25 protein-coding genes and 1 pseudogene are annotated in these 41,406 nt (G+C 66.0%); 10 read left to right on the top strand and 16 right to left on the bottom strand.

Features of this window, described 5'->3' with window-relative positions; translation table 11 throughout:
* Together Acor_RS36840 and Acor_RS36835 are read right to left on the bottom strand one after the other, a co-directional pair.
* The coding region (locus Acor_RS36840) for an endonuclease/exonuclease/phosphatase family protein (protein WP_422664859.1) at window positions 1-650 on the bottom strand (650 nt) is incomplete at its 3' end.
* A 711-nt stretch (window positions 651-1,361) separates the two neighbouring features.
* Window positions 1,362-4,814: a pPIWI_RE module domain-containing protein gene (locus tag Acor_RS36835; protein WP_218034716.1), complete on the bottom strand. Its 3,453-nt coding sequence runs from the start codon at window positions 4,812-4,814 to the stop codon at window positions 1,362-1,364.
* A gap of 817 nt (window positions 4,815-5,631) precedes the next feature.
* Between Acor_RS36835 and Acor_RS36830 the strand changes: the two genes are divergently transcribed.
* Window positions 5,632-5,946: a hypothetical protein gene (locus Acor_RS36830; RefSeq protein WP_155341409.1), complete on the top strand. Its 315-nt coding sequence runs from the start codon at window positions 5,632-5,634 to the stop codon at window positions 5,944-5,946.
* Between the two features lie 158 nt (window positions 5,947-6,104).
* On the opposite strand, the gene Acor_RS36825 is transcribed toward Acor_RS36830, so the two are convergent.
* The 3 genes from Acor_RS36825 to Acor_RS36815 all read right to left on the bottom strand — a co-directional run bounded on the left by Acor_RS36825 (window position 6,105) and on the right by Acor_RS36815 (window position 8,518).
* Window positions 6,105-7,154, bottom strand: coding sequence for a DUF4238 domain-containing protein (locus Acor_RS36825; protein ID WP_155341408.1), 1,050 nt, complete (start codon window positions 7,152-7,154; stop codon window positions 6,105-6,107).
* A gap of 515 nt (window positions 7,155-7,669) precedes the next feature.
* The gene (locus tag Acor_RS36820; protein WP_155341407.1) at window positions 7,670-7,828 is read right to left on the bottom strand and encodes a hypothetical protein; all 159 of its coding nucleotides are present in this window, start codon (window positions 7,826-7,828) and stop codon (window positions 7,670-7,672) included.
* A gap of 168 nt (window positions 7,829-7,996) precedes the next feature.
* Window positions 7,997-8,518 carry a hypothetical protein gene (locus Acor_RS36815; RefSeq protein ID WP_155341406.1) on the bottom strand — a complete coding sequence of 174 codons (522 nt, stop codon included), beginning with the start codon at window positions 8,516-8,518 and terminating at the stop codon, window positions 7,997-7,999.
* A gap of 142 nt (window positions 8,519-8,660) precedes the next feature.
* On the opposite strand from Acor_RS36815, the gene Acor_RS36810 reads away from it, so the two are divergent.
* On the top strand, window positions 8,661-9,731 hold the full coding sequence (locus Acor_RS36810; protein ID WP_155341405.1) for an AbiJ-related protein: 1,071 nt from the start codon (window positions 8,661-8,663) through the stop codon (window positions 9,729-9,731).
* Between the two features lie 108 nt (window positions 9,732-9,839).
* On the opposite strand, the gene Acor_RS36805 is transcribed toward Acor_RS36810, so the two are convergent.
* The 5 genes from Acor_RS36805 to Acor_RS36785 form a co-directional block, all read right to left on the bottom strand.
* Window positions 9,840-10,955, bottom strand: a complete 1,116-nt coding sequence (locus tag Acor_RS36805; RefSeq protein ID WP_218034715.1) for a reverse transcriptase domain-containing protein — start codon at window positions 10,953-10,955, stop codon at window positions 9,840-9,842.
* 109 nt (window positions 10,956-11,064) lie between these two features.
* The gene (locus tag Acor_RS36800) at window positions 11,065-13,365 is read right to left on the bottom strand and encodes a recombinase family protein (RefSeq protein ID WP_155341404.1); all 2,301 of its coding nucleotides are present in this window, start codon (window positions 13,363-13,365) and stop codon (window positions 11,065-11,067) included.
* 100 nt (window positions 13,366-13,465) lie between these two features.
* A complete protein-coding gene (locus tag Acor_RS36795) occupies window positions 13,466-13,816 on the bottom strand; it encodes a DUF6788 family protein (protein ID WP_155341403.1) in 351 nt (116 codons plus the stop codon).
* A 33-nt stretch (window positions 13,817-13,849) separates the two neighbouring features.
* Window positions 13,850-14,149 (bottom strand): DUF5372 family protein, encoded by a 300-nt coding sequence (locus Acor_RS36790; RefSeq protein ID WP_155341402.1) that lies wholly within the window; start codon window positions 14,147-14,149, stop codon window positions 13,850-13,852.
* Window positions 14,150-14,171: 22 nt separating this feature from the next.
* The gene (locus Acor_RS36785; protein WP_155341401.1) at window positions 14,172-14,564 is read right to left on the bottom strand and encodes a reverse transcriptase N-terminal domain-containing protein; all 393 of its coding nucleotides are present in this window, start codon (window positions 14,562-14,564) and stop codon (window positions 14,172-14,174) included.
* 702 nt (window positions 14,565-15,266) lie between these two features.
* Here Acor_RS36785 and Acor_RS46540 point away from each other — a divergent pair.
* The 3 genes and pseudogenes from Acor_RS46540 (at window position 15,267) to Acor_RS36775 (ending at window position 17,602) form a co-directional block, all read left to right on the top strand.
* Window positions 15,267-15,548, top strand: a complete 282-nt coding sequence (locus Acor_RS46540; protein WP_422664860.1) for a DUF2726 domain-containing protein — start codon at window positions 15,267-15,269, stop codon at window positions 15,546-15,548.
* Between the two features lie 270 nt (window positions 15,549-15,818).
* Window positions 15,819-16,193, top strand: a pseudogene (locus Acor_RS36780) (NAD(P)-binding domain-containing protein); the annotation flags it as partial.
* 404 nt (window positions 16,194-16,597) lie between these two features.
* Entirely contained in the window at window positions 16,598-17,602 is a 1,005-nt protein-coding gene (locus Acor_RS36775) for a hypothetical protein (RefSeq protein ID WP_155341399.1), read from the top strand.
* Window positions 17,603-17,838: 236 nt separating this feature from the next.
* On the opposite strand, the gene drmC is transcribed toward Acor_RS36775, so the two are convergent.
* The 6 genes from drmC to Acor_RS36745 all read right to left on the bottom strand — a co-directional run bounded on the left by drmC (window position 17,839) and on the right by Acor_RS36745 (window position 33,520).
* Complete coding sequence (gene drmC, locus Acor_RS36770; RefSeq protein ID WP_155341398.1) at window positions 17,839-18,684, bottom strand: DISARM system phospholipase D-like protein DrmC; 846 nt, start codon at window positions 18,682-18,684, stop codon at window positions 17,839-17,841.
* Window positions 18,681-20,534, bottom strand: coding sequence for a DUF1998 domain-containing protein (gene drmB / locus Acor_RS36765; RefSeq protein WP_170317266.1), 1,854 nt, complete (start codon window positions 20,532-20,534; stop codon window positions 18,681-18,683). The genes drmC and drmB overlap by 4 nt, the downstream gene beginning before the upstream one ends.
* 26 nt (window positions 20,535-20,560) lie before the next feature.
* Window positions 20,561-24,088: a DISARM system helicase DrmA gene (gene drmA / locus Acor_RS36760; protein ID WP_155341396.1), complete on the bottom strand. Its 3,528-nt coding sequence runs from the start codon at window positions 24,086-24,088 to the stop codon at window positions 20,561-20,563.
* A gap of 66 nt (window positions 24,089-24,154) precedes the next feature.
* On the bottom strand, window positions 24,155-28,276 hold the full coding sequence (locus tag Acor_RS36755; RefSeq protein ID WP_155341395.1) for an Eco57I restriction-modification methylase domain-containing protein: 4,122 nt from the start codon (window positions 28,274-28,276) through the stop codon (window positions 24,155-24,157).
* On the bottom strand, window positions 28,276-31,563 hold the full coding sequence (gene drmD, locus Acor_RS36750; RefSeq protein WP_155341394.1) for a DISARM system SNF2-like helicase DrmD: 3,288 nt from the start codon (window positions 31,561-31,563) through the stop codon (window positions 28,276-28,278). Before drmD ends, Acor_RS36755 begins: the two co-directional genes overlap by 1 nt.
* A gap of 580 nt (window positions 31,564-32,143) precedes the next feature.
* Window positions 32,144-33,520 carry an NsdA family TPR-like regulatory protein gene (locus tag Acor_RS36745; protein WP_155341393.1) on the bottom strand — a complete coding sequence of 459 codons (1,377 nt, stop codon included), beginning with the start codon at window positions 33,518-33,520 and terminating at the stop codon, window positions 32,144-32,146.
* 213 nt (window positions 33,521-33,733) lie between these two features.
* Here Acor_RS36745 and Acor_RS45760 point away from each other — a divergent pair, with 213 nt between their 5' ends.
* The 5 genes from Acor_RS45760 to Acor_RS36720 form a co-directional block, all read left to right on the top strand.
* Window positions 33,734-33,859, top strand: a complete 126-nt coding sequence (locus Acor_RS45760; RefSeq protein ID WP_155341392.1) for an FxLD family lantipeptide — start codon at window positions 33,734-33,736, stop codon at window positions 33,857-33,859.
* 94 nt (window positions 33,860-33,953) lie between these two features.
* A complete protein-coding gene (locus Acor_RS36735; protein WP_155341391.1) occupies window positions 33,954-37,109 on the top strand; it encodes a lantibiotic dehydratase in 3,156 nt (1,051 codons plus the stop codon).
* A 32-nt stretch (window positions 37,110-37,141) separates the two neighbouring features.
* Window positions 37,142-38,374 carry a lanthionine synthetase C family protein gene (locus Acor_RS36730; RefSeq protein ID WP_218034714.1) on the top strand — a complete coding sequence of 411 codons (1,233 nt, stop codon included), beginning with the start codon at window positions 37,142-37,144 and terminating at the stop codon, window positions 38,372-38,374.
* 29 nt (window positions 38,375-38,403) lie between these two features.
* Window positions 38,404-40,527: a methyltransferase, FxLD system gene (fxlM, locus tag Acor_RS36725; RefSeq protein WP_218034713.1), complete on the top strand. Its 2,124-nt coding sequence runs from the start codon at window positions 38,404-38,406 to the stop codon at window positions 40,525-40,527.
* 46 nt (window positions 40,528-40,573) lie between these two features.
* Window positions 40,574-41,406 (top strand): hypothetical protein (locus Acor_RS36720; RefSeq protein WP_155341389.1); only part of this gene is annotated, 833 nt, incomplete at its 3' end.

Raw genomic sequence — 41,406 nt, 5'->3', positions numbered from 1 at the left:
GAAACGGTAGAAGACACGAGACAACCCCACCAGCCCCGAACCACCAGCTCAGAAGCTCCCTGGAAAGGATCCGCACCCTGCTCTTCAAGCGCCCGCTGGTGGAAGAAGGCCAGCGTTTCGCCGGCGATGTGCCGGTATCCCGACGATTCGGACGCGCCTCCGCTGCGGGAGGGCCAGTGATTGCCGAACACCGTCCATGTGCGGTTGCGCTGGGTGCGGAAGTTGACCTGCACGATCTCCCGGGTGGCGTTGCGTCGCATGACCACGTGGAAGAACACCTGGTCATTTGGTACGCGCAGCAGGGTGGGATCGTAGAGGAAGGCTACGTCGATTCCGCGGGCGTCGCTGGTGTCGGCGTGCACGATCGCGTATTGGCGGCCGGGTAGTCGTTCACGAACGGCGCCGGCCAGCAACTCCAGCACGAACTGGTTCTCCACTTCGCAGACACCGAGCAGGTCAGGTCCTGCATCGTCGTTCATGTGGACGATCACCGAGGCGAGCTGGGCTATCTTGCGGTCGCGAAGCTGTGGCGTCCACCCGGCGATGTCGTTTTGGATGACTCGCGCTACTTTTTCGGTGCGGCGCGGGGAGTTTTCTTCGTCGAAGACGTTTTCTAGGTTCCACCATGCCACGTAGTACGTCGTTGCCATTGCTCCACCTACGCATGGTTCTGCTGGCTGCACGTTCCGTGACAATCATTCCGTTGTGGCGCGCCGTATGCAATCGCGACTATAGGAGGGCGGCTAAGAAGCCAGATTTGCACTATTTGTGCCTGCGGGGACGGTAGCCCGGAGTTGGACGGTGCTCAGGTGACTCTGCAAAGCAGGTCCTCAAGCCGATCCGCCAATTCGGGGATGGGCTCCGCAGGGAGATGCCGCGCTGGCTCACGGAACCGGCAGCGTACGTCCCGGTTCGGCCAATTTGTCCAGTGCCACTAGACCTGCAGCGAGCATCCGCAAGGTGATCTCGTCCCAGTCGTCAGGCCATGGACAAGTTTGTACCGCGTGGTCCTCATCGGAGGAGGCGTAACTCACGTCCGGAAGAGTAACGCGGTGGACCGACAGAATCCGGTGCCGTCTCGCCGGAGTCGCTGAGAGACCATTCCCCGCCGTCAACAGTCGTTGACACTCACCGCTGCAGGCCCAGTTCCGGCGTATCGGTTGGCTGATACTGGGTGTCCCGCAGATCCTTGGCCACCAGAGGCCAGTGGATGCCAAGATTCTCGCCGCGCGTCACTGGTTTCGAGACCGTCACGCCCAACGGACAGCGTCAGTACATCCTGGCCGTCACCGGATGGAGCACGCATACCACTTGAACTGCATGGATAGAGCTTCCGGCACGCACAGCGCCAAGACGTCCTTTCATGCCGGAAAAGATATATATTTCTCAATCTGTTTAGCGAGGTTTAGCGGCCAGGGCAACATGGTCGTCCAGTGGGAGTACGGCGTTGCGTTCCGGAGGTTGTGTGCCAGCGCTGCCCAGTGCTCAGGGCGGTCACCGTCCTGGACCCCCGCAACGAGCAGTTCGACGAACTGCTCGTTCCACACCTCGGCCTTTGGGTTGAGCCTAATCGTCTTGCCGGTGCGCATGCCTGGCTCGATTTTAGAGACGTTCATCGACGCGTTCGCGTGCGTGGCTGGCTTGCCGGCCGTGCTGCCGAAGAGCCGCGGCTCTAGGTATCGCCAAAGACCCGTAGGCTGCCCGACGCCGTCACCGTTGATTCCGTAGCACTCGGGTGTCTCCCCGAACTCTGCTGTGCGCACTCGGACGTGCCGCAGGCCGGGCAAGGTTGCGATTGGCTGCCGTGAGTCGCTGTCGAACTCCACCATATCCATGTCGAGATGGCTGTTCGTCAGGAATGCCCACTCCCTTCGCAGGTTCTGTGCATGCGTTAGCAGCAGCGTGTCAGGGTAGTCTGCGATGACGTCGTAGATGACTTCCCTGATGAACCGTGTGGTGTCCTTCGGCTTGTACTTGCGTTCTGTGGTGCCGTGTTCTCGGCCGATTTCGAGCAACCCCACGTGCAGCGGCTGCCAGGCGATCTCGGGCGTGCGCACCAGCACCCGCTGGCCGGTGGGATCGGAGAGCACGGCGACGGGCAATTGTTGCCGGGCACTCCTACCCCTGCGGTTGTTCTGACGGATCATCCAGATTCCCAGCAGGGTGGGGCGGCGGGGCAGCGTGTTGGCGGCTGGCAGAGGCAGGGCTACTGGCCGCACGCCGAGTTGCCGGAACAGATCATCGATGGCGCCAGAAAATCGAGCATGGCTGGGATCGGGGGATTCTCGGTCGTGGCCCAGGCGGAGAGGGCTCTGCGCTTCAACCACCGTGGTGACGAACTGGCTAAGCCGACCGGTGCACATCAATCTGTACTGGAGTGCAAACTTAAGGTCGGCATTGTCGGTTTCGCCCACGTATCGGTCGGAGTCCAAGATCTCTACCAGGGTGATCGTTGGATGCGTGGCCTGGCCGAGCGGAGCCGTGATGAGGTCAACTCGTGCCTTAACCGCAGCCTGGGGCCGCCGCCTGTCTCCTCTGAAGTCGACGTATTCGCTCGGGGTGGTCATGCGCCGCACACCGATCGACACCGACCCAAGATCTAGGAGAGTCTCCGCCTCGCCGAGCTCGTCGGCACGCGGGAACTCCACGCCGAGCCGCTCTCCAAGGCAGTCAAGGGCGTACTGGGTGGTCAGCTCGGACTCGGTGAGCAGTTCGACGGTCAGTCGTGGGCCGATCACAGCCCGGAGGGCGTCCGACGCGATGACACCCTTGGCGGCGGTGGCGAGACCTTTGTAGATCGTGCACTTCTCCCGAGGCAGCGGCTCGGCGGGTCGCAGGTGTGGGGTGAGTTCGCCGATGACCCAGGACATCAGCGGAGCTCGGTCAGCGATCGGCAGGCCTTCGCTGACCTTCACCCAGGGAAGCATCCCCCTGCGATAAACCATTGCCGCCGCGTCTCTGCGGCTCAGCAATTCCGACGGTTCGGCGACGAGCTGCCTCGGATCTGGCAGCTGGCTGAGATAGCCGGCTTGGTCGAGCACGCTGGCCATGGCCTTCTGCCACCCTGGCATCCAGGCGGTGCGTCCGCCCTCCTGCCGTACCCGAACGAGCTCGATCTTGGCGGTGCCGAGATGAGGTGAGGAGGGGAGTTCGCTCAGAGAGCGATGGGTGGGCGCGAAGTAAGCAGGATAGCTCCGGTCGATCGTCAGGTTCCCGCGCGACGGCATCCACCGGCGGACTCCGAAGGATAGGTGAACTAGCAGTTCGCTGCTAAACGGCACCGTATGCGTCGAGATTCCAATCGTTACAGAGAACGGCTCACGGTTCTCGATCCCTTCCGGCGGCCAAGACATGAGTTCTGCGCCATTGTTCGTCGGGCAGCGCACGAAGCGCAGGTTGTTGAAAGGCCCCTGGGCATCGGGACGCGACAGCGTGGCCGCCACCTCCATCGGAATTAGGCGGGCGAGTTGCGAGAAGGGCAAATTCGGGCTGATGCTGACCGATGACCAGTTGAGGTCGGCAGGGCTGAGCTGTGACAGCGTCCATTGGATCTGCTCCGGGGTGGCCTTCTGTGCACGCACCCATGCCGTGATCAGGTGGAAGATCACGTCTGGGTTTACCGGGTGGTGGGCGAGTAGCCAGTTCTGGTCGATGTCGTAGGCAGCGTAGGGCCGTGTCACCACGCAGTCAGGGACCGCAGCGGTGATGACGTCATTCAGTGTGGCTATGTACGCGAACTCGCCGCTGCGGCTGGCTGCCTCCAGCGAGCGCAGCGGTTCCATCCACCGCTCAGGGAAACGCATAGCGAAGAACTCGCGCTTGATCGGGTATTCAGGGTCGAGACGCATGACGGTGACGGCGAGTTCGTTATAGCGGCGTGCGCTTTCACGCAGTCGCCCTTCCTGATAAGCGCTTGGTCCGCCAGTAGGTATGGTCCCTAAACCAGATGCTCTCACGGCCGGCGTGGCCAGTGCTCGTGCAGTGCTTAGGTCGCGTCGCTCAGCGTATGTAAGCGACCTGCTTTCGCCGTCTTCGGAACCGCGTTTGCCACCCCTCGACCAGCTCAGACGGTCGATGCCTAGGGCATGAAGCTGTGTGTGATGCAGGCCGAAGTTCTTGTCGGTCAAGTCAGCGACCAGGCTGTCGGGTAGCCGAGGTATTGCCCCCTTGCGTCCACGTAGTGCCCACTCGTAGCAGATGAACAACCAGTCGAGTGCATCGGGCTTGACGAACAGCGCAATCCTGCGCAGTAGGCCGCTTAGGGCCGCGCGAGTGTCAGGCGGTAGTTGAAGTGCAGGGTGAGCATCAAAGCGCAGGCTGAGGGGAGAAGGTGCCGAGACGTGCGGGTCCGCCTCGACCGCACTACACAGTTTCTTCCACGAGCACTCCAGATCGACCACAGCCGATGCGTCGCCTGCGGCGGTTAGACGCGTGACGCCGTCCGTGCTGCGGACCATGATTTTGTCGGCTGGCGGTCGGATGACGTCGGCGGTCCGCCGCATGGCCAGTGCTGCGCCGAAGGCTGCTACATCACGAACGGGCACAACCACGCGCAGCCCTGTTGTCGACGGGCACGCGGCCTCGACGAACAGTGGCCACATCGGTCGGACATCGGCCGACCATTGCGCTCGCGCGCCCGCCAGCAGTCGGTGTAACACAGCCGACTCCACTCGCTGCTGTGCAGGATGCTGCGCGTCAGGGATCAATGGACGTTCCTTACCGAGGTCCGTGATCTCGCCGTGGGCCTGCTGGTATGCCTCGCCCGTGTAGTGGATCCTCCGGCGTACGTCGTTCTTTCGGTTGTCTCGGCTCATCGGGGCTGGGCTCCGTACACCGCGCCGATCACGTCGCGGCTCCAGGTGCGGAGCTCTCTCAACAGCCGCAAAGCCAGTTCACCATGCGTCTTCGGTCGCAAGACCGCCGCTGTCCACACCGGGATGGCGCAGAACGCCACAATCAGGATTGGAAGGTGGGCGATTGCGATAACAAGTGGGCGAACCACGACACTAGGCATAGTGGCAAGATCGACAGAGGGCACAATCATCTCCCGTTCCGCCACCCGGCTAGCGGTAATCGAGATCTGTTAGGTGCCAGAGGATCATTGCTGCCTTGCGCTGCGAGAGTTGCAAACCCTTCAGCCGCCCTGCTTGGAACGTCAATCCGGGAGTTCCAAAACGACAAGGCCACCGCATATGGCCGGTAGAAGCGTAACACGCTGGTGCGAGGTCCCCGGCTAGGGAACCAGGAACTGCATGGATATTTCGGCAGACGTAGGGTTCTTCAACGCGTGCCCTGCTGAGCCCGCGACAGTTCTCTCACTTCCGTCTTAGTTAATAGACAGTTCCAAATACTGACAGCTTGTAGTCGTATTGTTACGGTCTGATGATGGATGGGGTAGTCGTGCTCCTATGCCTGAGGCATGAGCGGCTCTATAGGTGAATCACCTTCGTGTCCAGCCCGGTGACGGGTCGGGGGTCGCCGGTGGCGTGGTGTTTCCGGCGCCCATCGACGAGATCCTCGCCGATGCTGGCATCCAGACCGTGCTTACCAGTATCCGGATGCCGCGGATGAACGCGATCATGGAACGCGGCCGCGCTGGTACTGCTATCGGTCGGCCCGGCGCTGGCTCACGTGCTACTGGAGTCCGCGCAGCACAACGGGGACGGGTCGGTCACGCTCACCTTCTCCTTCGACCTCGGATGCGAGGGCGCGCCGACCGAGGCGCTTGTCGTCCGGATGCCGGCCGGGTCTTCAGTGCTGTCGGCCGGCCAGCCGGGCGGTTGGCGCAGTGTGGTGAAGGGGAACGCGGTCGAGTGGACCGGCCCGGGGATCGCCGACGGAACCAAGGCGTCAATGACGGCCGGGCCCGAGCGAATCGCGAGCTTGACCATCCACCGACGAGACCGGGTCGGCGGAGTCCTTCACGAGTACTCGCATGGCGCTTGAACTGCACGGATGGAATTTTCGGCAGATGCAGGGTCCGGGTAGCACGTTGGCTGAACGTTTAACCAGGGCCGTCACGCCCTCCACGACGGTTCATGCTAGGACTGTCGCGAGTGAGGGATTTCGGAGCCTCTGGGTCGCCCGTCTGGGCTCCGCGTAAGTCATGGAGATGTTGCAGGCGTTCTACTTGTACAGATCTCTCTTATGAACTCCTCTGTCCCCGCGTCTGGCCGGAAGAATACATGCCGTTGCGCCACCACGACCTGGTAAAGGTTGAGTCGCTCGACCACGTGTCGCTCGACCGTGACAGCTGCACGTTCGGGACCAAGTGCGACAAGATGCTTGGGGCCAATAGGGAGCACCACCGCGTGGGCATCGCCGATCGCTACATTGAACTGCACCGGCTCGTTGAGATTCGGATGTCCCGACGGCCATCGGAGCGTTATGGCAGGACTGTCTCCCATGATGAACTGCCCATTCTCGGCAATGAGCAGCTCAGGCTCCCACTCTGAGATGAAGTTCCTGATCTTGCGGAACATCTCTTCGATACTGGTTCGTAGGAGCTGACCGCTGACAAAGCCTCGGGCGGGGGCAGACTCGTTCAGCACGCCGTCCAAGAACACCTCGAGCGCTGAGCCATGCAGGTACAAGCCCATCCGGCGAAGCGCCTCAGCCTGAACGAGTTCTCGGCGCGGCCCCAACATGTTAGCCCGCAGCGCCTGCCGCGTCCGGAGGTACGAAGACTCATGGACGGCCTTGTAGTGGTGCGAACGCACCAGATGTATGGCAATCAGGTTCCGGAGCACATCAGCGTTCCCAGGCAGAGCAAATGGCTCACCGCGATCGATGTCCGCGAGGACCGCCGGAACCATCCGTTCTGTTTCACCCCAGAGGTCCTCAAGTGACCTTGAGTCGACGGGTACGAAATCCGTCCTGTAACCGACCTCTGTCGGAGCCTTCAACTGTGTTCGTGCGCCAGGGTGATCGAGATCGAAGCTGGCGAGCTTCATGTCTCCGCTCTTCGCGTCCGGAGCCGTGAAACGCTTCAAGAGCACCTTGGACACCAGATGCTGCTTCTTGACGTACGCAGACCTGTCCGAGGCTGCTCGACCCAGGACCGGATGGTCTTTAGGCGTCCCCGCCGAAGGGATCTCCACCAAGCCTATTCTTCCGATGCTGGCTTCAGCGGTCATGCGAATTTCGAAGGCCATCACGGACCCTCGTGCCGAGCCTGCTTAGCGAAACCAGCGAGTGCTACGGCGGACTGGCCGGATTCCCGGTTAGGGGGTGTGGAGGTATCAGTGAGACGTCTGGGCCTATTTGCCGAGGGCTTCGTGGTCAGCCCGGCGATCCGGGACGTCCTTGCGTTGTCGCGCCCGGTAAGCCCCAACCCTCATCTGGGACGACGGGCCCACGATGGCAGCAGCCCAGAGTCTGATTGGGATGTCTCGCTAGCGGTGATCATGCGGCGGATGGTCCAGCTTCGTGCATGACCGCCTTCTTCGGTGCATTCCAAGGTCAGCTCGAGTTCGAACCGCGAAGGCCCCTCATACTCCATCTGCACGACAAGGTCGATCTGCTTCCCCGGTAACACAGGCGTGAACCGCCTCTCTCGGCCATCCCAGTCGTGGCTGTCCGTGTCAGATGCGAGCCCTCGGATATCGGAACCGCCGATTCGGAGGTTGATCTCTGAAAGTGGCGGCCCCTGCTCCATCGTGATCGCTGTCTACGTGTCGTATGGCTCGGTCGGCATTGCGTCGAGGAAGGTCTCGTAGGCGTCGCGGTAGTAGTCGTAAAACGCGTCGTCATCCCAATCCCGTTCGACGAACTCGGGGTGGAACTGGTCGTCGGCTGTATCGAGAGCTTCGGAGTGACGGATGAGCATGAGCAGGAAGGCTTTTGCGGCGTCGAGCAGCTTGGGATCGTCGAGCCAGAGCCCGTATTCCAGGCTCTTGCGGGAGCTCCGCGTGGCATTGGCGCTACCGAGCCACAGCCGCGTGGGGGTGAATCCTGTTACGTCGGCGACCTCGCCGAGGGGACCTTCGTCGTGGTATCAGACACGGCCGATAAGGAACATTTTGGCGTGGATGAGCGGCACCGGCGTCCGGCCGGCTTTGCGGAAGCCGAGCGACCGGAATGTCTGAAGGTGAACAGTGTGCATCTGGGATGCGGGGTGGATGGGTTCGGGCGGCCCGTCGTATCGAGACGCCAGCTCCTCCAGCTGATAGAACGCCTCGGCCGGAAACCCCGGGCCGGTCGTGGCGCGCTCCTTGAGGCGATCGAACGAGTCCCGCCGCTGGGTCGCGGCATCCGGCTTGGTGATCAGGATGCATGACGCCTGAAACTGGTCGATCCGGTCGAGGAGCTGGTCGTCGTCGAACCAGGGGACGCAGCCCAGGACGGCTGGACCGACGGCATGAGTCCGGTGCCAGCCCTGCTGAGGATCACTAAAAAATGCGTCCATGCCATCAGTGAGGTTGTGTAGCACGTTGAGGCCGAAGGCGCCTTGCCCGCCTTTCCCGAAGCTGAAGGGAAAGGTGAAGGCAGCAGGGAATTCGGGTGGTTGTTGGCTCAAGGTTCTTCGCTCTGTGGGCTCGGTCTGGACGGGATGTCGAAGGGCTTGGCACCGCTGTCCCTGCCGCCATCGGCGGGCCGGTCGGCGGCGCGGTCGAGGAGAAAGCTCGGCGAACGGGTGGATACCAGTCCATTCTGGGTGCATGGCACAGCCCTCCACTCCGCTCGCTCGTGACCACCAATCGAAGATCACACGAGTAACCCGACGTGACGTCTTCGACTACCTGCGTGGCCTGGATGACGGGTGGTGGGGGCGCCTCGACGAGACCGACTTCCTCGATGGTCTCTACGACCTGGACGCGTTGCCGTCCAGTGACTCCCGATATGCGACCGCTCGCCGCGACATCATCCAGCATCGGGTCAACAACCTCGACTGGGATGACGACTGGATCTTGGAGGACCCCCGGTTCCAGCTTCTCGACGGCCCCGACGAGATCCTCCTCGCGTTCCTGGCGCGAGTGGTTCACCCCGAGGCCCAACCTGATGTCGACCGAGCTGCGCGGCAGGTCGATGAACTGAACAAACTTCTCGATCCGGATGGCTGGGTCCTGCGGGCTCATGACTTCTTGTCTGGTCGGCCGATCTACGCCCCGGTCGCGACAGGCAGGGCCCCGGGTCCCGTGATCCCCCTGCCGATTCGAGATGACGACTCCACCAAACTCGACCTCGTCCTCGGCCAAGCGCACCATCTTCTCGACGCCGTCGGGCACGGACTCGCGGCCGAATTGCTTCGCAGCGCGACTCTCTCCTTGCGCCCTGACGGCGGCTACTTCCACCCAATCCCCGGCGACAACTGGACGGACGCCAGCTACGAGGCCGTCCTTACCGTCGACCCCGCACTCATCCCTGAATTCACCTCGACGGTGACCGAAGCGATCTGGCAACACCTGGGTTCGGTGCTGAAGCGGCATGACCGTGGAGATGCCCTGTCCCTGGTGGTGGAGCCCGCGCTTCTTCCGCTTCCTGCCGTGCCACCGAGCTGGCGGCGGACATCCGCCACGCCCGCTGCGACCAACCAGGCGCGACGCGAGAGAGCGGCTGGCGAGAGATACCCGACATCGGATGACCTGGTCTTCGCGAGCCGCGCAGAACTCGTCGTCTACCAGGTCCTCTGCGACATTCAGCGGGACAGCCAGCCGCAGAACTCATTTGCCATTCTTCCGCTTGCTTCCGCCAAGCTACGTGACGCGGGCGTGCGCAGCCCCGACTGTTGAGTCGGCCCGGGGCGCGGTATTGGTGTTGCCACCAGCCCGTTTCCCCGGACCGCTCGCCGAACCCGCCGTACCGATCTCTCGGTAACGGGCTCTCCACGGTGTCTGCCGTCAGGCGGGGTTCGTGGTGGGCCAAGGGGATGGGATCTTGTTGCCCCGATAGGTGTAACGGGAGACCGTCACCTTCTCGATCCGGAAGAACTCGATCCCGCCCGCTGCTATGCGCCACCGCCCGGTGGCGGCGGTCAGATGGCGGCGGAGTTGTCCCCAGTTCCAGCGGTGGCGTGCCCTCAGCAGGTGGGCGAGTCTCCAGAAGGTGAAATCGTCCAGCTTGCTGAAGGTGTTCTTGGCCACCGCGTGTTTGAAATAGTTGGCCCAGCCCCGCATGATCTGGCCCAACCGGGTCAGAATCGAGGCGAGGTCCCACTGCGATGTCTTGTGTGTCAGGACACGGATCTTCGCCCTCAGCGTCCGGACGGGCCGGTCGGCGATGAAGGTGTAGACGTACCACTTGTTCGTGCCTCTCTTGCGTTTCCACCGGATGCGGAAACCAAGGAAGTCGAACCCGTCGCTCATGTGAACCACCTGGGTTTTGGCTGGTGAGAGCCGCAGTCCCATCGGGGCCAGTACCTGGGCGACGTCTTCGCGTAACGCTTGGGTGTCCTCCCGCGAACCATGCACCAAGATCACGAAGTCGTCGGCGTAGCGGATGATCCGCCACGTCGGCCGACCCTTGGAGCGACGGTAAGCGCGTTTGCCCGAGGTGGACATCGGCCCATCGTTCTTCCACGGTGCCATCACGTGCTCATCGAGCGCGGACAGCGCGATGTTAAAGATCAACGGGCTGAGGATGCCCCCTTGTGGCGTGCCGGTATGGCTGTCTCGGTACTCACCGGCTTCGGTCAGCACCCCGGCCTTGAGGAACGCCTTGACCAGCGCCAGCACTCGCTTGTCCTTGACGCGTGCCCGCACCCGATCCATCGCGAAGGAGTGTGACAGGTTGTCAAAGGCCGCCTCGATGTCCGCATCCAGCACCCAGCGGTAACCTCGGGTGCCGAAGTGGTGTATCTCAGCGATCGCGTCGTGTGGCCGCCGCCGGGGCCGAAACCCGTAGGAGACCGGCTCAAAGCCGGCCTCGAAGATGGGCTCCAGCACCAGTTTCAGCGCCGCCTGAACGACCCGGTCCGCGATGCGAGGGACGGGTGATTCATACTGCCCCTCCTGCAATCGCGTGTCGGGATGTTTGCCGATGTGGTCGATTCGTGCTGGTCAGGCCTTGGCTCGTGCCGATGGATGACATGGTGCCCGAGAGCACCGACATTCTGGATGTCGTTGTTCAACGCCGTTGCCGTGGCCTACTTCGCCGGGCCTGCGGGTTGAGATGCCCGGATTGGTCGATCCGGGTGCGGCAGGCCGTCTCGACCTGGGTATTCCAGCCGATGTGGAGCCGGTTGCCCGGTCCTCGGCGGGCGCCGAGGTGGCCGGATTCGATCCAGTAGTAGACGACGCCGATGCTGCAGCCCAGCCGGGTGGCGGCCTCAGTCACGCTGATCTCGCTGTCGGCGGAAGTGATCGTGGCGGACGCCGGAGCGGGATTCTTCCGGCGGCGAGCGGCCGGATCGGGGTTGAGGTGCGCGGACTGCTCGATCAGGATCCGGCAGTCGGCCTCGACGCGCTCGTCCCAGGCGATGCAGAACCGGTTGCCGCCACCACGGCGAGCACACAGAAAGCCTTTCTTGATCCAGTCGTAGACAGCTCCGGTACTGCAGCCGAGCTTGCCGGCGACGTCGCCGACGGAGATCTCCCCGTCGGCGTAGGGGGACGGCGTCCGGATCTTGTGCACGTGGCGAATCCATTGGACGGCGTCGATGTCGAACGGGCGCCCGTCGCCGGTGTGCAGTCCGGCGGCGTTCAACGCGGCGGCCAGGTCGGCGTTGCCGGTGGTCGGCCCGAGCCGCCGCACCAGCTCAACGGCCGCCGGTGAGCTGCGTCTGGCGGTGCCGGGGTGGACGGGCCGGGCGACGGTGAGCTCGTCGGCTGCCCCGGTGTGCCAGCGGATCCCGATCCGCACCTTGCCGCGGTCGGGCTCGGGGAGCAGGGTGACATCGCAGATCAGCGTGCGTACCAGCCGTTTTCGGTCTTTGCCGCTGGTGGTGGGCGCGTCCCACAACGCGGGCAGGTCGGTGGCGAGTTGCTCCAGATCGGCACGGGTGGGCAGCACGGGCAGCGCCTCGGTCGCGGTCCGCAGCGCTGCCTCGGCCTCGGCAAGGGCGGTCAGCTTGTCCTCCCACCGGCTCTCCAGAGTGCGGGCGACCAGTCGGTTCTCCGGTTCGCATTCGTGGTAGGCGCGCTCGGCCCGGTCCGCCTCATAACGGGCCCGCTCGACCGCGAGCTCCGTAGCCCGGCTGAGCCTGGCGTGGCGGTCGGTGACCTGGTCGGCGGCCGACAACGCGAGCGCGACCTGCTCGGGGGTGAGCGCGGCCAGCAGGGCGGCGGCGACCGCGTCGTCCACATAGGAGGCGGCGACCGACCGGCAGGTCGGCGTGGTCAGCCGATCCGCCCGCGAGCTGCACTCATAGGACGGCCGCTGATCGGTGTGGTAGTTGGTGCGCATCGGCTTGCCGCAGCTGCCACACATGATGATCCCCTGACACAGCGCGCAGCCCTCACGCGGTGGCCGAGCTCCGGCGTTGGTCCGGTTGGCGGCCAGCTTCGCCTCGTTGGCCAGGAAATCCGCCCAGCTGATATAGCCCTCGTGGTGGTCTTTGAGCAGGACCGGCCACTGGTCGCGGGGCCGCTCCCACGTTGCGGTGTGCACCGTCCCATCCGGGTCGAGGGTGCGGCGGGAGGCGTACCGGCCGTGCACGTAGGCGCCGGCGTAACACGGGTTCTTCAAAATGCCGACGACGCGGGCGTGGGTGAGCCTGCCCCAGCGCAGCCGCCCGGCCCACGCCCCGCCATAGGCGCGCAACGGGAACCTGCGGCCGGCGAACAGCGCGACCACCCCGTAAGCCGACCCGCACGAGCTGAACCCGGACAGCACGTCACGGATCGCGGCCTGGACCTGCTCGTCGGGGTCGATCATGATGTCGCCGAGGTCGTCGTGGACGAACCCGACCGGCAGCGGGGTCCGTAGGTCGCCGCGGGCGGCAGCGGCACGTTTGGCCTCCAGCAGCCGCCCGGCCATCACATGCAGTTCCACCTCTCCCATGGTGCTCTTCAGGCCGAGCAGCATCCGGTCGTTGACATCGGCGGGGTCGTAGACGCCGTCGGCGTCGATCAGCAGCGTCCCGGTGATTTTCGCGAACTCCGTCAGCCGGGCCACCTCGGCGTTGGAGCGGGCCAGTCGGGAGATCTCGATCCCGAAGATCGCCCCGACCTCGCCCGTGCAGACCCGCCTCACCAGTTCGGTGAACCCTTCCCGGGCCACGCCCCACCGGCCCGAGACGCCCAGATCGGTGTCGATCACCATGATGTCGCCGTCCGCCCAGCCCAGCCGGACGGCCTCCTCGGCCAGGCCGTACTGGCGCATCGTCGACTCGGTGTGCTGGCGGACCTGCGCCATCGAGCTCTGGCGCAGGTAGACGATCGCCAGCCGGCCCCGATGCCCACTCGTGATCTTGTGCTCGCCGTTCACCGGCGTCGCCACCTTTCAGCGCCGCCGCCGTCATGTTGGCCAGCACCGTCACCGCCTCGGCCCGCGCGAGGCCTGCGAGGACGACGGGACCGGTCATGGATCAGATCAACTCCCGCCGGGCCAACAGCTCGGCGTTGATCGCCGAGATCTCCGCCAGCACGGCCTCGATCTCCTCGTGCCGGCCCAGGTAGCGGCGCACCACCTCGACCAGCACGGCCGGGACGTACTTCATCCGGCCGCGCCCGGCGACCTTCGGGCTGAAATAGGAGTACGGGCCGTGCCCTTCGCCGTCGGCGCAGCGGCACCCGGCCTTCCCGCACCGGCGCGTCTGCTCCACCAACGACCCGGCCAGCGTCTGCTCCACATCGCCGAGCCGCCCGGCCAGGGTGCGACGCCGCGCCAGCAGCGCTGCGGTCGACATCCCCGCCAGATCGTTCTTGTGCTCTCTCATCACACAAGAGTGTGCCGGTATCAGGCATCACCGTCAACGACCTTCGACAGTGCCGCGGGCCAGCACGTCCAGTGCCGACAGCGCCTCGCCCGACAGCCGCTCTGGCCCCAGTGCCCGGACCAGCGTGTTCAGCGCGGCCAGATGCTCGGCCGACAACCGGCGCTGCTGCGGCGGCTCGCCCCGGTCGGTCCACCCCGCCGGGAGCGTGATCTGCCCCGACACCCCGCCCGAGCAGACGAACACCACATCAGCCCCGCGGCGCTTGACGTAGAGGATGTCCAGCCGCTGCCCCTTCAGCGGATGGAACGGATGGGTGACGATGACGAAACCCAAAGGATCATTGGACGGTCCGGCACTATGCCGTCTCCGTCGGAATCCCGAGCGGCCGAAGCTTCACACGGTTACCCGCCTTGGGTATATACACCCGCTTGACCGGCCGAGGCCGCCACGACGAAGCATCCCGATGCACCCGCACCGCCAACTCCGCCCTGGCCGGGGAGGTCAACGCGACCTGCCCATCAACCCCAGCCGTCTTGCGGCCAGCATTGCGCTGCGTCGCCCGCCGCACGCTCACCAGCGTGTTGCTCCAACTCCGCAGCATCAGCTTCTGCAGATTCCTGACCTTGGGCCAGTCCTGCTCCTGCGCCGCCTTGAAGATCCGCTGCCTCAACCGCCGTACGTTCTCCTCGTGCAGCCGCCAATCGACGGCCTCCCAATCGAGGCCCACGTCCTGGGGTCCGTTCACCATGAGGTGTCCAACTTGCCCTTCGGTTCCGGCGGATCGAACTACATCGCTTCAAAGGCTCACCTGCCCACGTCAGCGCCCCTTTCGGAGCCCGAGCACCAGGCCCGGTATCCGGCCAGTTATCCAGAACGGGCGGTCTGGAGGACCCGCCCTGCTGTCCTGGTTTCCTGTCGACTTTCGCCCACCGGCATTCGCTTGTTGGGCATCCTGTTCCCGCCAGAGGATTCCGCTCTCCTCACGGTCGGCCTACCGCCCGCCATACAGGCGGGCCGGACTCTGTCGGGGTTCCCGTGTTCCACACGCGTGAGACACGGCCGGGGTGGGTGCCTTCTTTACTCCGGGGCGGCGGTGCCCTCCCGGCCAGCGCAGCCTCTCTGACCGGCGCCTGCCGCTTCCCAGCGGCCAGCCCTATACCCCGCTGGAACATCCCATCGGCGGAGCTGCTGATAACGGAGCATACGAAGATTCACTCACGTTCACCCGTCCGGCCTTCCCCTCGCCCGCCATCCCCGGATGGAACGGGAACGGCTTCGGCTCTCACCCTGGGCTCCGCACCCCGCGGTCACCCGCGACGCACGCCAGAGCGGGGACGGTCCTACGGACACTGGACCGGATCACACCCTCATCGACTGACCTCCAAGATGACGTGATCACTCACAACGTGCGACCTCACGTCGCACGGCTGCCCTCAGCTCCACCGTCCCGCTGCGACGGGATCGGCGGCGAAGGTCTCTCACCTCCACTCGAATCACTGCGCCTCACGGCGCACTCACGATCCTCGGCAATGGCCGCGCCGTCCTCATCGAAGTCGACGGCCCGCACCACTACGCCCGCACCCGCAAGGCGGATGACGAAGACCGTGATCGGCACTGGAAGCGCTGTGGCATTCCGACGATTCGCCTTGCTCACCAGCACACCGACGACCCCGCTTCCCTGAAGGATCGTCTCCGTGAGGACCTCGTCCGAGTACTCTTCCCATCCCGTTGAGCCAGCTGTCGTTGACGGCCGAATGAGGCGCTGGATAGCTGGCCGGGCATCAGAGCCCCCATCAGGACCGGGTCGCTTCGCCGTGGCGGAGGTAGCGATTTGACCACTTCGTCCAGGTTCTGGACGTCTCCATCGGGAGCCCGCGCCAGAATGGGCGTACGGTGAGGCCGCGCCCCGCCACTTCGGTGGCGGGCGCACCCGCACTCGGGTGGTCGCCGTCGAAGCGGGGGCTGGCGGTTTCCGGGTGAAGCTCGATGGCGGGAGACGCTCGCCGCGCCCCCGCTCATCGCCGCCACCGGATCGTTCGGCAACCCATCACGACTTCCACTGCCTGGCTACTTCGGACGAGTCGTACACGCTGCCGAGTACGTGAACCCGGACGGCTTGCAGGGCAAACGGGTCGTCGTGGTGGGCGGCGGAAACTCCGCCGTACAGGTCGCCGACGAACTCGTAGGGGTCGCGCGGGTGTCCCTAGCCACGCGGAAGCCGATCCGGTTCGTCAATCAGGAAGTGCTCGGAAGGTACCTGCACTTCTGGTTCACCGTGGCGGGGTTCGACTGGTGGCCGGTAGACCGTGCGGGGAGGGCGCCCACGGCGCCGGTCCTGGACGGCGGGCGGTATCGAGGCTCGTTACGAGACGGGTGAATGGACCGGCGGCTGATGTTCACCGGCCTGTACGAGGAGGGCGTGATCCGTGGTCTGGGCCGATGGGAGCCATGAGAGGGTTGAAGTGATCCTTCTTGCGATCGGCTACCGGCCCGACCTGCCGTACCTGGCAGAACTCGGGGCGCTGGACGACCGCGGAGTTCCCCGACAGCGGCCTGGGGTGTTCACAACGCACCCACGGCTGGGGTATCTCGGGCTCAAGTGGCAGCGCGCTGCGGCGTCCAACTCGCTGCGTGGCGTCGGGCGAGACGCGCGTTACCAAGCTCGCCGGTGGTGATCCGCCATGTAGGGCAAGTGCTTCATCTTTAATGTCCGTCAGGTCGGATTTGTTCGTATTGGCCGAGTTGTCGGCAGGTTCAAGCGGAGGGTTATCCTTTCTACCTATGCCAAAGCGCTCGACGCCCTTTCAAGTCGTTGTCCGTCTCTTTCGAGAGCTTTACGCAGATACGGGGGCAACCGTCACGGAGTCCAAGGAACTGTACGACCAGTCAGCGGGTGTCTACCGAGAGGTCGACATCGTCGTAGAGGGAAAGTTTGACGGAGAGCCGATCCGTATCGGCATCGAGGTGTCGGAACGTACCCGTCCCCTCGCTCTCCCTCTGGTCGAATCGCTGATTCAGAAGCACGAGGACTTGCCGACCGACAAACTTCTGATCGTCTCGAAAGCCGGCTTCACGGCACCAGCGCTGGCGAAGATCGCGAAGCATGCACCGAAGGTCAGGGCGCTCAAGCCAGAAGCCATCGAGGTGGATGGCAAGCCGGTCAGCACGAAGTTCTACGTCGAAGCGATCGGGTACGACCCGACGTCTTGCACAGCACTTGCTCGGAGGCCGGACGGGACGGGGATCTGCGGCGAGGCCGAACTGAACGTGCCGGTATTCGATAAGGACGGACTTGCCAAAGGCCCGATAGCTTTCCTGGCGCTAGAGCTTTTGAACCACCCTGACGTCGTGCGCCATATTCAGACGACAGCCCACGAGTACCCGGACAAAGAGGAGGTGACCAGTTTCACCGTGGGGGTTCCCCTCGCGGTCCTCGGTTACCAGCTCATCGACGAGGAGCTCGGTGAGCAAATTCTCCTGGAAACGCTGATCATCGAGGGGAACCTCCGTATCGCTCAGACCGAAGTGCCGCTCGTCCTCACCAAACTTGACGGGAGAGAGTACGGCGCGGCCGAGGCTCCGATAGGTGGGCGCCCGGCCGTTTGGGTAGGTGTAACCGACCCAACGGAGCAGACGACAACGATCAAGTGGCAGGCAACGGACAACAAGAAGCCGAAGCCGCCAGCGGAGCCGAGACCCATCTGCTTCCCCGAGGTCTCCAAGCTGCAGTTTCTCCAGAGCTTGCCGATGCCGCAGATCACGGTGGTGTCACCAGACGCTAGTTGAATCGTTGGAGGCGGCGAGGTCGGCCTACGCCCTCAACGCAAAGCGGCTTGGATCAGTTATTACTGACGGGGGGGCGCCAGCCGCCCGCAAGCAATCAAACTCGGTCAAAACTTCGAGATGCCGGGGCCGTGGCCCGGCGGAGTCCTGCACGAGTATTACATGCCGCTTGAACCGCGCGGATAAGGTTTTCGGCAGGGCGTAGCGTTGATGGGTTTGCGGATCTGGGAGCTCGATGGCTATGGGCGTGGGGACCAGGACAGTCGGGTCAAAGGGCCGTCCTCTGAGCGCATCAGGGTTGTGAAGTGGTCGACGAGGTTGGCGACTGCTGTGAGGTCGTGGATGATCGCGCCGATTTCCAGGTTGTCGGTGTACGCGTTGTCAGTGAGGTTCGCACTGCCGAGGAAAGCGATGGCCCGGTCGGCGGCGATGACCTTGGCGTGCATGCTGCCACGTCGGCCTCCGGGGCCGTGCCGCTGGTCGTTCGCCCATTGCCACAAGTGCACGTCCGGGTGGAAGCGAAGGTCGTGGAAGGCGGTACGGCCGTCGCTGTCTCCTCCCAGCTTCCCGCCGGAAGAACGGGCGGTCTCCAGGATGAGGTCTACGCTGACACCCCGCTCCGCTGCTGCCCAGATCTCGCTGACGATCTCCCGGATGCCGAACGCGGCGTAGCTCGTGATCAGGAGCCTGCTGGTCGCGGCCCGGATCACCTTGACGGCGACGGACGCGGTCAGTCTGATGGGGACCGAGTCGCTCACCGGGCCGGAGACGACGATCTCGATATGGTGGGAGGCGAGGTCCTGCTCGTAGCGATGGCTGGCGGCTTCGAGGGCGAGAGCGACGGCTGAACCTGGCAGCTGTGCGTTGGTGGCCATCCATGAGGTCACCAACAGGCTGGCGCGAGGTCCGATTCCGGCGCCGGGGTGCGCCGTGGCGAGGCGGGCCTCGGTCCGCTCGTCGGGGGTCGCGATAGTGCGCAGGACGCGGATCCAGGCGGTGAGGTGGGTTTCCGGGAGGCTGGCGACGAGCTCGGACAGCACGTGGGAGAGGGGCGGAGCTGTCTGGGGGATGTCGAGGCCGGTCACGTTGTGGAGAACTGTGTGAAGAACCCGCCGGCCCGGCCGCTGAACGTTTCGACGAGCAGTTCGCGGTCCAGGAAGTGGTTGCCGCGCTCGCAGGAGGTTTCCGCGGCGAACAGGCAGGCGTGGCAGGCCGCGCCGTGCAGACGGCTGTGGACGATCGGGTTGTGGTCGGCGCACAGGGGGTCTGAGCCGCATAATCGCGCGGCTTCGAGTGCCTGGCCGATCAGGGTGCCAAGTCGGTGCTGTCCGCCGAGGCTGACCAGGCCGCCGAGGGTGCCCTCGCTGTCGGGGGCTGCCGTGTACAGCAGGATCCCGGCCATCGGATCCTTCCCGGCGCGTGCGTAGATCCGCTCTCCGATCCCGGAGGCTCCGTACCCGCATTCGAGGGCGACCTCGCGGATCATTACGTGGGCGAAGGTGTGCAACAGTACATAGCGGATACCCGGCCAATCCGCTTCCATCCGGCGCTGGGCGCACCATTTCCGGTGTGCTTCCATCAGGGTTCTCGTACGCCGGATGACGTTCGGGTCCTGTTCCCAGGCGGCGACTTTCTGGTCGTCGAAGCGCAGGAAGATACCCTCCCCTCGGGTCTCGGCGCACGGCACCCAGGTCGGTGCGGTGCTGGACAGGGGGGCACGGTTCTCCTCCTCGGCCGAGCCGCCGCTGGTCGCCGAGCCCCATTCCGGCGCGTCGATCCGACTGAACCCATACAGGGCCGACACTTCACGCAGCCGCTTGACCAGGCGCACCTCGCTCAGCCAGGCGCGGTGCACGGCCGGGACAGGTTCGTCGCTGGCGCTGAAGTCAGGGTGGTTCTGGGGGGCGCCGGTGAAAGCTCCCCACTCCGGTCCGGCGATGTCCAATGCGTCGGAGTCCTCGGAGACGGGGGTTTGCTGCGCGTTCTGGCGTCGTTTAACCGCCTGCAGTACCCGGTCCACACCGAAGCGCTCAAGTTGTGGCCACATCACCTGGGTCGGCAAGACCATACGCGCGACTTCAGGTGGGAGCTCCGCCAGGACGCGTAGTCCGTTCCAATGTTCGGCCACGGCACTGTCGACTGGGTCGTCCGCGCGCGGGATGGAGAAGACCCGCAGCTGCATCGCGAACCAGCCGTTCGTCGCGCCCAGCGCCATGGTCCGCGTCTGTTCGGAGCACAACTCGAAGGTGCCTAGGTGCGGGTGACGGCCCCGGCAGGCCGGGAGCACTTGCTCGCTTCGGGTACCGATCGCCTCGGCCATTGACCGTGCATTCACCTCACAGGAGCACTCGACGAAGATGTTCGCCGCCTCACCGGTAGTGCCGCGCTCGACCAGCTTCAGAGTGTGGCCCGGCCCGTACGGAGCTCCGCGGTGGACGAAGTACAACCAAGGGAAATCGTCCACATGCCCAGCGGGGCAGGCTGAAACGAACCTGGCGGGCACTGCAGTTGGCCTCTTGCGGCCGCTGTCGCGGCAGGAGTGGACATAGCGGGTCTGGTCAGGCGCGTAACTGCTGGGCAGCAGGTGGAAGAGACCGGAACCTGCCGGGGCGAGCCGGTTGCACCGGTTGTCGGTGCAACGCAGCCAGCCAGGGAAGACCGCGACCGGCACACCGATCCGAGACCAGGCCCCGTTCGCATCGTTGGAATCTTCCGGTACGTACGGCGGCATCCGCAGGTTCTGCACTTGGGAGCCAAGCTTGCTACGCACCGCCGCCAGCAGCCGTTCCTCGGGGATGATCGCGGCCTTCTCCAGCGCCCACTCGTCCAGCCCGAGGATCATCACTGAGAGGTTCGGCAGATCCGCGACCGCACCGACGCCGTAGGTGTGCAGCAGCTGGCTGGGCCTCAGCTCCCCGACCCGCAGGTCGTTCACCGACCGTGAGCTGTCCTCGGCAATGGTCACGACAGGTCCCCTCGCTGTCCAGCATTGTCGGCGTCCGGGTTCGTGCGGGCGAGGAACGGATGCTCGTCATGGTCGTCGGCGCTACCCGGTGCGGTCCGTAGCACCAGCCGGATGCCCGGCTCGACCTCCCGCAGCGAAGTCGGACAGGTCATACGCCGCCACGGGCCGGAGTCCGGGCCGTGCAGCAGAGCGACGATGTCATCGGCCTTGCCCTTGGCGTCGAAGACGAGCCGGGTCGCCGGGCGGCGCTGCTCGCGCGCCCACAGATCCAGGATGCTGTCGAGTTCCTCCCGGACCCGGGTGGCCACTGCCCGTTCGGTGGCGACGTCGCCCGCCCGGCGCTCCAGGTAACGCACGATGTGGTCGGCCTTGCCGCCACGCGTGTCGAAGGTCTGCGCGCCCGAGTTGCCGTTGTCGGAGGCCTCAAGGTTGCGGGCCAGCGAGGCCAGCACCCCGGTCAGGCCCCGGTCGATGGCGCGTTCCGCGAACGGGGTGACGGAGAGCGCTTCGACGTGCCGGTACACGGTGGCATGGAAGTGCTCGAAGGTTTCGTAATGCGACAGGTCGCGTGGTCGAGCCCAGTTGAACACGGTGAACACCAGGCCGGGAGCGGCTCGGCCGACGCGGCTGGTGGCCTGGATGTACTCGGCGGTGGACTTGGGCTGGTTGGCCACGACCATGACGCCTAGCCGGGACACGTCGACCCCGACCGCGATCATGTTGGTGGCTAGGAGGACGTCGATCGGCGTCAGTTTGTTTACCCGGGGGAAGGTGTACTCCAGTTGCTGCAGGATGTCGGGGATCTTCTCCGAGCTCAGGCGCGAGGTTAGCTCGTCGAGTCGCAGGTCGTAGCGACGGGTCAGCCCGCGTTCGTTGATCCGCTCCAGCCGGGTGGAGACGTCGTCCTCGACCGACAGGCGCATGCCGCCTAGGTCGCGCAGGCTGTTGAAGTAGCCGACCAGCGTCATGTAGGGGTCGGTGACCGAGTTCTGACCGTACTTCTTGTGCACGGTCTGTGCGGCGGCGAGCACTGCGACGTATACGCGGATCATCGTGGACTTCGTGCGCACCCCCTGGGCGCAGATCCCGATGTAGCGGCGGCCCGGATGCGAATCCGTGGGCCGCTGCCGGGCGAAGAAGTTGTCGCCGATCTCCAGGCCTTGCGGCGGGAAGACCTCGGTACGCCGGTCGAAGAGCGCATGGATCTGCCGCTCGGCGCGCCGGACGGTGGCCGTCGAGGCGATCACTTTTGGTCGCGCCGATTTGCCGGGCTCATACTCCCAGGTGGCCAGGCGGTCCACGGCGGCTTCGTACAGTCCGGTCAGCGAGCCGAGCGGACCGGAGATTAGGTGCAGTTCGTCCTGGACGATGAGGTCCGGCGGACGCACCTGTGTGGCTACGGTGGTCGTCGCCGCGGGATGACGACCTTCAGCGAGGTGGCTGGCGGCCTCCCAGTCCTCATCGGCCATCTGGGCTGTGACGTAGCCGTGCCGGGAGCAGCTCCGTGAGGCCCGTCCGAACAGGGACTGGGTGCGCCCGTTCCAGGCCAGCTGCGCGAACTTGTCGACGGTCGCGATCACCAGGCTCGGGAGCAGCCGGTAGATTTCCTCGTCGACCACGACGACTGGCAGGCCTTCCCCGTTTGGGTCGCCGCTGCCGAAGGGGCAGTCGAACAGGTCGGGGCAGCGCAGATAGGTGCGGCGCAGCGTCTTGTCGACCTCGATGTCCTTCCCCTTCTCGATCTTCGTGCCGCACCATGGGCAGCTGGTCAGCTGGTAGGGCGACCCGGAGTTTTGCGCGGGCCTGCCGCTGGCCCGACGTACCTCTCTGACCCAGTCGGCGGCCTTGTCGGTCGTATTCGGGGAGACCTTCCCCCCGACCCAGAGGCCGATCCGGAATGGCGCCTCGCCCCACTGGGTCTCGTCCTTGCGGCGCAGCATCTCGCACGCGCAGATCAGCGCGGTGGCGCGCTGGAACTGCTGGATCGTCAGCAGCCGCAGGGTGTAGCGCATTAGGACCGCGACTCCGTGGCGCGCGTCGAGACCGCCCAGACCCGGCCGGAGCCTGCGGATGGCCAAGGTGTAGGCGGTCAGACCGAGGTACGCCTCGGTCTTGCCGCCGCCGGTGGGGAACCACAGCAGATCCGCCACCGCCTCGGCCCCCGTGGTGCGCTCCGGGTGTGCCGGGTCGGTCAGCGCGGGTAGGTTCAGCAGCAGGAACGCGAGCTGAAACGGACGCCAGGACCGGTTGGCCGACTTGTCCTCCTTGGAGAGGACCTCGTCGAGGCTGCGGGAGTCGTCCCGTCGCCGGGCTGCGGCTACCCGTGTGTGTACGCGCTGCAGGTGCATCGCGCTGTTCGCGAACCGGAACGCGGCCAGGGCCTCCGCGTTTCCCAGCACCAGCTCGATCCCCGCCTCGATCCGGTCCGCCGCCCGCTTGGCCTCAACCAGCGCCTCCCCGGCCTGGGTCGCGTATTCGTCGAGATGCTGGCCGGCCTGCCCGATCCGGGCCTCGGCCCGCCCGATCCACGCACGGTATCCGGCGACCAGCGGCATCAGCCCCGCCCGCAGTTCCTGCGGGTCACGCTCGGACAGTTCCTTCATGTCGACCAGCAACTCTGCCAGCTCTGGCAGGTCTGGGTCGTCTTCGATCGACGGCGCGTCGGTTTGCGCGATGTCGTATGCCGGGGCGGCTTTAGTCTGGATCGTGACCGCGGTCATCGGGTCGGCACCGCTGGCCGTCGAGTGCACCCCGGTGCCGTGCCCGACCGCGAACTCCGGGCTGAACCGGTAGGCCATCGCCAGCCGCTGCTGTTCGCCCCGGTCAGCGGTGTCGCCGCCGGAGCCGGGCGCGTGACGGGGCAAGAACACCGCCGCACCGTCCACCCCGGCCGCCGCAAGCTCGGCCTGGAAGACCCAGTGCGGCGCGGAGTTCGCCTCGGTTTCCGTCGTGTTGACCAGGAATAGCGAGACCAGCCAGTCTTCCTGGAAGCGGCGCACTCGCCCGCGCAGCACCACGTTCTTGTCCTCGGTGTCGAGAACGAGTGGTGGCACTGGCCCCTCGGCCAGCTCGACCTGGAGGCCACCCCTGTGTGGCTCACGCCGCCAGATCAGCTTCTCGGCACTCGGGTTCGTCGAGTGGTCGCGGACATAGCGCGCCCACGTCCCGGTGACTTCCAGGCGATCAACGTCGCCGCGCACCCGTGCAGTGAAGCCGACCGACGACGGGCTCAGGCTCGGTACGTTCGGCGCGTCGGCGTCCGGCGACCCCTCGTCCATGCCCAGCAGTTCACTGTCGCCGAGCGAGGCGTCCAGTTCCTCCGGCATGATCGTGGTGCCGTTCGGCGACAGCCGCCCGAGTACATACCAGTCGGTCGGCGAATCCGGGACCTCCTCCAACTCGCCGCCCACCGGCCCGAGCAAGTCCCTCACCACCAGCTTGGCCAGCTCGTCCCGGATCGCGCCCGGCGACGGGATCGACAGAACCGGGTCGCCAGCCCCACCAGACAGCAGATCATCGCTCATAAATCACCACAGTAAGGTGCGGCACCGACAGCACGTTTCGCCTCAAGCAACAACACTGCTGTCACGTCAGAACAAGGCATCGTCTACAGGCCCGGCAGAAAAGAGTTTCGACTTGGCGGGAGCCTTCTTCTTGTTGTGGAGACCGCGACGGAGCTCACCGGCATACAGGGCATGGTTGAGCTCTAGGAGCCGGTCGTTCATCTCGATCTGGACATCTGGATTCACCGTCCAGCGAAGACCGTGGGTGGTTTCATGGAAGTCGTGGTTTAGGACCAGCGGTGTCCAGCCGAACCCCGAAGCCATGGGATGCGCGAGATAGGACTCGGCGACCGCCTCGTCGACCTCAACGTGGATCTCCCGCAGCCGCTGAATGTCCGCCTCCTGGTTCGCCGGGTCGTGGACCTCGTTGTAGAGATCCGTCATGCCGAGCTGGGGTATCCGCGTCAGCTGGACCTGACGACGGTAGGTATCCAACTCCTCCCCAGCGGCACGGATCCGCGGGGTCAGCTCTGGCTGCGGGAACGTGTCGAACCCATCGGAAGGGGTGTAGCGCGGATCCCCCTTGATTGTCGATTCGCCCTTGACTGTCCACCAATTGAAGTGCCAGTCACTGGTTAGGAGGGCGAGCATGCCGGTCACGTCGGGCGAGTAGAAGACAACCATAGAGTCTGAGAAGACCTGGCCGTTGGGCACGATACTCGGCAGACCGTACTTACTGTGCTTACCGATTACGAGCACGCGGTCGTAGTTAGCGATGGTCAAACGCAGAGTTGGTCGCTTCTCCTCATAGTGCCACCAACGCTGCGGTAAGGGGTTCCGCAGTTGAAAACTGCCGTCCGCCTTCTTTCGCTGTCGCACTGGCCGCACTCGCTCATCGAGGATTGCGAACGCATCCGGATATTTTCTCGCTTCCTCCTCGGGCATGTCATTAAAGTCGATAGCCCAACGCGTCGCCGACTGGTCCGGCTGGTTGTTTATCTCGTCGTTAATGAGGTAACGGAAGACAACCTGTGCGTTACGCTCGTCCTTCGCAATAAGAGCCCGCGCCTCGGCCGGTTCCAAGAGGAAACCCTTACCTGTCGTCTTGCACCCCTGTGAACTTTGGCCAGCGAAGGTTACGAGCGTGTACGGTTCGCCGACAACCCGTGACGGTCTGGTCAGGCTCGAATCAATCTCCCGTACAACCTCCCCATCGAGGATAATTCGCTCTTTAGCGCACATCCTTCCGACCCAGACCAGCGCAACATGGACGGCCGCACCGCCGGGCCAGGGCTGGGACTTTATGGCACGGTAAATCGACCGACCCTGACCTGCGACGCGTGCGAGTCCAACCTTGCGTGTGTCGGCCTGGCCGATGGTCTTCGTCGCGATCATTCCGAGACGCTCTCCAGAGGAGAGCGTAAGTTCACGCAGCAGGAAATAGGCCACGAGATCGACCTGGCCGCCTTCGGTGTAACCCCCTGCGACCACCTGTCCGAGATACTCGTGAGCGTCCTTCCCGATACGCCCGCTGAGCTGGTTGCCCCCCGAGAACGGCGGGTTACCCATCACAGCGTCGAAACGATGGTTACCACGGACGGGGTCTGCCGCGATTTCGGGGAACTCCAGCGGCCAGTGCAGCGGGCGCAGTGGTGCGGTGCGTGGTCCACCGCTGGGGCCGAGTAGCCAGCCGTCGACGATGGTGCGGGCTTCGGCTTCCGCGTCGCTGTCGCCAAGGAGCGCACGCTCCACAAGGTCGGAGATCAAACTCAGGCGATCGTTGTAGGCGTCATCGGATTTCGTCGTCGCAGTGGACAATTTCGCCGCGACGACCGCATCCGCAGCGAGTCGCAGCTTTTCGGTCAGCGCCTCGGCTTTCGCGAGCTTCGCTTCCTTGGACCGCGAGTCGCGGATGTCGAGGACCGGGTGGTCCTCGATCTCGCGACGGAGTTCCGCAGCCTGGGAGAGTAGGGGGCCGGTTACCCTGTCGATCTCGCCAGTTAGGCGTGCGTTGAGCCGGCGACCCTCGCCGGGTACGAGGTGGAACGCCTCGATCTGGTCGGCCGTGAGACAGCCGATAAGGGAGTCGCCGCAGCGCAGGGCGTGGTCAACGAAGTTGAATGGGCGGCCCTTGGCGAGGGTGACGAGCCACAGCGAGAGCTTTGCGAGTTCCACTGCCATCTCATCGATATCAACGCCGTAGAGGCAGCGGTCGGCGACCATGCGGCGCGCTTCGAGAAGCAGTGTGTCGCGATCCTCGCGCTGTTCACCAAGGCGTGAGATGACCAGGTTCGGCAGTCCGTCGCGTTCCCAGGCCTCAACGACGCGCTCGGACAGATACCGGCACGCTGAGACCAGGAACGCACCTGATCCCATCGCGGGATCGAGCACCTTGAGCGCCAGGAGCTCCGAAGCCGATCGCACCTGCCACTCGGGCGGCTGGGTCCCGTCAGCAGGCCTGGGGATGCCGTCTGGGGAACCAGGTAAGAAGCACAACGGGTCGAGGGTGTGCAGAACGACCTCTTCAGCGAGGACGCGCGGGGTGTAGTGCGTACCCTGATCGCGTCGGTCGCCGACCTGGGCGACGGTAACCGTCCCCGGGGGGTGGACGATCGGCTCGTCACGCAGATCGGTGCGGAGTAGTCCGAAGAACGGGCGGACGCGGCCCGCGAGCGCGGGGTCGTTGTCGCAGGCCGCGTCGAGTTTTCCAATATCGCCGCTGGTTGGTTCGGTTGGGAGGTAGCTGGCGAACTGCCTCGCCGTCAATCCGGCGAGCTTCGTGACCTCGTTGGCGAGGCGATCGGCGGCGTGCCAGGTCTCCAGGTCGGAGAGCTTGACGTCGATCCCGGCCTTGCCCTTAAGTCCGACGTGGGTTTCTTCGAATCGGACTGCGGAGTGCTCCAGGAGTCCTTCGTAGACGTGGCCGATCTGCTCGACGTCAAGTCCCTTGTAGGACAGGCGTTCCGACGAGGTGACCTTCCCCGTCGACGAGACGCGCTTGAGCTTGACCAGCGCGTCAAGCATGGCGAAGACGACCCGGTCGGTGACCTTCGTTCTTTCCAGCCAGGAGAACCGGATCGGGTCGAACAGCGATCCGCCGTACGCGGGGATCCACATCTCTGTGTGGCGGGCACCGCCGTGGATCGCCCGGAAGGTGGCTAGTAGTGTCGGCCAGGCAGCCTGCCAGCGGTCGGCGATAGCCGCATCCTCCAAGTCGAGGCGGCTGTGAAGCTTCGTGACCGAGTACGAGTCAGAATATAGTTCGTCACCCGAGGGCAGTAGGTTCTGCTCCTCCGCGTACAGGAGGAACACGATGCGCATCATGACGGTCAGAGCAGCGCGGTAGACGGTGCGCGGAGGCACATCCACCAGCAGGGTGCCGCCAGCTTCACGGTCGAGGCGAGAGAGTTCCGCGACGAGGAGTTCGACGGCTTCGCGGACCTGCTTGCCGAGGGTCTTGGTGACGGTGGTGGTGTCGTTGGCGGTCCGGGTGAACAGGGCGGAGAGGGAGCCAGTGTCGTTGCCGTCGCGATCCTTGGGCGCGATGGCGGCGCAACGGATGCCGAGGAGTGAGACGAAGGCTCTCAGCAGCAGCGGCTCTTCGGACCAGGTGTCGGCGTCGAAGACCGCGATGGAGGTCGGTGCGGCGGGCCGGGCGTGGACGAGGACCCACCGGCGGCCGTTGGTGAGCAGCGCGACGGGGACTGCTCGGCGGCGGCAGAGTTCGGCGGCCTGCTCGGCCAGCGACGGCAGCCCCTTCACCGCGCGGGTGAGCGGCTCGTCCCAAGGGCGGCGGTAGATCAGGGCACGTTCGGCCGCGCCGGGCACGCCGCTGGTAGGGTCGGCTGGCCCCATCAGCAGCGCGTCGGGGCCGGTGCCGGAACCGGTGGCCAGCTCGCGCGGCAGCATCGAGCCCTGCCGTAGCGCCTGCCCCTGATAGCCGACCAGTTCCTTCATGACCAGGTGTTGCCAGGCGAAGCAGAGCGCAGCGGGATCGGCTTGAAGTTCGGCCCACGCCTGGCGGATCCGGGCGCGCAGCTCGGTTTCAACAACACCCAGACCCTGTGGGAACGCCTCGGCGAGAATCTTCGCGGAGAGGAACGGTCCGTCAGGGCGCAGGAGGTTGAGCCACTCGGCGTGCTGTTCGATCGGCGTCTGCTGTGTGGACTTCGGTAAGCGCGGACGCTTTGCTGTCGTGGGTGCTGACATCAGCGGCCTGCCTGGGGTGAGGTAGTGCCCACGGTCACGGAGGCGGGAACGAGGAAGGTCACTGCGACGGGGAACCTGCGGGCGACGGGGTCGGCATATCGGTGGCGAAGGGCAATAGCCTCGGACTCGATCTGCCCGGGGATCGCGGCGAGGCGTTCCGTGAGTTCGTCGTGGTCCTTCTTGAGCTGATCGCGTTCGGCGTCGATGGTGAACAGGGAGTCCTGACGCCAGAGGGGGTCCGTCTTCAGGGCTTCGCGGATGTTGCGTTCCAGTTCGGCCAGGACAGCCCTCATCGCCTTGATGTCTTCCTCGCAGCGTTTCTCGAGGACCTTGCCCTGCTTAGCCGCGATCTTCTTGGATTCAGACGCGAGGGCTCTGCCGAGCGGGGCCTCCAAGGCCGGCCACAGACCGGTCAGCCGGTCCAGGAGGCCCGGCGGCGGCGAGTCCTGCGACGCGGCGGCTAGCCAGCGCTCCAGAGCCTCGGGGTTCTTCTCCACGACCAGCTTGCCCTGTTCGAGCGTGCCACCAGCCAGGGCGATCTGCTCGTGCAGGCGCACGCCGCGGTTCCCGGTGAGCACCACGCGGCCGTGCGCGATCACCGCCGGGGTACGTAACAGATCGCCAGGAACGACTCGGGCGGTAACCCGGGTCAGGTGCGCGCCGTGCTCCCCTTGGGACCACAGCTCGGCTCGGAGCAGCCGCAGACACAGGTCCACTAGGCGGTGGTTCAGGTGCAGCAGCACGACGTCATTGCGTCCGGCGTAATCCTGGTCAAAGGTGACCGGACGTTCCTTGCCGCTGACCGGGTGCCGCAAGCCGTCACTACGGGCCTGCGCCCATCCCTCTTTCAAGTCGGGGAGCTTGAAGCAGCGCGCGTTGACGCCCTTGGGCGAGGGAACCCCGATGAGGTCTTTGTTGTGGGCCAGGCGCAGCGCGGTGCGCACCACCTGCTCGATCGTCTCCGGGTTCAGGTTCAGCTCGGTGCGGGTCTGGGTGAGCTGCTCCTGCGCCTGCTGCAGGTCGTGCGCCAAATTACGCTCGATCTTCAGCACGGCCTTGCCCGCGCGCTGCCGCATCTCCTTGTCGCTGCTCTGCCAGCCGGAGCGTTTGCCGAGCATCTTCTGCGTCACCTGGCTGGCGATCACTTCGCCGACGCTGCCGAGGTCGGTCCGGATCTGGTCGACTTTGCGCACCGCGACGCCGAGGAACGCCATCGCGTCCTCCAGGGTGCCCTCGGCGAACCCGGTGTCCTCTTCCCTGCTCCGATCCCAACCGCTGGGGACGAAGTGGACGATCTCGACCTTCGGGGCGCGCTGCCCGTGCCGGTCCACGCGACCATTGCGCTGTTCAAGCCGATTCGGATTCCACGGGATTTCCCAATGAAGCACCCGGTGGCAGTGGTTCTGCAGGTTGATACCCTCGCTCGCCGAGTCGGTTGCGAGCAGGATCCGCATAGCAGCCAGGTCCGGGGAGTCCTGGAAGACATTCTTGACGCGCTCACGCTCGTCGCGGTCCTGCCCGCCGTACAGCTGCCCGATGGCCTCGCTCGGAATCCCTACGCCGATCAGCAGATCAAGCAGCCAGCGCTGGGTGTCGCGGTACTCGGTGAACACGATTACGCGTTCGCCGTCCCAGCGGCCTTTCGCCCCGCCCGTGCCTCCGGTCTGCACGATCGCCCGCAGCCAGTCGAGGAACACGGTGAACTTGCCGTCGTTCCTACCCGAGTTGTTCCGCCCCCAGTCGCGCAGCCCCTCCAGGAGTTGCCGCTCGGCCGCAGAGAGCGGCGGGACTAATCGGCGAACGGTGGCCAGGGCTTGGCCCTCCGCGTCCCCGAAGGACTCGTCGTCCTCGGCAGTCTCGTCCAACCGCTCGATCATCGTGGTGAGGATCTTCTCTGCGACAGAACCCACGCGGCGGTCGCCGACCCGATCGTCGTCGTCCTGCCGCTCTCGCGCGGCCATCGACTTCAGATGGGCCTCCACGGTATTGGCGAACGCCATCGGGCTGGACAGGAAGCGGCGCTTGAGCAGCGTGACGACGAAGTCCGTAGCCCGGCTCGGTGCAAGCCCAGCCAGAGACTGCTGCCCGGAGACTGTCTCCCGGCGTGACTGGGCGTACTCGTCGAGCTTGGCGTAGGCGTCGCGGGTGGCGGCGTCGTAGACGACCTCAAGGGGATGGTCGAGGTCCCGTTCCGGAAAGCGTGGGGTGCCGTCCCAGCTCGGCGGCAGGTCCCGCTTGAGCCGCCGCACCATCACCTGCGCCTTGGCCTCCTCCGACGGCACCAAGGTGCGGGCGAAGCGGTGGCTGTCCAGCAGTGCCAGCAGCGCTGTAAAGGACTCCAGGTACCCGTTGTGCGGGGTCGCCGAGAGGAATAGCCGGTGCTCAGTGTGTGGGGCGAGCGTTTTGATCGCGAGCGTGCGCTGCGAATCGACCGCGTATTTCCCCGTGCCAGAGGGGGCACAGGTGTGCACCTCATCGACCACAAGGAGGTCAAAGGTCCGCGGATACTGTGGCACCGGCGGCAGGATCGAACGCAGCAGCGCCAAGGGCCGCTCCCGCTTGAGCCAGTCGATCGAGACGATCAGCCGCGGGTAGTGCGTCCATGGGTTCGCATACACACCACGCGCCCTGCGCAGATCCTTCAGGAGCTCCGCGTCTACGATCTTGAAGGCGAGGCCGAACTTGTCGCGCATCTCGTCGCGCCACTGCAGCGTGAGCGAGGCAGGGCAGACGATGAGCATTGTGCGGGCCCGGTGACGCAGCATCAGTTCCTGCATCACCAGCCCCGCCTCGATGGTCTTGCCGAGACCGACGTCGTCGGCGATCAGTAGGTTCGTGCGTGGCATCTGCAACGCCCGTACCACCGGGTCGAGTTGGTAGTCCTCCGGCTTGACCCCGGAGCGGAACGGTGCCTGTAAGAGCGTCTTGTCCGCCGTTGCCACCGACCCCCAGCGCACTGCGTCCAGGAACGCGTCCAACTTCGCTGGCTCGTCGAACCCTCGCGCTGGGGAGGGTAGGGAGTGTTGTTCTCGTGCCGTGGCGCCGGGCTCAAGTTCCCAGAGAACGCGCAGTTCCTCATCGTCGGCGTCGCCGTCCACGGAAACCAGGGAGACCAGGTGCTGTGCTTCGGCAAGCAGTGGGCTGCCTGGCTGTTCGGTCGCGATCGAGGAACGCTCCACCGCCGTCGCCACCCAGTTCCGGTTACGTACCGCGACCAGTTGACCCACGGTCGGCACCGCCGCGTCCTGCGTGAACAGGTCAGTTTCGTTGAGCACGTCGGTACTCATCCAATTCCATCGTTGGATCGGCTGTCGCTCCTGCGGATCTTGCCAGAATACATACCAGATAGGAGAACAACGTGTCTTATCGTCTGAGACTGACAATCATGGTGTTTTCGTCTTTGGAGTGCCGACACCGAAATTTCCTCCTCGCGAATCGCGGAGGGACGGGTGATTATGCGCTCCGAGTCTGGCAGCGCGGAAGCAGCCTCATGGGTGTTTAATCCCGCGCGGATTCCGGTTTGGTTATCGTGCTGGGGCGGGAGATACGTCGGCGAGATGACATGCCTCTGGGCTGGTCGTGGCCGTCTGATCGCATTCCTGCATGTCAGTGAGTTGCCAAGATGCGCTACTCGGGGTGTGCCAATCGGTCATTACGCGGCACGTCGATTTATCGGACATTTGATTACATCTCGGTATTAAGCAGGCTCTCCATCATGCTTTCGGCTTCGCATGGCTCCACGTGGGTTTGTTGCGTTCCTGGCCAGGCCGAGTCGACGTGATGACGGTCGAGGGCGGCCTGGTCGTTCAACGCGGCCGTTGGGCCGGCAGCGCATGCAGAAATCAGCCTCGCGAACCGCCGAGTGATCTACTGTCCGAGCATTCCTGATGCCGGGGGCTTCCCTCGCGAAGCGAGCGCTTCGCGCAGCGTGCTGGCAGCTTGAGGTGCGTAATGGGTCATCGAATCGGCCAGGTTCCTCGCCTGAGTGAGGAGGAGGGGCACGCGCATGTCACTGGGCAGAGACGTGATGGCGTTAACAGCAACCGTAGAGGCTTCGGCTGAGTTGCCCTGCCTGGCAAGGTAGCGGGCCCGGTCCAGCAGGATGAGCGGGCGGTCCATGGGGTCGTCGACCGGGTAGCCAGCGAGTGCTCGGGCCTGTTCGTCCCACGCGCTGGGGTCGCCGATGTAGCTGAGGACCTGTGAGGAGTACATCGTCATCTCGCGGCGTGGAAAGCCGAAGAACGGCTCGTTGAGCGCAGCGTTGGTCAGCCTGTCGACGATGGTGTGTGCGGCGTCCAGCTCTACTTTGGCCTGGTCCTTGTGGCCAAGGCGGGCGTGCGCGCGGGCAGCCAATCCGCTCAACTGCGCGGCGGGCGCGTTCGTCGCGGCGCCCAGCATGGTGCGGGCGCGGTCGGCGATCACGATCACGCGCTGCGGTGCGGGGGCGTAGAAAGCGGACATGGCCTGCGCCATCGCGATCCAGTAGCGGGCGGCGGTGTCGCTGGACAGTTCGGCGTATCGGGCGGCGGTGTGCAGCCAGTTGCGGGCGGGGCCATCGTGCTGCAAGTCGGTGTAGAGCGCGCCCACCAGCCCGCTCATGCGGGCCGCCGTCAGGTGCAGGTCACGCTGATGGGGATAACGCTCAGCGAGGTGAGCGATCTCGGCGAGATCAGGACCCACCGCATCCAGCAGCGCGGCGGGCGCAAGCGTGCCGTACGACTCGACGTGGCCGGCGGTCACCTGGGCCCAGTGCTCAAGGTCGGAGGCGGGCAGTACCCGCCGCAGGTTGGCATCCATCAACGATCGTGTGTGGTCCAAGCTGAGCGCGAGCGGCGCCGCAGCGGCCAGTCCGAGGAATTCACGACGGTCCACAACGTCCTCCGGGTCACTCAGAACTGCCGGAACCTGCCCCACCAGAGTAACGACCGGATCGTCATCGGCCAGCCCCAGCCGTTCTAGCCGACAGCGGAACCACAACGCGAAGTACCGCTTGTAGAACGCGCCAGGGGTGATATGCCCGTTCTCGTAGCGCGACAGGTTCTGCACGTTGAGGCCGCACGCCTGCCCGTCGTCGGCCGCCAGCGCATGGACACCGGCCACGACCTCGGCCTGAGTCTGACCGGAGGCCAATCGCCATGCCATGAGAAGTGTCGGTGCGCCGGTCTTGTCCTGAATCGCCTGAACGAGCTGCCAAGGCGTCCACGCCGACGCGGCGGCTGTGGCACGCAGCTCGGCGGCGATCATGTCCCGGGCCGAATGGTCCACACGCGGAACGTAGCACTGCGAGTGCGATAAGCAAGGCCCTTCACGGTAGCGACCTCGTGGCAACGCACTTGTCAGCAGGTGGCAATTTCCCGACCGGTCGGCATGGCGTTGGCTGATAGCGCCGGGGATTCGTTCCGACCAGTGGGACATCCCCCTCGATCGTCATCAGCCCAAACGACAGGAGGAACGCTCATGGCTGCTGAGATGCCGGCAGTGCTCGACCTCGACGTCACCATCGTCGAGGTCGGCGCCGCCACCGAGGTCCACCCGGGCGACACCGACAACGGGTGCGACACCGTGGCTGGAGGCGACTGCTGACCTTCGCTGACCTTCCCCGCTGTCGTCCGCGTAGCAGGCCCGCGCGGACGACGGCGGACCATCGTGAGCAGATCCGCGAAGGAGGCGGCAGACGATGCGTACGCAAGGGTTCCAGCGCGTGGGCGGCGCGACACTGCGCGCGAGCGCGTTCGACGCGGAGACTGTGACGGTCCCGCCCTGGCCTCAGGGAGACCACTGCCCGGACGATGACACCGAACAATGGCGCGTATGGGTGAGGCAGGTGTGGGGGCTGCCCTGGATCGCCGACGCGGTCACCGTGGCCAGCCCTGCTTTCGCGGCCCGCGTGCAGGCGGCACTCGGCGGAGGTCAGATCGGCCGCGAACGGGTACGGCGTCTGGCCATGACGATTGCCCGCTACCTGTTGCGCGTGCGGGGACGGGCGACGCCCTTCGGCCTGTTCGCCGGGGTCGCTCCCGCCCGGTTCACGAGCCTTCAGCCAGCGGACACGATCATCGGCCAGCCGCAGGTACGTGTCCGGGCGGACGCGGCCTGGCTCGCAGAGATGATCGCTGGTCTGGAAGCAGTCTCCGCGATTCGCCGCCGACTACCCGTCGTGGCCAACGACTGTACGGTCCTGCGGGGCGACCGGCTGGTCGTGACCTGGCAGCCTCGCGCCACAGCGGGCCCCGGCTCCGCAGCCGAGATCTCGGTACGGCACAGCCGAATCCTCGACATGATCGCCGACGCGGCTCACACGCCGATCGTGGTGAACGCCTTGCTGGGCAAGCTCGCCGCGGACCTGCCTGACGTCCCCGACACGGCGATCGACGACATGGTGGCCATCTTGATCAGGTCCGGAGTTCTGATCAGCAGTTTGCGTCCCTCCTCGACCAGCGGGGATGGCCTGGCCCATGTCCTAGCCGAACTCGACGCTCACGCGCCCGATGTGCTCGCGGAGATCCCGGTAGTCGACGGCCTGCGCGAGATCCACGAACACCTGACCACAGCAGCCCTGCACTCCTGGGCCGCAACCGCGACCGTCGGCGCGCAGATGCGGCGGCTCGCCCCGTCCATCACCCAGCCGCTCGTGGTGAATCTCCGGTTCGACCACGCGCCGGATCTTCCCGAAGAAGTGGCCGCCGAGGCGCAAACCGCTGCCGAGGCGCTGCTGCGGCTCGCCCCGGATCCGGACGAACAGGCGGGGTGGCGAGCATTTCACACCATGTTCCTGGACACCTACGGTGTGGGGTCGGTGGTCCCGGTGCGCCTGCTGACCGATTCCGCCGCCGGGCTCAGCCTGCCCTCCCATGCTCCAGACGCCGGCCTCACGCGACGCGACGAACACCTGCTGGCCCTGGCTCAGCAGACCACACTGGACGGCGCGCCGGAAATCGTCTTGGACGACCACACAATCAGCCGCCTCACCGGGACCGTGGCCAGACAGCCCGCCCCGCACATGGAGTTGTGTGTCGATGTACGGGCAGCGGATTCCGCCGCGCTCGCGCAGGGCGCCTTCACCCTGGCGGTCCTCGGCATCGGCCGGTCGGCGGTTGCCATGACCGGCCGCTTCCTCGACGTGTTGCCGCCCGCTCATCGGCTGGCGATGCTCAAGGAGTACGTCGACCTACCAGTCGCCGTACACGACGCCATCACCGCGCAGCTGTCCTTCCCACCCAAGCGCGGACGTACGGCGAACGTCGCCACCGCGCCGCCCGTGCTGCCTGCGATGATCACCATGGCCGAATACCCTCACACCACCGAAGGCCGCGCCGTTGACCACATCGGCCTGAACGACCTTGCCGTCACCGCAGACGCGGCCCAGCTCTACGTTGTGTCGCTGTCGCGGCGGCGGATCATCGAACCGATCCTGGCCAACGCGACCGCGCCCCACACCTGGCCGCCGATCGTGCGTCTCCTCCTCGGCCTGGCCGGCACCGGAACCGCTGCGGTGCCCATGTTCACCTGGGGGGCGGCCGAATGCCTGCCGTTCCTGCCCCGCGTCCGCTACGGCCGAACCATCCTGTCGCCCGCCCGCTGGCGAATCTCCGATGGGATCCTGCCCGGAGCTGCTGCGCCCGACGATGGGTGGAATAGGGCCGTGGCCACGCTGCGCGACCGTCTCGGCATATCGAGATGGGTGAACGTGGGAAGCGGTGACCGTCTTCTACGGCTGGACCTCGATGAGCCCATGGATTTGGCGGTCCTGCGCGCGCATGTGAACGGCAGCGCAGGTGATCTCGTTGTCCGCGAAGCAGCCGCCCTGGACGACTACGGTTGGCTCAACGGCCGCGCTCACGAACTCGTCATCCCCTTGGCCGCTACCGCCCCTCCCGCCCCGGCCGTCGTGGCTCAGCGGTGCCTTCCTCCACCGGTCACTCGCGATCAGGTCGCCCTCCCCGGCACGCAGGTACTGTTCGCCAAGTTGTACGGGCCCGCAGACGCCGCCGACATCATCCTGACCCGCCACCTGCCCGACCTGCTGTCAGCCTGCGGATACCCACCCGTGTGGTGGTTCCTTCGCTACCGCGACCTGCGCCGCCACCAGCGTGACCCTGCTCCGCATATACGTGTGCGACTGCGCCCGGCCGACGCGAGCGCCTACGGTCAGGCGGTCACCGCCCTCGGCGCCTGGGCGACAAACCTGCGCCGACGCGGCCTGATCGGCGATCTTGTCCTTGACACGCACGTCCCCGAGATCGCCCGCTTCGGCGCAGGTGCCGCCCTGGCAGCCGCGGAGGCGTTGTTCGCCGCCGATTCGGCCAGTGCTCTGGCTCAGCTGAGTTTCCTGACCAGTCCAGGCCGCCCCGCGCTGTCCAGCTGGGCGCTCACTGCCGCAAGTCTTGCCGATCTGGTGTGCGCGTTCACCGGGGATACGACCACGGGAATGCGGTGGCTGATCGACCACGCGGCGACCGCGACCGGCGTCCCCCACGCGGCCACTGACCCCGCCCACCGAGGCCACCAGGAAGTTGTACGCCAGGCGATCGCCCTCCTTGACCTCATGCACCATGGCGACAGCCCACCAGAAGCGATCTCCCAAAGCGACAAGGTGCTCGCCGCCTGGCGGACACGACAGCACGCCGCAGCTACCTACGCCCGTCTGTTGGCCCGCAACCCTGATGCCGCACACGTCTCCGCGAATACCGCGCTGCTGGCGCTGTTGCACCTTCATCACGTCCGCAGCCACGGTGTCGATCGAGACTGCGAACAACGCTGCCGTCGCCTCGCCCGCGCGGTCGCCTTAGCCTGGACGGGCCGCCCCACTCCATCGCCGGCGAGGTCGCGATGACGCCACCTTCAGATCACCCTCGCAGCTCGCCCGTGCGGGTTGCGTGGCCAGGACAACTGGCCACGGCCACCCGCCTGACCGGCTCCGTCACCGAGCCGCCGCCGCCACCCGCTGATGATGATCGCAGCCCCGCCAGCCCGCGCTGGCTGGGCCAATCACTGTCCAAAGGCGCAGCCGGGATCGCCATCCTGCACGCGGTACGAGCCCGGTCTGGATTGGCTGACTGGACGCCAGCCCACAACTGGCTGGCCGCCGCCACCCGCGAGGACCTGACTGCGGCAGGCGGGGCGGGCCTGTGGTTCGGCGCACCCGCGGTCGCCTTCACCCTCACCTTCGCGCCCGCCGAGCTCTATCCGTCGACTCGTGTGACACTCGACGCCGCCGTCACCGCCCTGACCCGAACCCGCTTGGCGGCAGCCACTATCCGGATGGACACACGAACCCGGCCGACCTCAACCGAATACGACCTGGTACGCGGCCTGACCGGACTCGGAGCGTACGCGCTGACTCACGGTCACCCCGACCTCGTCCGCGACATCCTCAGCTACCTTGTACTGCTGACCGAGCCGGTGAACGTCGCCGACGCAGCCGGGCTCGACGTTCCCGGCTGGTGGACCAACGACCCGCACGCCGTATCCGATCAGGGCGGACACGCAAGCTTGGGCATGGCCCACGGAATCGCAGGCCCGCTCGCGCTGCTGGCACTCGCACTCCGGCAGAGCATCATGGTCGACGGCCACATCACCGCGATCCAGCGGATCTGCCAGTGGCTGGACTCCTGGCGGCAGGATGGAACGCACGGGCCGTGGTGGCCCGAACGTGTATGCCTGCCCGAGCATCGCACGCGTCGACCTGCCCAATCTGGCCCGGCTCGGCCCTCGTGGTGCTACGGAACCCCCGGATTGGCACGGGCCCAGCAACTGGCCGCGCTCACGACGGGGGACGGCGCCAGACGAGACCTGGCCGAAGACGCCCTGGCTCGGTGCGTGTCCGACCCCGTCCAACTCGGTCGGCTCGCCGACCTTGGCCTGTGCCACGGCTGGTCCGGCACGCTGGCCGCCGCGTGGTGCGCGGCAGCCGACGCCAGCTCTCCGCGGCTGGCGGACCTGCTGCCGCAGCTGACCGACGCCGTCATACGGAGGGCCGCCAGCGCCAGCCCCGCTCCTCCTGGATTGATCGACGGTCGCGCTGGGGTCGCATTGATGCTGCACTCCCTCACGAACGCGGACAGCACCCGGTGGCTGCGATGCCTGCTGATCAGCTGACGACTCTCACGCGAAGGCGAATATCTGACATGAGCAAGCCCGGCCCGGCCGCCCCGTGGACCCAGGTGAGCATGTGGTGCCCGAACTGGCGGGTAGCCGAGCGGGTCGCCGTCACCGATCTCGGCCCGTTCCTGGCCGCTGCCGAACGAGAGGCCGCCATCGATCGATGGTGGTTCACCCGCAAAGGTCCCCTGTGGCGGCTCCGCGTCCAGCCCGCACCGCAGCGCGCCGATCACGCCGTCAGCGCGCTCCACGCCCACCTGGAGGACCTGACTGCCCGCCGTGCCGTTCAGCGGTGGGCGGCCACGATCTACGAGCCCGAAGTCCACGCTTTCGGCGGCGACGATGCGATGGAGGTGGCCCACACACTGTTCCATCTCGACAGCCACCACATCCTGCGTCACCTCAACCAGAACGGCCGCGGCGCTCGTGACCACCGACGCGAACTGTGCCTGCTGCTCGGCCACGCCCTGATGCGCGCGGCGGCTCAGGACCGCTACGAGCAAGGCGACATCTGGGCCGAGGTCGCCGCGCATCGGATTTCAGGCGCGGCCGATCTGTTGCCGCCGTCGGCCGACGTGATCGCCGCCGTACATCGGCTCACAACCGCCCATACGCCCAGCGCACACAGCCCTCTGGCCACGTCCCCCGGCTGGGCTGCCGCCTTCGCCGCCGCCGGACGGGATCTCGCCGGCATGGCAGGAGACGGTCGCCTCACGCGGGGCCTTCGTGCCGTACTCGCCCATCACATCCTGCTCGCCTGGAACCGCGCGGGCATCCCCGGACCGCATCAGGGGGTGCTGGCCGACACCGCCGCCCGGCTCGTCTTCCACCGCCGAAGCCACGCTCCGGGGACGCGACCGCGGACTAGGGTAAGCGCGGTGACCACATTCAACGCCACCGCCGGGCCTTCCGCGACCCCGGACATCGAGGCCCTGCGCGAGGCGCTGATCGCCCAAATTCGCGCCCTGGGCATGCTGCGCAGTCCCCGCGTCGAGGCCGCGTTCCGCGCCGTCCCCAGGCACGTCTTCCTGCCCGAGACACCGTTGGAAACCGCGTACTCGCGCCAGGTCGTCATCACCAAACGCGACCGCGACGGCGACGTGATCTCCTCGGCCTCCTCGCCGAGCCTGGTCACCGCGATGCTGGAGCAACTCGACGTCCAACCCGGACACCGCGTCCTGGAAATCGGGGCCGGAACCGGCATCAACGCCGCGCTGCTCGCCGAACTGGTCGGCCCCACCGGGCACGTCACCACCATCGACATCGACGACGAGGTCACCGCCGCCGCCCGCGACCACCTGTCCGACGCCGGGTACCCGCAGGTGGAGGTCATCTGCGCGGACGGCGCGGACGGGCACCCCGCCAATGCGCCCTACGACCGGATCATCGTCACCGCTGGAGCCTGGGACCTGGCCCCGGCCTGGTGGCGGCAACTGGTCGACGGTGGCCGCCTGGTCGTGCCGCTGCGCCTGCACGAATGTGGCCTGACCCGTAGCGTGGCCTTCGACCACCGGCCCGGCGGAGTAGACCGGATGGACAGTGCATCCGCTCTGGTGTGCGGCTTTCTCGACATGCGCGGCGTCATCGCCTATGACGAGCAGTCCGTTCCTCTCGCCGACGGCGTCGTCTTGCGCGTGAACCCCGCCGACCTCGACACCACCGGTGCCTCGGGCAGCGCCTCAGCATGCGCCTCGGACGGCAGCGCGCTCGCCCAGGCCATGACCTACCCCGCGCGTCAGCGGTGGACCGGTATCACCCTCGGCCACCGCGACCCCGTCGAACACCTCGACCTGTGGCTGGTGACCTCGGGCGTGCAGTTCGCCCGGTTGATCGTGACCGCCGCAGCACGAGCTGGCGGCGTCGCGACGCCCGCGTTGCGCTGGTCCGGGGCCGCCCTTCACGAGGCGGGCAACATCGCTTACCTCACACTCCGTCCAACCGGCGACGCCACCGATGAACTCGGCGTCGTCGCTCACGGCCCGGACGCAGCCGCCCTCGCCGATCAGACCGTCGACCTGCTGAAACGCTGGCACGCCCAGCAGCCGGCCCAGCCCATCATCACCGCTTATCCCGCAGCAACGCCCGATGACGCCATGGCGTCGGGTTTCGTCGTCCAGCGACCAGACTCTCGTCTGGTCATCGCCTGGTAACCCGTCGCGTGCCGGTCGTCGTCGCGCGAGGAGGAGGTGCGGAGGTTTGTCGAGCATCCGCCAGCACGTGTCGAATGCGACCGTGCTCCGTTTCCCCCTGGTAGCCCGTCCCCGGCCCATCTGCCGTCCCGTCTCGACTCGACTCGCCCAGATTCGCAGCCGCGCCGACCAAGCCAGCCAGGGCGGGCAGGAGGCCCTGCTGCGCGCCGCCGAGTCCCTGAACCTGGCCGCGCTCGTGGCCAGTGACTGTGGCCAGTCTGATTTAGCCCGGGATCTGTGCCGACGGCAGTTCGCGATCTTCTCCACGGCCCGGCCACTCAGCGCGTCAGCCGCTCAACTCGCCCTCCAACCACTGATCAACCTCGCGCGATTGCTGTCACGTGAGGGTGACGGTCAGGCCGGGTTCCAAGCCTTGGACGCTCTGCTCACCGCTCTCAAGACCTCGGGCTCCGCTGAGATCAACGGTGTCGCCCTCGATCTTCGCGGCTTCGTCGCCTCAGCAGACGATGCGCAGGGAATCGCCCAGTGGCTGCAGGAAGTCGTGCTGTCGGATGGCGTCCGCGCCCTGGCCCGCGTAGGCCAATGGGATCGAGCGCTCGCCTATGCGGAATCGCGCGGTGCCATAGGTCCATGTTTGCGGGAAGGGCGACAGGTCGCCGTGATCTCCCACTGCATGGCCGGCGCGCCTTCCGCGGGGCGCGCGTTGCTGCATGACAGCTCGCTCACCGAGCAGTGGGAGCACGCTGTGAGCTCATGCCTGGCCGTCTTGTGCCTCCGCGTTGACGGCCGGCCAACCGGTATCGCGGCCGAGCAGATGGTAACCGAATACCTCGCGGTCGAGCATGATCCAGCGCTCGCGATGTTCAACGCCCACTTGGG

Source organism: Acrocarpospora corrugata (genome assembly GCF_009687845.1).
GTDB lineage: Bacteria > Actinomycetota > Actinomycetes > Streptosporangiales > Streptosporangiaceae > Acrocarpospora > Acrocarpospora corrugata.
The sequence above is the reverse complement of the archived record's forward strand: the minus strand, read 5'-3'. Positions and strand labels throughout refer to the sequence as shown.

What these genes read in the sequence shown, in the direction of transcription:
- Acor_RS36835 (WP_218034716.1), bottom strand. Translation starts at nt 4,814, where the DNA reads ATGAGCCGAGACAACCGAAAGAACGACGTACGCCGGAGGATCCACTAC.
- Acor_RS36825 (WP_155341408.1), bottom strand. Translation starts at nt 7,154, where the DNA reads ATGGCCTTCGAAATTCGCATGACCGCTGAAGCCAGCATCGGAAGAATA.
- Acor_RS36820 (WP_155341407.1), bottom strand. Translation starts at nt 7,828, where the DNA reads ATGCTCATCCGTCACTCCGAAGCTCTCGATACAGCCGACGACCAGTTC.
- Acor_RS36810 (WP_155341405.1), top strand. Translation starts at nt 8,661, where the DNA reads ATGGCACAGCCCTCCACTCCGCTCGCTCGTGACCACCAATCGAAGATC.
- Acor_RS36795 (WP_155341403.1), bottom strand. Translation starts at nt 13,816, where the DNA reads ATGAGAGAGCACAAGAACGATCTGGCGGGGATGTCGACCGCAGCGCTG.
- Acor_RS36785 (WP_155341401.1), bottom strand. Translation starts at nt 14,564, where the DNA reads ATGGTGAACGGACCCCAGGACGTGGGCCTCGATTGGGAGGCCGTCGAT.
- Acor_RS36775 (WP_155341399.1), top strand. Translation starts at nt 16,598, where the DNA reads ATGCCAAAGCGCTCGACGCCCTTTCAAGTCGTTGTCCGTCTCTTTCGA.
- drmA (WP_155341396.1), bottom strand. Translation starts at nt 24,088, where the DNA reads ATGAGCGATGATCTGCTGTCTGGTGGGGCTGGCGACCCGGTTCTGTCG.
- Acor_RS36755 (WP_155341395.1), bottom strand. Translation starts at nt 28,276, where the DNA reads ATGTCAGCACCCACGACAGCAAAGCGTCCGCGCTTACCGAAGTCCACA.
- drmD (WP_155341394.1), bottom strand. Translation starts at nt 31,563, where the DNA reads ATGAGTACCGACGTGCTCAACGAAACTGACCTGTTCACGCAGGACGCG.
- Acor_RS36745 (WP_155341393.1), bottom strand. Translation starts at nt 33,520, where the DNA reads ATGATCGCCGCCGAGCTGCGTGCCACAGCCGCCGCGTCGGCGTGGACG.
- Acor_RS45760 (WP_155341392.1), top strand. Translation starts at nt 33,734, where the DNA reads ATGGCTGCTGAGATGCCGGCAGTGCTCGACCTCGACGTCACCATCGTC.
- Acor_RS36735 (WP_155341391.1), top strand. Translation starts at nt 33,954, where the DNA reads ATGCGTACGCAAGGGTTCCAGCGCGTGGGCGGCGCGACACTGCGCGCG.
- fxlM (WP_218034713.1), top strand. Translation starts at nt 38,404, where the DNA reads ATGAGCAAGCCCGGCCCGGCCGCCCCGTGGACCCAGGTGAGCATGTGG.